This is a genomic window from Diaphorobacter sp. JS3050 (genome assembly GCF_013154915.1).
Classification (GTDB): Bacteria; Pseudomonadota; Gammaproteobacteria; order Burkholderiales; family Burkholderiaceae_C; genus Diaphorobacter; species Diaphorobacter nitroreducens.
Genome location: NZ_CP053553.1, coordinates 673,420 through 727,639, shown reverse-complemented (window position 1 = coordinate 727,639; position 54,220 = coordinate 673,420). Strand labels below are relative to the sequence as shown.

Here is a 54,220-nt window from a genome sequence, read left to right as displayed (position 1 = left end):
GGGCGAGCAACTCGGATCGAGGCCAGTGGGTGTAGAGGGCGAGCTCCACCACAAGGGCGGACAGCTCACCCGGATTCACTGCAAAAAACCGCCCAGCACCTTCTGCAGTTGGGCGTAGTCCTTCATATCGAGCTGGTAGATCGCAGCCGGTGGCAGTTCAGCCAGGTTGGCGATCAGCCGGATCTCGCGTTCAGCGTCGGTTCCCGCCGACTTCTGCGCGGCCAGGTGGTCGCCCACGGTGGGGCGGCGCAGGGCAATGTCGGCAATGGGGACGCCGTCGTGCTCGATGGGAAAGTTGAGTTTGATGCGTTCGGCAGTGCTCATTCGATGTTCTCCGTGTCGTTCATCACTGGGGTTCATCACAAGCCAATCGCGGCGCGAATGGCTTCCATCTGATCGGTACCGCCCACCTTGCGCACCAGGTTGATGGCGTCGATCTCGATCAGTTCTTCGTCATCGATGGTGAGCTTGTAATAGCTCGCCGCCACCGAGACCTTAAGGGTGCTTTTGTCACCGGGCTTCCAGGTGCCGGCATCGAGCTCCTTCCAGCCACCGCGCAGATTGACGATGACGGGTTTCGCCGCCACCCCCTGCGCCTGGATGGCGCCTCGGATGGTGATTTGCGTTGCGGCGTTGTCCAGCAACCCAAAGAGCTTGAAGACCTCTGGATCGTGGTCGGCAATCGTCAGCTCGGCTTCGAGCTTTTCCATGCCGAGGTCGATCTCCACCGGCAGATCCATGCCGCCGGCGCGGTGCTCCTCGGTTTTGAGGGTGAGTTTGGGCAGTTGAATCTCATCGATACGTCCGGCATAACCCCGGCCGTCAACGAAGAGGTTCATGTTTTTCAGAACACGCGGCAGTTCGATGGCCATTACAGAATCTCCTCGAGATAGTCATCGACCAGGTGCGAGCGGAAGATGATGTGCTCGGCCGGATACGGCGGGGTGAAGTCGAAGTTGAAATAGATCTTGCCGTCGGCAATCGACATCGGTGAATTCAGATCCGGATCGGCCCAGCACTTGCCGCCGAGGATGGCGCCTTGCGCCTTTAACAGGCCGTTGAAAAATCCCCCGCCGACGCCCGCGTTGGCCGCTACGATCTGAAGCCATCGGTGAACGACCCAGACGAGGACGATGAGAGGCAGTCAAGATTTCCAGGGGCGATGTTCAGCTACATCAGCCTTGAAGAGCGCGTGCCGCAGGCACACCCGCTGCGCAAGTTGCGCGCGGTGGTTGATGCGCTGCTGGCAACCATGAACCGCGAGTTCGAAGCGGTGTACGCCCGCCGTGGCCGCCCATCGGTGCCACCGGAGATGCTGCTCAAGGCCTTGCTGCTGCAGATCCTGTTCTCCATCCGCAGCGAGCGCCAGTTGGTCGAAGCGATCAACTACAACCTGCTGTACCGCTGGTTCGTGGGCCTGAACATCGAAGACAAGGTCTGGGACCACTCCACTTTCAGCGCCAACCGCGAACGTCTGTTCAACGAAGACCTCGCCCGCGCCTTCTTCGAGCGCGTCAAGCTCAGTGCCCAGTGGGGCAAGCTCGCCAGCGACGAGCACTTCAGCGTGGACGGCACGCTCATTGACGCCTGGGCCTCGCACAAGAGCTTCAAGCGCAAAGACGACGACAGCGGCACGCCGCCTGGGCGCAACCCCGAGGTGGACTTCAAGGGGCAGGAGCGCTGCAACGACACCCACGAGAGCACCACGGACGCCGATGCCCGGCTGTTCAAGAAGAGCCAGGGCGACAAATCCCGCCTGTGCCACATGGGGCACATCCTCATGGAGAACCGCAACGGGCTGATCGTGGATGTCGAGATCACCCACGCCAGCGGCACGGCCGAGCGCGAGGCGGCGCTGGCCATGTTGGAGCGTCGGGGCAACAGGAACAAACGGGCCACGGTCGGTGCCGACAAGGGCTACGACAGCAAGGCCTTCATCAAAGGCTGCAGAAAGCTCAAAGTCACGCCCCACGTGGCGGCCAAGGACAAACACTCGGCGGTGGATGCGCGAGTGACACGGCACGAGGGCTACAAGACCAGCCTGAAGGTGCGCAAGCGCATCGAAGAGGCCTTTGGCTGGATCAAGACCGTCGGTGGTCTGGCAAAGACCAAGCTGATCGGTCAGGCCAAGCTCACGGGCCAGGCGCTGCTGTGCTTTGCCACCTACAACCTTGTGCGAATGGGCAGCATCGGCGGCTGGTGGGACGCGCATCATGCGTGAGCCCAGGGATACGTGCGCCCGAAATGGGCGGGAGGGCCTGCAAACCGGCCAGATGGGCCGTTGCAATCGCTGCGCAGACGCGTCTGGGCCACTCGTTTCTTCGAAAACAGCGTCCCTGATGCGTTCGATGCCCACTTTTTCAACGGCCTGTTAACTGACGCAGGTAGGCGTTGACGCCCTCGGTGACTTCCTCGACATAGGTCTTGGTGATGTTGCGATCCACCGCCCAGAGGTGTGCTCTGAGCAGCGACTCGTTGACCATGTCGGCGGTGCGCCGCACACTCAGGAAGGCCCACTTGGGGTCGCTGGAACAGGTGCGGTTGCCCCACAGGCGGTAGCCATCCTCCTGAATGATTGTGGCCACCTCGTTCTCGTTGAGGAGATTCGCCCGGGCATTGGAGTCGCCGAGCGCAAAGTCCACCGGGCGGTGGCTGCCGACGATGCCGTTGATGACGTTGTTGGAGGGCGACCACCAGAAACCCCGGTCGTTGTCGATCTTGGCGATCAGGCCGGCGACACGGGCGGAGACCGGCTCGATTACCACGGCACCACTCTTTATCACCTTGACGTGCGGATCGACCACATAGATGCGTGGAGAACCCCAGTCTTCGCGGTAGTCGATGGCAGCGGCGTCCGTGGTGTTGGGGCCGTCGGCGATGATGACCGCACGCAGGCGCTCGGCAATACCGAGGAGTTCCGCCACGACCGGGTTCGCCAACTGGCGGGTGTCATCATCGGGATAGTCAGGGTCTTGGGGGCGCTGATGCGTAAAACCCGGGGCGATCAGGATGCGCGGTGTGACTTTGGCGACCGACTGGGCCGCCAAGAGTGCCTGCAGGCCGAGGTACTGGCCGTCCGCATCGACACCGCCGAGCACATTGGTCTGGGTCTCGGCTTCGGTCGTACCTTCGGCGACACGGATCACGACCACCAGCGCGCCGGCCTGATCGAAGATGCCATCGATGGCCATGGGCAAGGTGCCGGTGCTGCCCAGCTTGGCCGCTTCCAGGCGAGAGCCGGCAATCAGCACCGGGGTGTTCAACGGGAAGGATGTTTCATCGGCATCCGGTGCGGTGCCGACAAGGCCGATCACCGAAGATCGGACAGTACGAATGGGACGCGGGCCGTTGTCGATTTCAACGACCTCGACCCCGTGTAAAAAATGATCTGCCATGGGTGGGCTCCAGAAGTAAAAAATCCGCCAGCGGCGGATCGGGGAATACGGGGGTGACGGCTCGACAGAATCAGGCGATGGGTTTGCCCTCATCAGGCTCGATGGACTTCTCGCAGTGGTTCGGATCGAGTCGGTCGAGCAGTCGGCACAGCACACAGGCCCAGCGCTTGCCTTCGCGCGCGGCCTTGCCGGCACGGCTGGAGAGCGTCTCGTCCTCGTGACCGCCGAAGGCGGCGTTGGCCAACTGGTCGTGGGCGACCGCCAGGGTCCAGGCGCGGCGGGAACCGGCAAGTGCAGCGGTGAGCATCCAGACGGAAGCGATGAGGGCCGCGATCTGGCACAGCAGCCAAATCGCCAGCATCGACAGGCGGTGTTGGACAGCCGCCATCACTGCAAAATCTCCTGCACCCGTGTCTCGGTCAGCAGACCACTGGCAGCGAGTGCCTGCAGGCCACCGATGGTCTGGGTATCCGCCAGATTCACCTCTTCAGCGATCTTCAACTTGTCGAGAAACACCTCGACCAGGACCTCGGTCTTGGCGGCGGTGTAGATCGCGGCCAGCTCCTCCATCGTGAAGCGATTCATGAAGGCGAGCTTGGTGATGGTCTTTTCAGGAGCAGGGCCTTGCGAAGTCTGAGCAGCCTGCTCCGCTGCGATGAGGGCCAGCACTTCCTCGTCGGTTTTGCCGGGGAAGCGCTCAACCGCCTTGCCGTCCTGCAGGGTATAGCGCAGGGCCAGTGTCGAGGTGGCCTTGCTGGGCGCGGGCAAGTAGCCCTCCAGGGGTTCGGTGGCGATATCGCGCACCACCCCGTTGTCGTGAAATGCAATGTAGAGCCTGGGCATCGGTATCTCCTTTAGATCTTCCAGTTCTCGACCGGCATCAGGCAGGGGTAGTTGGTGCTGGTGTAGCCGGTATCGATCCAGTAGCGACTGGTCGACAAACTGACCGTACCCCCATTGGCCAGCACCCCCGTGGTCTGGAACCCCGCCCCCGCAAAATCCATCAGGCCGACATTCAAGCCCTGGCTGGAGTCGGCGTTGTTCTCGTGGAAGGAATAGGCAAAGGCGCTCGCCCGGATCGGGAGGATCGACACGCCACAACTAGAGCTGCTGTAGGACAGCCGGTAGTAGCGCGTGGGGTCATCGGTGTTGACCACGTGCCCCGAGAGGCCCGAGCCGTAGTAGTAATAGGGCGCAAAAGCCGCCACCCACTGGTTGTCCCAGGTGATCTGGTGGCGCATCCCGTAGTAACTGCCCTGCTCGATGCCGTAGGACGTGGTGCAAGACACCGTCGTGAAGTTGGTGTCCAGCGCGCCGGTGTTGCCAGCGCCTGGGGTGAGCACGGCCATGTGCGAGCAGTTGCTCGGCACAAAACGCACCAGGGCGATCTTGCCGCTCTTGGTCGGGATGACCCGCATCCGGTACTGGCTCTCGGTATAACTGGTCGAGCCGTTGGCATTCCAGCTGAAGTCGACGTACTGATAGCTGGCCCCGTTGGTACCGGCCTTGGCCTCCAGGATGAACTGGTTGAGTTCGCCGGGTTTGCCCGAGAGCTTGGCACTGGGGTGCTTCCAGATGTGGGCGCGGTAGTTGCAGCTCGCATCGCGCGCCTCGATCAGCACCAGGAGCCCGGCGGCCCAGTGGTAGCCCACGGCGCTGCGCATATTGGTGTTGGCCCCGGCCCAGGTGGCCGCCGAGGCCGTTGCCAGGCCGGTGGTCAGTTGATCGAGCTGGGCAAAGCCACCGCGTGTGTATTGGCGCAAGGTGGTACCGGAGAACCACAGCGACATCGGCTGGCGGTAGCCTTCGGGACCCACAACCACCCCAAAGTTGGCCATGAAGCTGCCCATCTGGTCGGGCTGGCGCATCGCCATGCCCCCGTTGGCCGACAGACGCAGCAATTGGTGACCGTCGACCGAGTAGCAGGGTGTGGCCTTGACCCAATAGGTACCTGCCGCGCTCGAGCTCACCTGGCCATTGGTGTAATTCCAGCCGGTGTAGTCTGACCAGATCTCGCCTGAGGTCGCCCAGGCGTTGCCGGCATTGGTCTGGTTGGCCCGGCTGACCAGATTGAAATCCGAGTCGTAGATGCTGCAGTCCGGGCTGTTGTTGTATGAGGAAAACACCCCCACCAGCGGCAGCGGCTGCTTCTCATAGGCCGGTGCGGCGTCCACCGGCAGCGTGCGCAAGAATCGTCCCATTACGCCACCTCCTCAATGCCCCAGGCGTTGAAGCTGACCGTGGCGGCGCTGGCCTGCACCACGATCTTCTGCCCCGCAGCCAAGGAGAGCGCAGTGCGTTCCAGCACCTCGGTCGCCGCCAGACTCACATCGAATTCAATGAACTCGCTCTCGGCCGGCGTGGCGGACGCGGTCAGCGCCACGCGCAGCTTGGAGGCTGCCGTGCCCTTGTTGCAGGCCGCGACATTGACCACGGCGCGGCGGCCGGTGGGCACTTCGTAGAGGGTCGCCAGCGTGTTGGCGGCTGGCAGCGCCGTTCCCAGAATGGACATCGAAAAGGCTCCTTAGAGTTGGGCAAGGAAGAAGGTCTTGCGCCCCAGCACCAGTTGCTGGGTGACGCTGTTGGCAGCGGCCTGAGCCGTGGCCACGGCCTGATCGGCTGCGCTACTGACGGCCGCAATCGCCTGATCGCGGGCACTGGCAGATTGCTGGATCGAACTCTGCGCGGCAGCATTGACGGTGGCCACTGTGCTGGTCTCGGTCTGTGCCATCACCGCTAAGGCAGCCTCCTTGGTCTGGGTGACCGCAGATTCCGCCGCCGTCTTGGTCGCCGTGATGGAACTCTCAGCGGCGATCTTGGTGGCCGTGACGTTGGCAATGGCCACATCGGCGGCTGTGGCAATGGTGTCCAGCGTCGCCGTCTCGACGGAGGTAGCATGCTCAGTAAGCTCCGCCATCTTGATGTCGCCCATCTCCTCGACTTCGAGGACGGTGGCGCGACCACCGATGCGGTCGATGGCGGTGCCGAGATAGGCCAGTTCTTCCGGGGTGGCGATCTCGGCGGCGGTTTCGATCTTGGCTTTGATCGCGCGCACCGCATCGCGCAGCAAGGGGTCTTTGGCCATGGGAGGTGCTCCTTAAAAGCCGAACTGGTGAAACACCCGCAATTGCTGGCGGTGTAGGCGTTCGGTGAGTTGGTCTTGGCCCTGCTCAGAGGACGTCTCCTGCGCAGCGACATCCGCATCGATGCGGGTGATGGCTTCGCGCAGGTTCAGGACGTCTTCAGAGAGCAGGTGCTCGGGATGCGGCAAGGGATAGCCGCGCGGTGTGCGCTCAGGGGTCATCGCTCACCCCCTTCAGGTAACGATCACGCGCAGATTGCGCACGAAGGGCCGGTGCTGAGGGTTGCCGGACAGGGCCAGCTTCACGCGCGTGGTGCGATCCGCCCCCACGCCCACCAGGCTCGTGGCCTTGTAGGTGCGCTCGACCCAGCCGTTGCCGACCTCCACCCCCGAGGACAAGGAGAGCGCCTGGAAACTGCCGGGCGTGCCGGACTCGGCCTGCACTGCCACGCTGGACGTGCCCGGCGTCAGTGCATCAAACGTCACCGACACATTGAAGGTAGCGGCAGCGGGAATCGCCCGCGACAGGTAGTCCCCGGCCGCTTCCAGCGTGCCGAACACCAACAGCGTGCCCGGATACAGGATCGGGCTTGCCGTCTCGGTACCCGTCAGCTTGGCCGATACGGCCAGATTGCCGGAGAGCTTCTCGTTCAAGGCCAGCCCCTGGTCTTCCGACAGGGTGTAGATCCGCCCCTGCGCATCGGTCGCCAGAAACTGCACATCGGTGCCAGCGGCCGGACGCTCGACGCCCGCGAGCGCCATCACATCCGACAGGTTGGTCACCGTGTACTGGCCCAGCGAAACGGTCTTACTGGTCTGCGTGAAGCGGCACCCCAAGAGCCGGAAGGTCAGGTCCTGCGTCTGGTGCGGTGTCCAGGTGATGCCATTGCTGGACGAGAGCAGCACGCCGATCTGGTAGGGCTGAGCGGTGACCCAACCGGTGCGCGGGTCGTACTTGCCGAGCTCGGCCACCGACACCGCGTGGTTCGCGTCGTCGGTGAGCACCACAATGGCGTACTCGCGGTTGGCTTCCAGAGCGACCGGGGCGAGCGTGATGCGCGTGGCATTGCCGTCGGTCTTGATGTCGGACGCCAGCAACCGGCCTTCGGTCAGCACGGTGGTGGTGGGCATACCGACTTGCGTCTCACGGATCTGCACGATCACTGGCGCCGATCCCCCTTTGGTGGTGAACCACAACTCCAGCCCGCCGATGGTGCGGCGCTCGGGCAGTGTGAAGGTCTGGGCCAGCGGGTCCCAGCGGCGCACCACCGTGGTCAGGATGCGGCGGCGGGTTTCGGTGACGATCTGGCCGCGCCCGACGTAGGTCGCTGAACCATAGCTGCCACCCGCCCCAAGAAACTCCACCAGCTTCGCCCCGGCCGGAATCGCCTGCGGGATCTGGAAGCTGCCGGTGAGCAGGCCCGACGCATTGGCAGCGATACCCGCCGGTTGCGAAATACCGATGCCATCGAAACGCAGTTGTGCCAAGGCTTCACTGGGGCCAAAGCCTTCCACCCGATACGCCACCTGCAACGCACGCAGAAACTGCGCCTCCTCGCTGGTGGACGCCAGCACCTGTTCCGAGCGCCGCGTTTCCACCACTTGTTCGAGCACACCACTGCCGGTGATCAGACGCTCGGTCACGTCCGAAGCCCAGGTGGTGTTAGTCACCGTGAACTGGTCGACAGCCGGGTTCAAGGTAACCCGGGCCGGCACCGGCTCGAAGGCCTGGTAGGGGTTGATCTTCATCGACCCAGTGCGCGCCAGTTGCTCGATCACCGGGATCAAGGTGTAGTCGAGCGTGATGAGGGCGTTGCCGTTGTCCTTGGCGTGCTGCGCACTGGCGGTGATCGGCAGGGTCAGCACCCCGGCCACAATCGCACCGGTTTGCGCCACGCCCTGATCGCGCAGGTCGTCATCCAGGAAGTTGTCGACGAAGAGGCCCTTCTTGGCAGCGGGCTCGCGGATGTTGGCATCGACCCGCAGGCGCTCCAAGGCCATCAGATCGTAGAGGTCGGCGATCTGGCGCTGCATCGCCGTGAGTTCCGAGACCTTGATGGTGCGAATCGCCACGTTGCGCACAGTGGGTTCCGAGCCCCTGCGCCAGTCGTAGGCAATCTCGGCCAGCGCCAGGCGCGAGGCCGGCACCGTGGGTGCGACCGGATTCCTGACCTGGGAGATCCCCTTGATGCGCTCGACCTGACCGTCAGCAGTGAGCGCCAGCACATCGACGCGCGGCAGCTTCCACTGGTAGTCGATGTACATCGTGGAACCCTGAACGACGCCTGTCACCTTGAAGCCGGTATCGGACAGATCCGTCGGGGTGATGCTGGCGATGTACTGGTAGGTGACCTGATAGCTTGATCCGGGTGCCGGCTCAGCGCCACCGGGTGACCAGTCGACCTCATCACCCACCACTTTGTAGTCGGTACCTTGGGTGTAGGTCGTGCCGCCTTGTTTGACCTCCAGCACCGCGACCACGGTCGGTTCAGTCAAGACATCGCGGCTGCCAGTGAAGGCGCCATGGACCACCGTCTCGGTCTTCTGCTGCGTGACCTTAATGTCGATCACCTGGGCGAGCGGCGGCCGGTTGATCGTGACGACCATGGAGCCGTCACCGCTATCGTTGAAGACCTGCGGTTCGCTGGAGACGCGCTGCAGATCGGGATCAATGGGCAGACGCAGCCGCTGCGATTGGCTGCGCTCGACCTTGAAGCCATCGATGTTGGCACGGCCTTCTGCCACGGAGAAGATGTGCTCTTGGGCATCGGCATCGGTGCTGAGGAATCGGACACCCAATCCTTCGGTGACGTAATGGCCATTGGCGTCATAGTCGTAGCGCGCCAGACTCGCAATCACGCCATCGAGCACGGGCGGCTGGCGGCGGTTCTCCAGCAGGCCATTGTCCAAGGCATAGACAGCGTGGAAGTCGCCGGGCTGACCGTCACTGGTTCCCGACCCTTCCCAACCCCAGGCCAGGGTCTCTTGCAAACGGCCGGCACCGGGTTCCTGGTAGTTGCGCACGCCCACTGCGGGCTCACGCAGATGGGGGTCTTCCAGTTCGGTGATGGTGCGGGTGGAGAACCGCACGCCAACCGCGACACGTCCCTCCGTGGGGACAGTGAAGGTCGCTGCCGGCACTTCGCGTACCGCGCCGCGCAGATAGACGCGACCTGCCTCCAGCGTGACCAAGCCGGTATCGGCGTCGATCTGCAGGTTGGCGCCGCTGACGATGTCGCCGTCCTTCAACAGCGCATCGGCCACGCCTTGCAGGCGGTGGATCAGGGTGGTCTGGATCTCGTTGAGTTCTCGGGACTGCAGGCCGTCGCCAGCACGGAACAGCAGCTGGGTGTAGTGCTTGGCCGGGTCAAACAGGTTGTAGTAACGCTCGATCATGGATGGCCTCGCGGATTAGAAAGTGACAACGAATTCGAAGGTCTCGCGCGTCGATGGCTGGCGCACGATGGGCACTGAGTTCTGCAGCACGAGAAGGATTCCGGCATCCGTGATCTGGGCCGGAATGAAAAATTTCTGCCCGAGGGCTAACTCGGGATCGGTCTGGGTGCCGACGAAGAGGCCTTGCTCGCGCACCACGCTGGTGGCGGCATCCTCGAAGTCGAAGCGCACCCGGATGAAGAGGTGGTTGGTGGGCTCGGCCACCAGGCGGTAGCGCCCGGTCGGCACCACGATCTCGCCCTCGGGGTCGGCGGCAACGAAATGCACCTCATCGACCACCCGGCGTCCGACCTCGCGCAGCAGCGCCGTCTGGCCAATCGGCTCGGGGGGATGCGCGACCTTGAAGTGGGCGGTGACATCGCCCTGTTCAGGGATGCTGCTATCGGGCAGACGTCGGATCACACCCTCGCGGGCATTGACGCTGTAGTCGACATCGAGCAGGTACTCGATCTGGTCATCGAGCGTGGTGACGCGGATGTCGGCCAGGTGCGTAAAGCCCAGCTCGATCACCCCCGCCTCATCAAAAGGTGTGCTGATCGCTTTGATGGTGTCCCACAAGGGATCGCCCTCGCCCAAGGCGAGGTAAAGGGTTTGTTCTTTGATCGCGGCGGCAAGCGCAGCGCGACCGCTGGCAGTCAGAATCGCCATGGGGTGCTCCAGAAATGAATAGAGAGAAATACAAAGCAGCAGCGCTCAGTGCGCCGCTGAATCAGTTCAGCGTCTGATGTGTCGCGCCGATCAACTCGCGGGTGTCGGTCCAGCTCGACGCCGGCCAGCGCACGCCGGTCCAGCTCTGGCCGCTCCAGGTGGCACGGCCACTGGCCAAGGCAACACGCGAGAGCGCAGCCTGCGTGTGGGTATTGCGCTCGGCACTTCGGGTCAGTAGCCGTTGCAGGCTGGCAGCAGAGCCGGCGAATTCGTATGGCACGATATCGGTGAAGCCTGAGACCGCCAGGCGCATCTCGGTCAGGGTGCGCCGTTCGACCTCGGCCAGATCACCCAAAGTGAAATCACCCAGGGTGGGCAGCGACCGGATACGAAGCAGCGCACGCCGGGGCGTGCGGGTATTGACCTCGCCCAGCACGACCTCCGAGAGCACCACCTGCGCCCGCTGGTAAAGCCGTGGCCGCCATCCCGCAGCATCGGGCAAGGCTGGATTGCCCCGGGTGTGATCACGCCGCACAAACCCCCGATCCAGGCTGGGCACCGATTCGCCCAAGGCCCACATCCCCAGCGCCTGATCGGCACGGGCCTGGACGCGATGGACAGCGAGATGGTCGCGATGGGCCTGAAGACTCAGGGTTGGCACAACCAAGTCAGCCGGGTGGTCACGAAGGCTTCGCTCCAGCACCTCGACGCGGATCAGCCGATGCGGTGTGGCAGAGAGCTGGTCACGGCCACCCAGGGTGATCGATTGCCCCTCTTCACGCCAGGCAAAGCGCGGCAGGTTGGCATTGATGTCGCCCAGGGGAGTGCTGTCGGAAAGCACCACCATCGCTCGTGCGAAGCGACGCTCGGGCAGTAATGACTGCGCATCCGGTAGTCCCAGCGCATTGGCAAGCGTGAAGAGGTGCGAATGCAGGATCTCCTCGTTGCGCGTATGCCCGGGATCGCCCAGAGCCGAGAAGTCGAGCAGATACCGGTCGATCAACCTCGCCACCGCAAATCGAGTTGCCTCGCGCGTGGGCGACAGCACGATGTCGGTAGGTGGCTTCACCCATTGGCGGACCCGGCCAAAAGACAGCTTGGTCTGCCCGTCACGCCAGAAAACGCCGCTGTGGTCTGAGAGCAGCGCCTCGCCCAGTCGACTCTCGTCAAGCACCACCCGGCGCAGGTCATGGCCGTGGTAGATCCGTGACAGACGAGAGCGCGCCGGTGCCGACAGTCGGGCAATAGCGATCAGGTTGGCAATTGCCGTGTCGCTGTCGAGCACCTGTCCCGGGTCAAGCTGGAACTCGGCGAAGTGAACACCCGGTGGTTCCTGTTCGACCGTGGCGCCCATCCCGATCCAGGACAAGGCGGTGGCCAGCGCAGCCGGTGTGCCGCGCAGCCGCTGCCACAGAATCCCTTCGGCTATCGCCTGTCTTGGCTCCGGCAAATACGGCAGCAACTCGCCCAGTCCGTACTCCCAGATCAGCCAGGGCAAGAGCGGATCAGTCGGATCGGTCTTGAACTGACGAATCGCGTCCGCCGGCAGGGCTAACCGAGACAGCGCATCGGTGGACAGGGAAAGTGCCTGCTCCAATGGCGTGGCATTGGCGGGCAGCAAATGGTCAGCAGTCATGTGCCCTCCAGCGCAGAACGGCGGGCGCTATCGATCCCGCCCCGCAAATTCCAGATTCAGATGCATCAGCCGCACCGCCTGGTTGGCGTTGGCACGGATATCGGTCGTGGGTGAATGCAGTTCGACCTTGTGCACGCCGGGGCGCTGCAACTCGCCAATCACCCAGGACGGGGTCAGATCCCAACCCAGGCCCGACTGAGTAACCGTCTTCGAAGTCAAGCGCAATGAAGCGACTTGTCCCAAGGTTTTCCAGTGCGCACCATGGCGTTGAGCGTGGTGAGCAACTTGCGCATGCAAGCGACCAGGGCGACCTTGGGCAACTTGCCAGCGGCCTTCAGACGCTCGTAGAAGGCCTTGATGGCCGGGTTGTAGCGGGTGGCCGTGAGCGTTGCCATGTACAGCACGCGGCGGATCTCGAAGCGCCCGCCTTGTACGCGCCGCCTGCCCTTGCTGCCGCCGGAGTCATTGGCCATGGGCGCCACGCCCACCAATGCAGCGATCTCGCGCCGGTTCAGCCGGCCCAGCTCTGGCAGCTCGGCAATCATCGTGGCACTGGCCACCGGGCCGACTCCCGCAGCCGACTGCAGCAGCGTGTCGAGCTCCCCAAAGTGCTCGCGCACATGCGTGACCATCTGCTCTTCGATCTCATCGAGCTGCGCCTTGATCGCCGCCTCGATGGCCTCGATGCTGGCGTGCAGCTTCTTGGGCGTGATCTGCAGCCGTTGGCGCTCCGAATGGAGCATGGTCAGCAACTGGCGCCTGCGCGTGACCAGGGCCGCGAGCCACTGCTGGCGCTCATCGGCCAGGGGGCGCAAGAAGCGCTGCAGATCGTCGCGGCGCAGCAGCACCGCTGCCAGCTCGGCCAGCGTGCGCGCATCCACCGCGTCGGTCTTGGCCAGGCGTCCCATGGATTTGGCGAAGTCGCGCGCCTGGCGCGGGTTGATGACCGCCACGGGCAGGCCTGTGGCCTGCAGGGCACACGCTAACGCGGCCTCGTAGCCGCCGGTGGCCTCCATCACCACCAGACCCACGTCCAGGGGCTGCAGGGCAGCCGCCAGCGCCGAGTGGCCTTCGGCATCGTTGTCAAACCGCTGGGCGCTGCTCTTGGCACCCAGCACACAGACATCCACGTGCGCCTTGGCCACGTCGATGCCCACCGTCACAGAGGTAACAGACATGATCTTCAGATCCCTTGCTTGTGCATGCGCGCTCAATCAAGGCGCGCGTAACCGTTCGGGCTTCACGAAGACCAGCGCGGCGGCCATGCGTTCTGTACTCAGTCACGGGCTCTATCACCCCAGCGCCTACCAAACTGCACGGGCCGGTCTGGCCGCCTCAACGGCGTTCAGACTCTACCGCGCTGGTCTGGTTTAAAGATACAAGCCGCCAGTGCGTCCTTGAAGCGTGGGGCGATGGCCTCAAAGGCGGCCAACGGTGTGTCGGGATAGAGCCAGATGCGCGCGGTGACAGTGACGGGAATCAGCTCTGCCGCCACCACCTCGACGGTGTCGGTGAGCACCCGGATGTCGTCGCGCAGCACCACGGCGCGGACGGCATCAAGCACCGAATCAGGGACGGTCTCTTCTCCACCCTTGACCAGCACGCTGATGCGCACCCGCCCAGGTTCCGGGCTGTCGACCTCGACATCAGCCACCTCAGGGGAACCCGAGAGCGCCCAGTAGCGGTAATGCGCCGCCCCACCGGCATTGGCAAATCCGATGATGCGTTGGCGGGTGCGCAGCCGCAGCGCCTCGTCGGCCTCTTCCATCAGGCGTGTCACCCCATAAAAGGCCGCCAGGTGATCGAGATCGCTGCCGGTGGCAAAGGCCAGAAGGGAGGCTTTGGCAGCCGCATTGATACGGTTTCTCAGCAGCACCTCGCGGTAGGCTGCCACCTCCAGCAACTTCACCGCCGGGTCCGAGGCCAGGAGTGCCGAATAGTCCGGGTAGCGGGATTGAAACTCGGTTTGCAGTTCCGAGAAGATCATCTCGAAGGACAAGGGCTCGATCACCGCCGGTGTGGGCAGGCTCGCCAGATCGCTCAGGGTCGTCATTTACACCTCCAGGCCGGTGAGCACGGCTGCTTTGCCATCGGGCAGGTAGATGCCTTCCAGATCAAGCACGACTTGCCCGACCGTGGCCGAAGCAATGCGCACCCGGGTGAGCTTGAAGCGTGGCTCCCAACGGGCCAGCGCCTCGGCGGTGGCTGAATACAGATCCATGGCAAGCCTCGGGGTCATGGGGTTGTCGACCAGGGCGGGCAGGCGCGATCCATAGTCACGGCGCATGACCCGAGTGCCGATGCGGGTGGTCAGGATGTCGCGGATGCTCTGGCGTAGGTGGTCGATGCCAGCCAGCGGCTGGCCGGTTTGGGCGTTGATTCCAAGCATCGTTGATTACCCTGCATAGACATTTGGTGACCCTTGGGCCACGCTCGATCCGCAGTCCACCGGATCACCGATCCGTCCGACCGCCTGTCCCTCGGCAAATACACTGAGACTGCCTTCCGCCAGCACGCTGGCGTGGCAGGCGGGACCACAGCAGTGGGTCGCCCAAGCATCCCCCACCCGGTGCACCGCGATGCCATTGATGAACACCGAGGCCGCCGCCGAGGTATTGGGGCGTGCCGGAAAGCAACCATGGCCGGTGCATTGGTCGCCCAAGCGCGTGATGGCTGGCATGGCAACCTCCTTCAGTTGAGATCAATCCGGGGAGCGGTCAGCCGCGCGCCCTGATCGCTGAGCTCCAGTTTGGTGGGACCAATCTCCAGCACGATCTTGCCGCCCACCGGTACCGCCAAGCGCCAGTGGTGCTGGGCGCGGTCGTACTCCATCACCGCACCATCCTTGAACAGGGTGCGCGAGACATCTTCTGAGTCGGCCGGAGCCGGATGGTCTGCCCGGTAGATCGAGCCCACCACCACGCCCTGGTTGAGATCGCCACCGGGGGCAACCAGCAGCACCTGCTCCCCCAGCTCGGGCGGATGCCAGGTTCGATCCGGTCCAGCGCGCAGCGTCGCAAAGGGCAGCCAGCCGGTGGTGATCGGGCCGGCCTGCACCCGCACGCGGGCACGCACCGTGTCGAGCGCTACCACCTGGCCCATCAGCGCCACATTGCTAATACGCCGCTCGGCCTCGGTCATGTCCTGGTGTAGGTTGCGCTCGCTCATGAACTTGGCTCCCGGTAGTGAGTACCAACCGGCTGATAGCTGTGCTCATGGCTGACGCCGATCTCCGGCACCCAACTCACCAACACCTGCAGGGGCAGCACCCCGTCATCGATCACGGGCTTGGTCCAGTAGCTGACTTCGAATGACAGACGGACCGCCAGCACCGGCGTGTCGCCCTCGCCACCCTGATCGACCTCGGTGCGGGTCAGGCGGGTGCCTTCGACCAGCAGCCCCAGGGTTTCGTCCGCATCCAGGATGGCCTCCACGGCCTGCGCAAGGACATCGGCCTCTTCGGCGGCGACGTCGCCACTGGCGATGATCTCGACCGACAGTTCCAGCTTCCGATAACGCAGACCCGGATCGGCGTTGGGCTGATCCTCGATGCGCTCATCGCGGGTGTAGATCAGAACGGCCGGCAGCTTGGCTTGAAACAGCGGTGTGCTGCGGTGGATGCTGATCCGGTTGGCGCTGATGCGCGGATCAATCGCCGGCAACTGCGCCACCAGTCGCTCCTTGACCGCGTCACGGATCAGGGTGCGTGGGTGTTTCATGGCCGCCCCCTCCCTGCGTACCCCTATGCAGCATCAGTTTCAGAAAGCCATGGCCATCGGGGCGCACCCCGACGATCAGGTAGAGCACACCTTGCACCGTGACGGCATCGCCCTCGGTCGGTGTTGCTGGAAGATCGGCCTGCCGCACCTCCAGCACCGGCTGCACCATGGACACCGGCACACCGGTGCTGGCATCGACCTCCTGGTGGGTGGCGGTGAAAACGCCCCGCCCCGGCAGCGCCTCGGCTTGCCCTTCAAGGTGAAACACCACCGGCTCCCCGAAAGTGGTGAGCACGATGGCGGACATGGCCCGGGTCAGGTCACCAAAAACCGTCATGGTCACCTCCCATCACGATCACCAGCCATTACTGGAGAAGAGACGCACGGTCAGCGCCGGGCGCTTCACGATGGGCAGCGGATTCGACTGGGTGTAGATGTCCACGCCGGTGCCGTTGGGGCGGGCCAGCTGGTGGGCGTAAAGCTCCTGGCCATAGGTGCCCACCGCTTCCATCAGGTTCGCCGGGGCGAAGTACGTCCGGAAGGTATCCAGCGTGCCCAGCGGGAAAGCCACCCCTTCGCGCGGCGGAATCAGGCGCACGGATGTACCGTTGGCCAGCGTCACCGTGCCGAAATACTCCTCGAACAGGATCGAGCCAAAGCGGAAACCACGGCGCACATCGTCGCGCAGCGGGTTGGTGCCAGCGGTGCCCTGGTAGAAGGTGTAGGCTTCCTTCACGGTCTTGTGCTTGACCAGGGCATCGAAGAACTCAGGGCTGACCAGGGCGTGAATGGTGGTCATCATCTCGCCCTTCAAGTTCTCCTCGATGTGGCGGGCGACCTGGGTGCAGTGGATGACCATGTCTTCGGTGCTGCCGAACACGAAATCCACCTCGGGCTTCTGGATGTCGAACTCGTCGTGCCAGTCGTACAGCGTGTTTCCAGCACCATCCTTGGTAATCCCCAGCAAGGCGTTCACACGCATGTACTCCAGCGTCTGCGCGTGCTTGGCGCGCATGCGGGCGAGCTTGCGGGTCATCACCGTGACCAGCGGGTCTTCACCAGCGGCCAGACCCAGACCCCGGATGCCCTGGATCTCTTCGGGCAGCACCACATCGTTGTGCGGGATGTGCGGCACGGCAAACGAGCGTACCGAACGCTTGTCGGTGGTGCCGACGGTCGCCGGGGCACCGGGGGCCACGGCCGGCAGCAGACGCAGTTCACCCTCAATGGACTCGATGGTGACGTTGCGCTGGGAAATCGGCTCGGGGGCAAACAGCCCCAGCTGACCGACTCGGCCATAGGGGTTGGGCAGCATTTGGATGGCAGCCGACATCTCGGCCAGCGTGAAGCCGCCGGCGTCGAACGGATTGACGATCACGGTCATATCAAGACTCCTGGGAAGTGAGATCAAGCGACCGGACGCACGACGATACCGTGGGCAGCCAGTTGCTGGTGTTTGAGGGATTGGGCTGCGGCATCCGTGACCGTGGCATCGAAGGCCAGCGCACGGTCTGCGACGATCACCTGGCCACGTGCGAGCACCACCGCCTGGGTGTCAGTTGCGCTGGCAGCCACCGGGTGCAACAGCACGGCGTTGGCAATCTCGGCCCCTCGGTGCCCGTGGTCGATGCCACTGGCGAGAAGGTGTATTTGCCATCCGCCGTGATGCGACCGAGCACCGCACCCAAGGGGTAGGCGGTGCCGGCCTTCAGGGTCACGGTCTCGCGGGTGTAGTCCGGGTCGGACTCGCGCTTGATGAGATCACCCAGCGTCGACGGGGAAATCAAAGGTGTGCTCATTTACGACCTCCATAGGCTTGAGCCGCTTTGACCAAGGGGCTGTCTGCGACGGATTGGGGTTTGGTGTGGGGTGGCTGCGGGGCCTCAGCGACGATGTCTTGCGCGACATCGCGTTCGGCGGCTTGCTTCAGTACCGACTGGCGCAGTGCATCCGGGCTGACACCACGGGCCAGGGCCTGCGCCGGATCGACCGTCACGCCGAGACGTTGGGCCTGGGCGGCGATCTCGGTCAGCTCGGCGAGTTGGCGGCGCAGACGTTGCTCGACTTGGGCGGTGATGGCCGCTTCATCGAGCGGCGGCGGGGTTTGCGGTGACTGCGCCGGGGTCGGTGTGCTGTTCTCTTCGGTGTCGTCCATCGGCGTGACAGGGTTGTGATCATTCATGGAGATCTCCTTCGGGAAGGGTTGGGATCGGGAACTGATGTGGGACGTGGGGCGGCAGGCCGACAGCGCAGTGGCCTTGTTGCGCAGGCTGCGGCCAGCACTCATGGCGAGCTGGCGTTGCAGGGCCGTGATCGCCTCGGCGCGGGTTCCGATCTGATCGGCCAGCCCCGCCTGGAGAGCGGCCTCGCCGCGATAGACACGGGCCTCGGTGGCGCGGATGACCTCTGAGGTCAGGCGGCGGAACCCAGCGACCAGCGCGATGAACTGCTCGTGCAGCTGATCGATGTCGGCCTGGATATCAGCAGCCACTGGCGCTGGCAGCGGCGCGTGCGGATGGCCATCGACCTTGTGGGCGCCGGCGTGCAGGAAGGTGTAGTTGAGCCCCGCTTTGGCATCGGCCACCGACTCGTCGACGTGCACTGCCACCACCCCGATGGAGCCCACCTCGGCGGTGCGGGTGAGCCAGAGGCGGTCAGCCGCACAGGCAATGGCGTAGGCGGCTGAGAGTGCGGCCTCATCGGCGATGGCCCACAGGGGTTTGCCGGAGGTCTGAGACAAACTTCTCAGGCGCTGCGCCAAATCGAACACCCCACCCGCCTCGCCACCACTGGAATCAATCTCCAGCAGCACAGCCTTCACCATCGGGTCGGAAAAAGCCTGGTCGGCCATGGCCTCGATGTCGTGGTAGCTGGTGAGGCCACTGGCGGCGCCGAGATAGGAAGAGCGACGCACCAGGGTGCCGAGGACCGGAATCACGGCGATGCTCTCCAGGTTCTGGAGGCCACCGGTCATACCAGTATCGACGTTGGCCGGCGGTGGCGTGGCCAGGGTGTCTCCCGCGAGCTTCCGGGCCACCACCCCGAGAATCACTTCGAGTTTGGGGCGCGCAATGAGGAGCGGCGTCCCGTACAGGCGGGACGCCAGGTAAGGCAAATCGGTCATGGGAATTCCTCAGTTCGAGGGGGCTGGCGGTGGTGCCTGCGCAGGGGCCGGCACCGACGCAGGCTCGCGCCCAAAACGCAGCCCCAGGCTGTCCTCGCGCCGGTGGTCACCGGCGATCTCGGTATCGACCAGCGCAGCATCAAAGCCACGCTCGGCAATGGCCTGAGTACGCGACTTGAGCCCGGCCTCGATGGCGTTGATCTCGGCGCGGATGTCTTTCAAGGGATCGACCCAGTCCCAACGGGGCGGCAGCCAGCTGCAGTCCAGGTAGTCGGCGCGGCGTTGCTCGTAGTCCGGCAGGTCCAGTCGCCCCGAGAGCACCGCCGTGTCCATCCAACGCCCCCAGACCGCCCGGCACAGCTGAAACACCAGCACCGAATGCTGGAAGGCTTCGATGCGGCGGCGAAACTCCAAGAGCGCAGCGCGCGTGTTCGAGTAGTTGGCCTTCAACATATCGGCCGACAGGTTCGCGTAGGGCAAGCCCAGGGCTGCTGCCACCTGCAGGAGCGTGCGGTACTGGAAGGACTCGTAGTTGCCACCGACATCGGCTGGCGTCGAGAAGGTGATGTCCTCGCCGTCGTCCAGGATCTGGAGTTGCCCGGGTTCGAGCGGCAGCAGCGGTTCGCCCCGGTCATCGGTTTCATTACCGTTGTCGAAGTCACGCTCGGGCCGGCGCACGAAGCCGACGAACATCGCCGCGACCTTCTTGCGGTCGAGTTCGGCGTCGTCGTACTGGTCGAGCAAGAACAGCTTCACCAGCGCCGGAGAGAACCGCGACACCCCTCGGAGTTGTCCGGCGTCCACCGGATCAACGATGTGCAGCACCGACTCAGCCGGCACCCGCACGGTCTCCCCGGCCAACCCGGGATCGGTGATGTCGCCCGGGTGGCGGCGCAGGAAGTGGTAGGCCACACGCCGACCGATGCGGTCGAACTCGATGCCCTGGCGGATGCGGTGACCGTTCTCCAGCAGCTGGTTGTGATTGAGCGGCAGCATCTCAGCCGGGAGCATCTGCAACTGCAGCGGCACGCTCAAACCATCCTCGGGCCGACGTGGCCGGATGCGAAAGAACACTTCCCCGGCGATGAACAGTTCCCGGGCGGCCCGGCGCTGCTGACCATAGAAATCCGTCAGCCCTTCAGCGTCCGACTCGTCGGTCCAGCGCAGCCACAGCCGCTGCACCCGGTCCTTGAGCACCGCATCGGCTATCCCCGACGAGGGTTTGATACCGGTGCCCACTGCATTGCCCGCCCAGGACTCGACCGCGTTGGCGGCGTAGCCATTGTTGCGAATCAGGTAGCGGGCACGCGCGGTCATATCGGCACCGGCGGCCTGGATCAGCGTGTTGACGTGGGCGCGGCTGGCTTGAAAAGTCTTGAGGCGGCGGGCGGACAGTCCGCCCTCGAAGCCGCCGATCATGGCGACGACCTTTCGGCCAAGTTTCTGGCGCAGGTTCTGGAATGCCTTCATCACAATCCCTTCCCGGCATAGGTGCGGATGCGACGGGCGCGCGGGCGACCTTCGGCTAAAGCGATCTCGCGATCCAGGTCATGCAGGGCAGACTGCAGTTCGGCATCGGACTTGTAAGTCACCCACTTGTCGCCAGCCTTCACGGTGAGCACCCCATTGAAGCGGGCGGCCTGCAGGGCTTCGCGCTGGGCCTTGAGTTGTTCGAGGGTCATGGACAGCACTCCCGGCCAGCGGGAGGCTGGCGGTGTCAGAGGTAGTTGGAAGAAATGGCCATGCGCCGACGGCGCGGGCTGGCGGTCATTGGCACAGTCACGGGTGTGGCGTTGCTGGCAGCCTTGCGCTGGGCGGGCACTGGCGGTAGCGCCTCGACCCGCTTGTTCAGGTTCAGCCCCATCGACAGCAGGCCGTGCAATGCCGCGTAGGCGTACACCCGGCAATCCAGTGCTTCGTTGCGCCGGCCATCCGGTTTCCACCAGAAGCGTTGCGGGAACCCCTTCACGTAGCGGGTGCGGATGCGCTCGGCAGTGAGTTGCTCGAAATACTGCGCATCCCGATCCAGCGGGAAATGCATCGTCCCGGCCCCGGCGTCAGACTTCTTGAGCCGGGCGTAGATCGCCTCCTTGGCGGCATCCACGCCCACCGTGAACAGATTGACCTTGCCCTTGTTGGCCTTGCTCGGTCGCTTGGGCCAGATCGGGCGTTTGCCGGCACCACCCTTGATCGCCCAGATGCGTTTCCTCTCGCGGCCCTTGCAGAAAGCGTAGGCCGCCAGCGTGTGGTGACCACCGGTGTCCAGACACGCCGCTTCGATGGTCAAGCCGTTGGCCAGGGTCTCGTGCTCGAAGCGGTTGCCGAGATAAGCATCGAGTTGTGCCCAGGTGTCCGGCGCGGACGGATCACCCCACAGCACTTTGTAGTCGATGGACCACGACTCCTCGTCCCGGCCCCAGCCGACCACTTCCAGTTCCAGCCGGTCGTCCTGCACGTCGATGCCACAGGTGAGCAGTGCGACCTCGGCAGGAATCGCCGGACCATAGGCTTCGCGGCGTTCCATCAGGCCTTCAGCGTCCAAAGTCTCGCCCTCCCGGTCTTCCCAGGTCTCGGCCAGCTTGGTGTTCACCCAGACCTTGAGCCGCACCGGATCGTCCTTGGCAGCGTGGTGCTCCTGCGCGATCTCGCCCCAAGTGAGCCACGGGCTGTAGAGGCTGGAGAGGTGGAAGCCCACTGTCTTGCCATCACCCTCAGCTCGTGACGTCCAGCGACCGCTGGCCAACAGCGCCGGCTTGCGGTACTCGGGGTGGATGCCATCGCACTGCGGGCAATGCCAGGCGGCCTCGCTCATCTTGCCGGCCGGCCACTTGATGTCACGCCAGAGGATCTGGCTATGCGCCCCGCAGTGATCGCAGGGCACCTCGAACACCCGCTGATCCGATTCCAGGTAGGCCGCCTCGATGCGCGAGAAGCCTTTGAGCGTCGGGGTTGAGCACAGATAGACCTTGCGATTGACGAAGGTGGCGGCGCGCTGGACGGCCAGTGCCACCGGATCGCCCTCGCCATCGGCGTCGCCCGGGTAGCCGTCGACCTCATCGAGAAACAGGTAACGCACCGGCATCGAGCGCAGGCCCACCGCCGAGTTTGCGCCGGTCATGATCAGCACGCCGCCGGGAAACTCCTTCATCAGCTGGGTGTTTCCGGAATCCCGGCTGCGCGGGTCTTTGACGCGGCTTGCCAGCTCAGGGCTGGCTTCGATCAGCGCATCGACGCGCTGCTTGGAAACGCGCTTGGCGCCTTCCACCGTCGGTTGCACCAGCAGCATCGGGCCCGGGGCGTGGTGAATCACGTAGCCCAGCCAGTTCAATCCGGCTTCTGTGCCCCCTAACTGAGCCCCTTTCATCAGCACCACCCGCTCGGCGCGGGAGGTCACCGACAGGGCCGCCATGATCTCCGCGAGGTAGGGGGTTCGGGTGGATGACCAGCGTCCCGGTTCGGCTGAGGCCACCGACGAGAGCATCCGGTGGCGGTTGGCCCAGTCATCGACGGTGAGGATGGGGTCGGGCGCGAGCCCTCGTTTCCAGGCGGACTGCACGACCCACGCCGCCGCCGATTCAGCAGTGTCGAACACAAGCCACTCCAATCCGAAATAGATAGGCCGAACGCTTGGCTTGTGTTGGGAACAGCGCGTTCATACAGACGCCATCAACGCCCCACGGAGAACGCCATGAACGCCAACCGCCACACCAACCGCCTGAGCTGGATCGAGCAGCTGCCCGAAGTGGGCACCCCCATCCTGCGCCAGCGCGACGAACTCCTCGCCTTGCTCGCGCAGATCGATGCCCTGCAGGAGATAGCCGAGCGTCGGCGCCAAGCCCTCGAGGAAGAAATCGCCACGCTGTGGTTGCCTGCCGAGATCGACCTGGCCAAGCGTCACATCGCCGCCTGAGCAAATCGGCCAACCAGGCGAAGAAAGATCGAACCGGCGCTTGGCTTCCTGCTTGAACAGCGCGTTCATACAGACACCGCAACAACACACGCCAAGGAGAACCACGATGTGCAAAACCGCCAACAAGACCGCCACCATGGCCGCGCAGCAACTCGACCAACTGCTCGCACGGATCGCCCTGGACCATCTCTTCATCGAGACCCTGGCCACACGCAACAGCGACAGCCTGGATTTCCACGACGTCAGCGTCTGGGCCGTCCAAAGCGCCCTGATGGCGGCCTACCAAGCAGGCCTGGCCGCAGGCCAAAACGCCACCAGCAAGGCCACTGATCAACCGACCCAGCAGCAAGCCGTCTGACCTTCATCACCCACAAGGAGCACGACCATGTCCGCACAAACCACCCCGATCACCGAACGCCAACTCGACCTCATCACCCGCGCGCATTGCGATGCGGGCGGCCTGATCGAACCGCTGCTCGAGCTCAAGGGCGGTGCCAAGCTGAAAATGATCGCCAGCCTCGCACAGCGTGGGCTGATCGAGCAGATGGATGGCCAGTGGCGCATCACGCGCGCCGCCATCGCGATCATCAAGGGCGAGGCCCAACCGGAGGATGTGCTGCCTGCGGTAAAGGGCGCCGCCACGTCACCCACACCGCCGCTGGCAGACGACCCGGAACTGGAAGCCGCCGTGGCTGCCGCCGAAGCCAGCTGGCAGCAGGTTCAACCCGCCAGCACCCTTGAGTCGCCCAAGCGCAGCCCGGGCAACAGCAAGCAGGCGCTGGTAATCGAGATGTTGAAACGCCCCGAGGGCGCCACCATCGCGCAGATCTGCGAAGCCACGGGCTGGCAGGCGCACACGGTGCGCGGCACCTTTGCCGGCGCACTCAAGAAGAAATTGGGCCTGAATATCGTCTCCGAGAAGATCGTGGGCCCCGCCGGCACGCCGGGCGCAGGACAGCGCCTCTACCGCATCGCCGAGGAAGCCACCGCGTGATCGCGCAGCCCGACGCCCCGATCCCGGCAAACCTGTTGCCAGCCTTGCTGGAGGCCTGCCGGGAGATCGCCCGGATGAAGCATCCGAGCATCGAGCACCTCCTTCGCCACCGGGGGTTTGGCTTCGAGGCCGACCGCATTGCCGATCTGGTGCTGGCGATTGAAGCCCTCGATGCACTCGATGCCCATCGCGATGCAGATTGAGCTTGGCTTCGGTGGGGACCAGCGCGTGAATGCTGTTGTCACCCACATCCACCGAAAGGACGCCACCATGACCACCGCCAACCACACACCGATCCGTGCCCGCTTTGCCCGCAAGCCCTGCGACCTGGACGAAGTGCTGCACAACACCGACCCCAGCGCACTCTTCGAGCCCATCGAAATCGCGTGGCGTAAGGCACTCACCGAGGCTGAATATGACGCCTTCGCCAACACACTGCTGGAGGACCGGGATTGGCTAGCCGGACTCGGCGGTCACGCGAATGGGCGCCGGCGCGTGGTGGCTGTCAGCGCACCGGGGACAACCGTGTTTGTCGATCCCTCGGGCAGCAGCTACGGGCGCTACGTTGGCATTGCCGAAACAACATCCACGCCTGCACCGGCCACTGATGACGACCAGGCTGGCGCGATTGGCTGGCTGATCGATAACCGTCGCCCGGAGGTGTCGCGCGATCAAGCCATCCGCACCCTGCGCCGTGCGTTGGCAGGCGATCCCGCAGCCTCGCGCATCCTCGACAGACTGGCCGAGCAGTGATCGAAAAATGATCGATGAATCGCTTGGCTTCAGTGGCGAGAAGCGCGTTCATACAGGTGTCGCAACGATCAACCGAAAGGAGAGCACACCATGAACACCCCCCGCGAATTTCAAGCTCACTACGCCGAAACCAGTGGCCGTGATGCGCTTACCAACGCCCGCGCCACGATGCAGCGCGCCCTGGTAGAACTCGACCGCTACATCGCCCGCTACGAAGAAGCAGAGTCGCTCAAAGACAAGGCCAATGTCCTCAACTGGACCCTGAGCCATCTGGCCACCTACGTGCCCAACAACGTGCGCCTGGACCTGATCGCCGGCGCCCAGGCGGAACTTGTGCGTGCCGACACGATGGAATAAGGAACCCGAGCCAAGCGCAAAAAGATCGAACAGGCGCTTGGCTTCCATCTCGAACAGCGCGTTACTACGGGTGTCGCAACGATCAACCACCAGGAGCCAGAGATGAACACCACCACCCAGATCCCCGCTACCCAGAACGAGTCGTGGGGCTTTTACGGCACGATGAACGAGCAGGCCGAAGCTGCCTGGCCACTGGCCATGACGGCCATCTCGGACGCCACCTGCCAGCCGCTCGAGTCAGTCCGCACCTTTCTCGACAGCCGCCACGGTCGCCACTTTGCCGACGACGTGCAAAACGGCCTCTACGCCGGCGCCACCCTGGCGGACGCCATCGCACAGGCCACACAGCGTTGGATGGGCTGGACCATTGGCCGCAGCACCAGCAAACAGTACGGCATCCCCAAGGGCCTGCCTTACCTGACGGGCTTCGTGATCCACTGCGAGATCGTCGAAGAGTCTCTGGCGGCGTGAGGAGTACAACGTGGCCGCGCTCTCCACCAACCCACAACTCGAAACCCACTACGACCAGTTCATCGCCGAACTGACGGCACTCACCCGCAAGTACGGCATTGCGATCCAGTCAGTCGGCGGTGTCATCCTGGCTGATGCACCCGGTGAATTCAGCCATGTCAGCTATGTTGCCGACATCAGCAGCGGTGATCTTTATCCTGAGTTCCCGGATAACTGACGCACGCGCAGCGCCTCAAAGACCCGGCGCAGCACGTAGCTCCTGACCAGCGACACGGCCGTGAAGATGAGGCCAATCAGCAAGTTCTCCTGCAGTGTGGCGTGCAGGCCAAAGAGCGGAAATACCACCCACTGGGTCGTCACCGCCACACCATAGCCGACCAGCACGTTGGTCACGGCTTCGACCAGCGACATCGTGCGCGACTGTTTCAAAGTGCCTCCTCGGTATCCAACTCATCGCTGGCATCGTCGGTCTCGGCCGAGCCGACCAGATCATCGAATCGCGCTCCATCGGCCTGCCGTGCCGCCTGCGCCCCGGCATATTCCTGCCATCTGCGAACTATTACGTCGCAATACTTCGGATCGAGTTCGATCAGTCGTGCCTGACGACCCGACTTCTCAGCGGCGATCAACGTGGTGCCGGAGCCCCCGAAGGGATCGAGCACGATGTCGCCCGGCCGGCTGGAGTTGCGGATCGCCCGCTCGACCAACTCCACCGGCTTCATCGTCGGATGCAGGTCATTTACGCGTGGCTTGTTGAAGTTCCAGACATCGCCCTGATCCCGGTCACCGCACCAGTGCCGGGTAGCGCCCTCGGGCCAACCGTAGAGGATCGGCTCGTACTGGCGCTGGTAGTCGGAGCGCCCCAGCGTGAAGGTGTTCTTGGCCCAGATGATGAAGGTCGACCATTTGCCGCCCGCAGCACGGAACGCCGCTTGCAGGGTGTCGAGCTCACTGGAGGACATGGCGATGTAGATGGCGCCCTGGCAGTGCGCGATCATCGGCGTCAGTGCTGCCTTTAGGAAGGGCTCGAAGTCCTCGCCCAGGTTGTCGTTCAAGATTGGGCGGTTCGTGCCACGGATCTTGTCCTTGGCGCTGTTGGCGTAATTGACGCCGTAAGGAGGGTCGGTGAACACCATCGTGGCCTTCTCGCCTGCCATCAGCAGGGCGAAGCTCGTGGGATTGGTGCTGTCACCACACAACAACCGGTGCTTGCCCATGATCCATACATCGCCCGGTTTCGATACCGGCGTGACCGGCACCTCGGGAGCAGCATCCTCGTCGGTGTGGCCCTCGGTAGTGGTTTCCTCGCCGGCCATGATCTCCAGCAGCTCGTCGGCATCGAAGCCGGTGAGTGCCAGGTCAAAGTCGGCCTCCTGCAACTCGGCCAGTTCCAGGCGCAACAGTTCCTCGTCCCATCCTGCGTTCTCGGCGATCTTGTTGTCGGCGATCACCAGAGCCCGACGCTGGGTTGGGGTGAGATGCTCAAGCACCACTACCGGCACGCTCGCCAACCCCAGCTTGCGCGCCGCCGCCAAACGCCCGTGACCGGCCACGATCACGCCATCCGACCCGGCCAGGATTGGCGCAGTGAAGCCGAACTCGGCGATGCTCGCCGCGATCTGCGCGATTTGGGCCTCGGAGTGGGTACGGGCATTTCGGATGTAGGGCAACAGGCGCCCGATGGGCCAGTGCTCCAGTTTGTCAGCGAGCCAGGCTTGCATCGTTGTTCTCCAGTCGTTCGTGTTCGACCTCGGCAAAGGTCTGCCCGGTGGCCATGAGCATCACCGGGATGTCGGGGTGGTTCTGTTGGAAGCGCTTGACCGCCACATCGGTGTAGGCCGGGGCGAGTTCGATGGCGCGGGCCTGGCGTCCCGTCTTCTGGGCGGCCAGGATCGTGGTGCCGGAGCCGCTAAAGGGCTCGAATACCAAATCACCAGGGTCCGAATACGCCAGCAAGATGTGCTCAGGCAGCGCCACCGGAAACACCGCCGGATGGTCGATGTCGCGGCCAATCTTGCCCTTGTGGCGCATGATGCGGATCACGCTGTCCGGGATGCGGTAGTCCTGGGTGGGCTGCCCAGCATGGGTCCAGCCCCCGACCTCGCCGTCCTTGCCGCGCATCGCCGTCGATGATCCGTCGGCGCGCAAATGCGAGTCCTGACCGGCGTGCTTGCAGGGCACGATCTTGTTGGGTTTGCGGCTCTGGCGGTTGAAGTGGAATACAAACTCGAAACTCGGCGACAAGCGTCCCGCCCAGTCACCCGGCATTCCCGGGCCCTGGTCCCATACGTACCAACCAAAACGCCGCCAGCCCATGGTGCGCATCCAGGCGAGCCAGCCATCCCAGTATGGGATCACTTCGTTATTGCGGTGGATGAGGCCGAGATTCACCAGCACCTGGCCCTCGTCGGCCATCGGCAGATTTGCGAAGACACCGCGCATCAGCGCATCCCAGTCGGCGATGCCCTTGGTATAGTCGCGCTGCTGGCCATACGGTGGGCTGGTGAAACACAGGCGAGCAGTGTCGCCGGCCATCAGGGCCGCGACCACGGCCGGGTCGGTCGAATCGCCGCAGATCAGACGATGCGATCCGAGTTGCCAGATGTCGCCCGGGCGTGACACCGGGATGACCGGAACATCGGGAATGTCCTCGTCGACGGGTTCGCCAATGGGCGAATCCTCATCGGCAAGCTCGGCCTCTTCGATATCGCCAAGCAGGTCGGCCAGCTCCTCATCGCTGAATCCGGTCAAAGCCAGATCGAAGCCTGCCGCCGACAAGTCGGCCAACTCAACAGCGAGCAGTTCCTGATCCCAGCCGGCTTGCAACGCCAGCTGGTTATCCGCCAGGATGTAGGCACGGCGCTGGGTCGGTGTCAGGTGGTCGAGCACCACCACGGGCACGGCGTCCAGATTGAGTTTCTTCGCGGCGGCGAGTCGACCATGCCCGGCGAGAATCCCGCCATCGTTGGATACCAGGAGTGGCGCGGTAAATCCGAACTCGACAATGCTGGCCGCAATTTGCGCCACCTGCGCCTCCGAGTGGGTGCGGGCATTCTTGGCGTAGGGCTTGAGCCGATCCAGTGGCCACATCTCGATGCGGCTGGCCATGGTGGGGGTGACGGTCATCGGGAGAGTTCCTCCAGGGCTTCGCGGATCGCATCCATGAGCAGGTCTTCCACCACGCGCTGGTCAGGCTGTGCGACCACGGCCGCCACAATCTGCGGGGCGAGCTTGCGAGGGATTTGCTGGATGCGGTCACGCAGCAGCCGAGCAAGGTTGAAGTGCTTGACCTTCACCTCGTCGGCGTTGAGCAGCTTGCCCGTGCGTTCTTCGAATTCGAGCTTGGCCAGGCGCGCGGCGTAGGCTTCACGGATGGCGCGGCTGGTCTGGTAGTCGGGGGCAGTCGCCCGGGTTTCCAGGGGCGCTTGCGCCTCACGACTGGAAACCAGAGTGGAAACAGTTGGGGTTGCCACCTTGGGCGCTGATTTGCTGGCGCCGGCGTTCAGGTTCTGCGACGGCAGGGTGTTGCGCGCCCACTGGGCGTCGGCCTTGACCGGGTCAATCTTGCCGTCGGCCTCGACCTGAATACGCCCGGCCTTGATGGCCTTGGCCACAGCGGTGTGGCTCACGCCACGGTGTTGGGCATAGGCCCGGATGGACAGTCCCATCGCATTCCTCCGGGCCGGGCGGGTCAATCAATCAGTCGTCAGCGGTGGATCACCTCGGCGTGGAAACGGGTGGCAACTGGCAACCTATTTTTGTCGCTGGCGCTAGGCAAGCCGGGCGGTTGGCGCGTCCCCCGCTTTTTAGATCGCCCGGGAGGACCCGTCAGATGTGTCAGATACGTCAGTCACCATCACGTGGCCTTCGTCAGTTCTTCCCTCAGCGCCCGTTCCATCTGCCGCTGGTACTCGCGCAGCGCCACGCTCCTGACGGTCTCAGCCATACCGAAGCGCGGCTGCACCTTGATCTGGGCCTTGGGCCGCAGCAGGTAGAGCGCGAGGATGCGTCGCTCGTCACGGCGCTCGAACAACATCCCCGCCCGGTAGAAGACGGTGGGCTTGTTCTTGACCTGATCGAGCCACTGGCTCTTGGGGATCACCCGACTCTGGGCCATCTCGCGCAACCGCCCGGCCGGAATGGGTCGCGCATCGGGATGGCTGCCGCCGCTCTCCTGTGCCGCCATGAACCGATCCCGCGACCAGACCTCGGCCATCAGTGTGCGGGGCTTGGCTGGCGTCACGCCGATACCCCGACTGATCCACGGTCGGCGCAGATTGAAGCGCTCGGGCAGACTATCGCGCACCGCATCACGGGCATCGAAGGCCGTTCGGGTCAGGGCTTTGGCGGCGGCGTTCGGAACGTGCCGCTGAGCCACGTCCGACAGGTACTCGGTGGCCTTGGCCACATCGGCGGTGACGTCAAGTTTCAGCATCGGCGGACTTCCGGCGGCGTGGGGTGACTGGGGTCTCGGGCTGGGTAGCCGGTTCAGCTGGGATGCCAGCCTGTTGCGCCAGGATCTGTTCAGCAGTGGCCGCATCGGCCTCAACCGTCAGGCCAGGGACGAGCGAGCGCACGCCGCCAGCGCCGGTGAGGACCACCGGGCGGGTGATAAGAAGTTTCATGGGGGGGTCTCCAAGGCTGGGCAGACAGGTGAGCGCCCAGCCCAGAAACGACAACGCCCACCAAGGTCTCCCCGGTGGGCGCAGTTATCAGCAGTACGTGAATACTCTACCTTGTGTGATCAAACATTCAAGTAGGTTTCTTCGCTGGCGGCTGAAAATTTTTCGGCGGCGTATATTTTTTCGGGCGCTCGATCACCGCAGGGTCAGCGAGCACTAATTTTTCCGGGAAAAGGTTACGGGCAAAATGAGCCTCGGTCACCCTGATCCTGCCATTGGCCGCATTTTCCAGTGCTTTGGATCGGTTGAGACGCCGCTCAGGGATCGCCACCCGGATTTCTTTTTTAGGGAACGCCTCCCTAACAACACGAATCGCCGGAGCCAAATCGGTATCTGCTGTGAAGATGATCGCCTTGTCGAAAGCATCCTCGAAAGCGAGCCTGACCAGATAAACAGCCAGATTGACGTCACTTTCTTTTTCTTCGTGACCATCCCACTCGTGTTTGCAGCTCGGGCACTTACGGGGCTTCTTCTTAAAGGTCCCCATCACATCCTTGATTCCGGACGCCTTCAGAGCAGCCACGTAGGCGCGATGGCGATCCTGCGCGTCTTGGTTAATCCAACCAGCATAGGCCGAGAAGTAATATCCGCCTACCAACACGTCGTTCTTTGGATGAATGAGCGCTTTGCTCAGAGACCAGATATCAAGCCACTTGAGATAATGCTTGGTGTTTGTGGGCCGCCTAGTTTTCGGGTCGCGATCCAAGTCGTCAATGGCATGGTAAAGATTGAAACCATCTACGAAAACTACGACACGATTCTGATCGTTTTTCTCCAAAGCAGACCCCCAAAATGAAACCGGCCGCGCAGGCGGCCGGGACCTCGGGGATACCCCTCGGGATGATAAGCCGGCACCGCAGGGTACCGGGTCCAACAGCAGCGCTGTTGGGATGAGTGACTCCGGTGCCGCAGGGCGCCGGGACCCTACGGCTTGCCGCAGGGGATGACTAAGCCTCAGATTATCAGCACTCGACCATCACCTGTCAATCTCTTGGTCCCGAGCAACACCATAGGGTTTGGCATTCTTGCTACACCGTTCATACCCGTAGTACCGCGCCAACACCCCCAGGCCAGCGATCAGGATGCCCTTGGCCTCGTGCAGGGAGATCGCCTTGCCGGCCCAGCCCTGGCGTAGCGCCCACTCGCGGACCGACTGGCCAAGCCCGGCCACGTACCAGAGCGCCGATCCGGCCGGACTGCCACTGCCGCCGACTGCCTCCAGTGCCTCCCGAACCGCACGGGCAGCGCCAGCGTTCTTCTCGACCATCATCTGCCCAGGTGCCGTGCCGCCCGGCAGACCATCGAGCTTGGGGCTGGCGACACCACTGCCAAACGCCCGGGCGAAGTCCTGCGAGAACTGCTGGCCGGCATCGTGCATAGCGCCGGTGATGCTACCGTTCCGGAGCATCAGCGCCAGCGTGTCAACGGTGCGGTAGTGGTCGACGGGCTTCTGATCATCGTCCTCCTCCCGGACATAGCGGATGACGCTGCCGTCAGGGCGGATCAGTTCATGGCCGATAGGTGGTTTGCGTTCGGCGCGTGCCTTGGCGCGTTGCGTCTTCTTGGTCATGGCCGTCCCTCCCCAAGTTGGGCCAAGGTCGCCAGAGCACCGTCACGGTTTCGCTGCACAGTGATCGACTTGGCCGTGGTCGCCACCACCGTCCAGGTCTCGCCATCACCCCGGTCAATCACCTCGCCTTCGGCCCAGGGTGTGCTCTTGCGGGATGCGGTGGTGCGCGCCCCGTAGAGCTTGGTGGCGATGCCGGTCAGGAACGCACGATCCCAATCGTCGTAGATGTCGTCGAGCGGCACCACGACGATGCCTTGCTTGTGCCAGGCCGCCGCACGCATCGCACGCAGTTCGTCGCTGCTCGCCGGTGACTGTGACGCCACCCTGCCTAGAGCGCAGGGGATGGAGGCGGTATGGGCTCTCATGCCACCCCTCCTTGGGCCATCGCCCAATCCAGCAGCGCCAGCGCATCGGCGTGGTTGTCGTCGACCGGGTCGAAGCCGCGCGCCTTGGCCGCTGCGATCATCTCGGCCTTGCCGGCATTGCCCTTGCCAGTCGCGTGCTTCTTGATAGTGCCCACCGGCACGCCTTGGTACGGGATCTGGTGGTGTTCGCACCAGGCGGTCAGGTGCGCCATGAAGCCGCCGTAGGCGTGGGCGGCATCGACGCCGGCGTGTTTACGTACTTCCTCAAACACCACCCAGTCGATGCCATCGGCACACTGCTTGATGTCGGTCAGCCAGCGCTTGAAGCGCAGGTAGCGCATTCCGCCACCTTCGAAGCGCTGCGGCTTGAAGGATTCGCTGCCGCCGCTGATGAGTCCGTCGTGGCCGGTCAGAGCCCAGCCTGTGGTGGTGCCCAAGTCGAGGGCCAGAATTGTTGTCGTCATCGTCAAATCTCCTTTTTGACCGAATCTGACCGGCTGCCGGATAACTCCCCATAGGCGTGTGCACGCACGCGTGTAGGGGTAAATCCATGGCTCGGACAGATTCGGTCAAATCTGTTCAAAATCAACAAGTTAAAAATCTCGGTTTTCAGTCGTCGCGGTACGGCAAACGCGTGCCGTAATCCTTGGGTTTGAGCGACAAACCCAAAATCGCCTTGGCACCGGATGAGGTGCGCCCCCGCTGGAATCCCCGGCGCAGCAGTTGCTGCACGAGCCAGCGGCTGGTGCCGATGTATTCGCTTCGCTTCTCAGCACGCTGACGCCAGCGTTCGAACACGTCCGCCACAGCCTCGCGGGCATGCGGGTGTTGCTGGCACTCCTCTTCGAGGAACTCACCGATGGTGTCCTCCTCGTCGAAGTACTCATCTGTGGCATCCGCCACGCACTTGGGCTGGCGCAGGCCATGGGCTTGCCAGGCCAGACAACCTTCCAGCGCCCAGGCCAAGATGCCGTCGCCCTCCTGGAGCAGCCGTGCAGGAAGAGTGCGGTCGCGCTTTTCTTCGGGGATGGTCAAAGTGAAGGGCACCAGATGCAGACGTCGCTTCATCGCCTCATCAATGTTGCGGATAGCCGGCTTGTGGTTGCCGGCGATCACCAACTTGAACTGCGGCACATAGGTGAAGAAATCCTGGCGCATGAAGCGCGCTGACACCCGGTCGCCGCCGGTGATCTCCTTGATCTTCGACTCGTTCCAGCGCCGGCCCTGTTCGGTCTCGGTGGCCCCCACAAAGCGGGCGCCACGCAGGCCAGCGAGATCGGTCGGATGCCGGTCACCCCGCGTTTCCATGAAGGTATCCATGGGCGCGTTGGCGGCGTAGTCACCCAGCAGCGTGAAGAGCGTGTTCACGAACACCGACTTGCCATTGGCGCCGGTGCCGTAGAGGAAGAACAAGGCGTGCTCTTGCGTGGAGCCGGTCAGGCAATAGCCTGCAAATCGCTGCAGGTACTCGGCATACTCCCGGTCCCCCTGGGTGATCTGGTCGATGAAATCGAGCCAAAGCGGACTGCTGCCTTTGGGTGTCGCAGCCGCGATCTTGGTCATCCGATCCATCCGGTCGTGGGGTCGCATCCGCCCGGTGCGCAGATCCACCACGCCGCCTGGCGTGTTGATCAGCCAGATGTCGGCATCCCACTCGTCGGTGGTCGCTGCGTGCCGGCGGTCCGAGCGTGCCAGACGCTCCACTCCGCCCACGGTGCTGCTGGCAGCCAGCTTGGCCGCGACCTTGCTGCTGTCTGCCCGGACTGCTGCGTGGCGACAGACGTGACGGATGAGATCCGTGGCCGCCAAGGTCTCCTCGGCCCGCCAGCGCTGACCATCCCACATCAGCCATTTGCCCCAGGCCGCGATGTAGCGCCAGTCGCGCTGGTAGCGGCGGGTGAAGCTCACCGCCAGCGCATCCTCGGTGCCCCACACCGTGGCATCGCTGTCGTGGTCGGCTTGCCCGTCATACTCCGGCAGATCGGGCTCATCACCCAAAGGCTGCACCGTGATGCGCGGCCCGGTGGCGATGAATCCCGCTACGTCGAAGCCCTCAGCCAAGGCGTCGGCAGCATCCCAGCCTTCCGGTTTGGCATCAGGGGGCAACAGGATGGCGCAGGAGGTGGCACCGGCCATCAGCACAGCCTGCGAAGCGGCCTCGGCATAGCCAAACCCCGGCTTATCCCGATCCGGCCAAATGAGCACAGCTTTGCCCGACAGCGGTGACCAGTCCGTCTTGTCGACCGGCGCATTGGCCCCGTGCATCGCGGTGGTCGCTGGGACGCCCACCTCAATCAAGGCCTGCGCGCATTTCTCACCCTCGACCAGAATCACCTGCTCCGCAGAGACAATCCCCGGCTGGTTGTAGAGCGGGCGCGGCTCGGGCGGTGCCATCTTGCGGCGCTTGGCATCCCAGGGCCTGAACTCCTTCCTGCCCGGTGCCGGGTCGTAGCGGTAGACGCAGGCAATGAGATTTCCGGCGGCATCCAGGTAGTCCCACTTGGCCGTGGCTGGACCCAGCTCGTCGACTGGGGCCTCCGGCTTCTTGCGTTTCGGAGGATGGCTGGTGGCCCGTCCGACCAGTTGCCTAGCGATCTCCAACACCCGGGCAAAGTCCGCCTGGGTGTCGAGCCCATGGTGGGCCGCGATCAGATCGAAGATGTCCCCGCCTTCACCTGTGGCGTGGTCGTGCCACAGGCCAGCCGTCTCGCCCTTGAGCGACACCTCCAGGCTATCGCCCGGACTGCCCAGTACATCGCCGACCAGATACTTCTGGCCACGCTTCTTGCCGGCCGGCAGCAGCGTCATCAACACCGACTCCAGCCGGGCCAGCAGATCTGCCCGGATGGCATCGCGCTGTTGGTTGAGATCACCGCCCGTGGCGTTGGCCACCGGCGGCACCGAATTGAAATCAAGCATGGATCAGTCCTCCTTGTGGCGGATGGGTGTGGGCTTGGCAGCTGATGGAATGCACCGGTGCGCTGCTGGCGCTGACCACTGGCTCTGCCGGTGCGGCTTGCACGGGCACCTTGATCGGCACCTTCTGCCAGTGCGCCTTCTCGTCGGCGAGATAGCCGGCCTTGCGTGCCACGAAGCGCACAAAGTCCGGATGCAAGCCAACCAGGTCACACCAGAGCGCAAGGTCGTCCCCGAGCAGAAAGCGCCTGGCCTCACGTCGCATCCGGCGGTTGCTCAAGCTCATGCTGTCGTGGATGGCCCGGGCGAGCACCGCCACCACCAGCCGGGACTCCGGCGTCACCAGGAAGGTGTGACGGTTGAGCACCTTCTCGATGGCCTGCAGCCCGACCAGGGGTTTGGGTGGTGTCCAGCGTTCGACCCACACCGTCTGGGTGGTCTTGGCCGGTTTGCGCTGCTTGAAAGCTGTGCTCATACCGCACCTCCCCAGCAGCGCTGCGCGTAGCTACAGAACTTGCACTCGAAGTGGCTGGCCTCGGCGAAGGCGCGTGGCAAGAGTTCGCCGGCCTCGGTCGCCTGGATCACCCGCACGGCACGGTCGGACATCTTCTGGGCAAGCGCCGCATCGAAGGGCACCAGCTCGGCATAGATCTCCATCGAGTCGGCATTCACCGCTGTGAAGATCGCCGGGTGCTCGTGCAGTCCAAGATAGGCCTGATAGGTCACCACCTGGGCGTGGTAGATCGGCTTGGAAACCGCCAACCCCTTCTTGACGAGGTCGTTCCAGGACTTGCTGCCCAGCGCCTTGCATTCCCAAAGTGCTGGATACGCAAAGCCCTCGGGTCCGCCGACGAATACGCCGTCGCAATGTCCTTGCAGCTTGCCATCCGCCACCGAGAAGCCGAACTGCTGACCGTCCTTGCCTTCGGTCTTGAGGATGAAGCCTGCCGCACGCAGCCAGCCGACCATGGCGTCCTCCATGCGGTGGCCGCGTTCGAAGATACGCAAGATGCGACCTGAGAAACCCTTGTCCGGATCGACCGGTGCCTGGGCGTACTCGAACTGCAGCTGGCGCTCACAGGCGACCCCGAGGCGCGAGGCCCCGAGGTACTGGCGGCGAGCCTGCTGTTGCTCACGTACCTGCAGCCCGGCATCGATCAAGGCCTCGAAGCGTTCAGGGAAGGTCGAGGTGGAATTGAAGTCCAGCATCACTTCGCCCTCCCACGCTGAGTGCCCTTGGCGGACACCGGCTCCCCGGTCTCCCAGGGCAGGTCGTCCTCCAGATCCGCGAAGGGATTGGCCGGATCGAATGCCTGTGCCGACGCCGATTCCAGCTTGGCCACCGGCTGCGGTGCCTGCGTCTCATAGGACTCAATACCCGGCACCGGCGGGTACTTCGCCTGCTGGTGATGGGTGGCCATCGCTTCCGTCCAGCCGGTGACGATGGCCTCGATCACCTGCAAGGCCTCGGCCTCGCTGTAGTGACCCAGCGGTTTGTCAAAGCCGATCTCGCCGGCGGCCTCGCCGAAGCACTTCAGGCAGGCGCGCATCGCCGCGCGCTCGAATTCGGTCGGGTCAACCATGAGCACGTCCTCCTGCCTGGGGTCGGTTCGAAGCCACTGGCCGTAGAGCGCGTGAAACGCGTCCTGGCATTTGCGGCTGCAGAAGACCCAATCCATCGGGTACCGGCGCGATTCGCCCACCCGGAATCGGTTGTCGCTGTGGCCGAGGCCACGGGCCTGTCGCTTGCAAGCCCAACATTGGCCGGCCATTCATTGCCCTCCCTCCAACGCACCGATAAAGAGGGTCATCTGCAGCGGCTGGCTGCCAAACGCCGTGGCGCAGCGGGTGTCGAAGTCCCGGTAAGTCATCGACGAGCGCGCGATCATGGTCACCGCGTGGATCTGCTTTTCCAGCAAAGCAAGACCGCCTTCGGAGAGCCACTGGTGCGCCTTGTCGGACAGGCGCTTGCGGTTCCTGATCTCCTCGATGATTTCGCGGGGCATGATCACGTCGTACACCCAGCGCAAGGTGATCTGGCCGATCACCGCCGGCGGGTTCTGCTGATGGCCCAGGTAGTGCCAGCCGAACAGGCGAAACAGCGCCCGGTAGTAGTCGGGGCTGAAGCGCCGCTCCCAGCTGGCCACCCGTTCGCGCAGCAAGCGCGAGATCAAGGCCTGCAGCGCATCGGGGGCACGGTGGTACTGGTAGCCGGTGGCCTCGTCGATCAGCGCGACCTCACCGGTCTTGGCCAGGGCCTTCAGGATGCGCTGGCAGTTGGGCACCAGGTGCTGGCGTTTGCGGTGCAGTCGACCTTCCAGGGCAGCGTCGATCACGCCCGAGGCGACCTCGCTGATGACCCCAGCCGGAAAGAACGCCGTGGTCTGCCCCGAGGGCAGGCGGATGCTGCAGGCGTTTTCCTGCAAGACCTCCGCTGCACCGGGGGCGACATCGGACAGCAGGGCTTTGAGTTGGCTGCCCCGGCGCGATTCGTGCAGGCCGATGGCGGTGGCCAGTTGCCGCTGCACATAGCCACGGGTGCCGTCTTCCAGCACCACGGCTTCCACCGCCAGGTCACCGAAACGCACCACGCCGTAGTGGCTGGTGGTCAGGATAGGTGTGCTCATCATCGTCACGCCCTCCCTCACTGCGCCCAGGCGGGCTTGCCGCTGGGGACGGTGGCTGGGGCTGGACGTGCGGCAGCTGCCGGTGGCGTATAGCTGGGTGCTGCGACAGCTGCCGGCGCACCGGAGTTGCCGCCCGCATTGCCAGCACCACCCTTGGGCATCACGCCCATGACCAGGGCGTAGTCCTTGTGATCCGGCTCGATGGCGGCCTTGATGGTGTTGCGGTCCTCGCCCCGGCCATCCTTCTCGATGTCGATGCGCGCGGCGAACTCCAGGCCATCCAGATCGGCAAAGCCGCTGATGCGACGGGCGGCCTGCGCCTGTGGGCTGTTGTCGGCAGGGTGAACATTGCGCGCGGAGTTGAGCGCCGCCCGGATGAAGGTGCGGCCCATGTTCCCCCAGGTCGGCCCCTTGGGCGAGTGCAGGCCCACGTTCCACCAGATCTTGCGTTTGGCAAACGGGCCTTCCATCACCACGCCCTCGCAGGCGAGGTAGACCGCGCCGGTCTCGAAGCTCTGGGTGGCCCAACCACCGGTCCAGCCCTGTGCCGGATCATCGAAACCACCCGGCTTGATGGTGAGGCGCAGCTTGGCCGCCGTGTTACGCGGGATGAGGTCGAAGGACTGCTGCTGTTCAGCGTCGTTGAAATCGTTCCAGTTGGACATGGCGGGTTACTCCTGGGATGCGTGGAAATCGGGGGATGGGGTGCTGGCGCTCGAGAAAGCGGGGGCAGGTGCAGCCGGGCGAGCGATGGCGTCGCGGCCGAGGCACTTGGCGATGAGCTTTCCGAGGTGGGGTTCTTCGAGGGGGTCGAGCCGGCCGCTGCGGTCCTTGCTCGGGAAGCCCCAGGCGTTGTCTGCACCGGTGACGAAGGCGCGGTAAGGCGTGCCGTCATCGGCCTTCAAGATGGCCAGCGTGATGACCTCATCGAGCACGCCCGGCAGCTCGGCCGAGGTCTTGGCGCCCTCGAGTTGCAGCTGGTAGATGCGGCGGTTGAAGTCGTCCAGCTTCTCCTCGAGGATGCAGACGTAGATGACGTGCTTGTCCCGGACGTGCTGCAGGTGCGTGAGCGCACCGATCATTTCGGTGCCAAGCAACCCGTAGGCACCCCTCGTGTCGGGCTTGCCGGTCTTCTCGGAGAAAGCGGCCGGCTGGGTCTTGCACCACGCCAGGCACATCCGCGAGAGCACGGTCAAGGAATCGACGAAGTAGGTGTCGTACTTGGCTAGCTGCGCCGGATCGCCGTACTTTTGGCAGACGTGGTCGAAATGCGCCTGCGAGAACGCCTGCTCGGGCGAGGCGCTCGGGCTTGGCCCGGCGAGGAACACCACCAGGTCCTTGAACTCCGGCCAGGTGCGCGGGCGAAGGGTGTCGCCCGCCCAGTCGAGGATCGACAGATCGCCGGCCTCGGTATCCACCAGCAAGGTGTGCTCGGCATCGAGCGTGCGGATCTGGGAGGTCTTGCCGGCGCCCGGCACGCCCACAAGGGCGACCTTGGCGCAGCGTTTTTCGGCAAGGCGCTGGTCAGCGCTGATGATCGGGAGTGCCATCACTTGCCCTCCCTGTTTGCGTCCATCCGGCGCAGCACGAACTTCGGCGCCTTGGGCGTGACGGTGCGCAGGGCTTCGAACGGCGCGCGCAGGGTCTGCGGCCAGGCCTTGAACTTGGCCTCACTGACGCTGTACTTGATCTCGACGTACTCGCGCGGATCACTGCCGGTGGCTTCGATCTTGGCGACGAGCTCGGTCAGGCCCTTGGCCTCCCACTTCACGTCCTTGCCGATCTCGACCGTGATGTCGAAGTCGCCGTCCTGGATGTGGGTGGTGCCGGTGTCCTGCCCCTTGGCGAGCAACTGCGCGCGGGCCTCATCGGCGTAGCGCATCTCCAGGCCGGTCTGCACCATGGCGGCCAGAGTGGAGAGTTCGGACTTGGCCTCGGCGATAAAGCGCTGCAGCGCGCTGACGTTCTCCAGCGGCAGGTCGCGGATGGCCAGGGCGGAGAGATCCAGGAAGGGGATGGGCAGGCGGATGCCTGCGGTCGCCATGGCCGCCGACAGGGGGGTGGGCAAAGGGGTGGGCAGATGCGTGCCCACCCCGGCATTCAGACGTTCGCTCATGCCACACCTCCTGCGCTGACGCGCTCGGACGTGCTCTTGTGCAGGTTCTGCGCCTCGAACGCCTCAACGTCCTCCAGGCGGTAGGCAATGCGGCCTTGCAGCTTCAGGAAAATCGGGCCGATGCCCTCGGTACGCCAGCGTTCCAGACTGGCTTCGCTCACGCCCCAGCGCTCGGCCAGCTGGCGTTGATTCAGGTGCTTGATGCTCACGTTTTGGCTCCTGTTGTCATGTGCAAAATTGCAGGGCCATGGTCCCAACCAGGGGGTGGGCAAACCGGTGGGCAAAGTGGACAGAAAGGGTGGGCAGATTTGGTAAATAGGGGGTTCGCCCACCGCCAGACGCAAAAAAGCCCGTCCGGCATGGCCGTAACGGGCAGATCAGCGAAAGCTCAGTGAGTGAAGGGGGTTAGCGGCGTGCTGGGCGGCGGAGAGTGATCACGCTTGATGCCTTAGGCATACCCCGAGGGGTGGGCAAAGGGGTGGGCAACCTGCCCGCCCCTGCCTCAGCCGCCCTCCAGCAGCAGATACTCTGGACGCAGCCAGAAGTGGCCCTTGGCATCCGATTGGACGAAGGTGTCGAACACCAGCTTGTGGCGTTTCTTGATGTCGGCGTAGCGGAAGGTCTCGGCGATGCCCAGCGCCTGGGCGATCTGGCGCTTGTGCACCTCATCGCCTTCGGCGTCTTCCAGCACCTTCAGGAAGTCATAGACCTGCGGGGAGAGCTTGTGCTCGACGCCGCCGATCAGCACGACGCGGTGGCGATGCAGCACACGCAGCGACGTTTCATCGCTGGTCACGGGCGGTGCCAGGCCATCGAAGTACCCATCGAGCGGCTCCAGCGTCAGATGCCCCTTGCGCAACTGCGCCACCGCCGGCAGCGCAATCAACCGGCAATCGGCCAGCGGCGTGGCCCTGAGCACAGCGGTCTCGGTGGTCGTGATCACCGCCTCGGCACCGGGCGCGGCCAGTTCGCCCAGCTTGGCACGCACCCGCACGGGATCACTGTCCAGCCGACAGCCGAAAAAGAAACTACGCCGGTGCCGGCGAATCTCCAGCTCCCCCAGGTGCCACAGCACACCCGGGATGAGTTCGGTGACCGTGTAGCGACCTCGCAGTCCGAGCGCCTGGTGCAACCAGTCTGCCACCTTGCCCGGCTGTGCCTGCCACAGCCGGACCTGCTCCTTGGGCAGTTCCACTTCACCGCACTCGAAGCACAGCGCCTGGTATCGGCCTCGCACATCCGCAAGGAGCTGAGGCCGAACCCGGTGTTCCCGGCAATCCGGGCACAGCACCTCGGGGGCGAGGTCGGGTGCCAGGCTCAGTGCTTCGCACTCCCGCAGACGCTGGTACAGCGGCGTGCGCCCGCCCACCTCCACCGCATCAGGCAACAGCTGCTGACCGGGCGTCTCCAGCAAGACGCACAGTTCGGCCAGCGCCGGCGCGTTGATCGGCCCCTCGCTCAAAGGGCCTCGCTGTCTGCGACCGCTTCATCGGCCGCCACCGGCGTAGGCGGGTCTTGCATCACGCCCAGGGCGCGCAGAAGGGCCTCGGCCAGATGGACGTCAGCCTCTTCCATCTCGCGCAGATTGGCAATTCCGGTCGGCTTGACGCGGATGTGCAGTACCCGGTGCTTCTTGGCATCGCCGACGGGTTCGAAGTACAGGCTGATCACCGCATCGAGGATGTCGAAGCCCTGGCTCATCAGCACATCGGTTTTCTTGGCGCGCACGCACTCCAGCGCATCGGGGCAGTCCTTGTCGCCCGGTGGTTTGATGATGAAGTCGCAAGCGGGTGGCTGGATCGCACTCACCCGGCATTCGGACAGCCGCGCCTTGACGACCCCGTAGTCGCGCAGGTCGAGGCCACTGTGCTCATCGGGCCACACGCCCTGGCGCAGGCGGTTGAGCAGGAGCATCGGTTGCGGCACGGCGATGGGCACGATGGGCTTGCGGAACACGTACTGGCCCAGCGGTGACAGCAGTTTCTTGCGCGCCGAATTGCCACCGGGCACCAGCAGATCAATGACACCGTTGGCCGGATAGAGAATCGCCGTCATCGACAGGGGTGGACGCACATCGCGCCAGATGGTGCAGTCATCCGGGCCGAACTCCAGGCTGCGCTGCAGGTTGTCCTCGATGCGGATGTCGAGTTGTACGCCGCCGTCCAGATGGCGCGTCAGCACATCGATCTCGCAGGCGCGCGGGCGGCCTTTCTTCGGCGTGAAGGCCTGAGCCAGTGCGCGGCGCAACCCCTCGATGTCCTCGGGCTGGCAATGCAGCACCTGCTCCGGGGGCAGATAGAGCCGGCGCCAGCTGCGCCCACCCACTTGTGCATTGGCGCGCAGGAAAGCCTCGGCCGTTTCGAAGCGCTTGGGCCAGTTGGCCAGCGCCCACAAGGCGCGCTCGGCGTCGCTGGCGTGGTGCTCAAAGTCGTCGAGCATTGCATCGCCCAGGGGCACGACATTACCCAGCGCCAGGATGCCGCTGCGGTTCGCCAGCGCCTTGACCCGACGCAGTTCGGCATAGATGGCGCTTTGCTGTGATTCAGCGAGCGCCTCCAGCGCGTGCAGAATCGGCTTGTGCAGGGATTCAGCCTCCTGCGTCCAGTCGGCGCCTTCGGGCAGTGTGATGCCACGAGCCTGGAAGTAGAACTGCCAGCTGCGTGCGGGCACCTGGCGGATGAGGTCACGGTAGTTAAATGCGGCCATGGTGTGTGCGGTCTCCTCCAAAAAATGGCCTTGCGTGTCCAACGACTCCCTGGCGCACTCTGGCCGTATCCCCTGGTCGGATGAGCCACCACACCCTGCCGACCTCATTCGTTCGATATACCGAACTTGATCGAGATTGTTGATGCCCTCTGATGGGTTTGTCAAGAAGGTGCGGATTCGTTCGGTGTAGTGGTATATTCTTGGGCTTTGTGCGAACCGACACGAGGAGACTGCGGTGCCTTCCCCCCTGGGTGACAAGCTGCGCGCGCTGCGCCAGCAAAAGAAACTGAGCCTTGAGCAACTGGCCGAGCTCACCGAATCGAGTAAGAGCTACATCTGGGAACTGGAGAACCGCGACGACCCCAACCCCTCGGCCGACAAGCTCAGCAAGATCGCGGCAGCGCTGGATGTGACCACCGAGTTCCTGCTCAGCCACACCGCCGCCACGCCGGATGCCGAGGTGGTCGATGAGGCGTTCTTCCGGAAATACAAGGCGATGCCGGAGAGCACCAAGAAGCAAATCCGCAAGATCCTGGACGCCTGGGACGACGACGAATGACCGATCCGAAGCGCCCCAAGGCCGAGGCTAACGACATCTCGAAACTGCTCAATCAGGTGCTCGGCCTGGATCGCTTCCCGGTGGCGGTCGAGGACATCGCGTTGGAGTACACCCAGCAAAAATTCCGCGACGCGCCGATTGCCAAGGTCCAGGGCGAGGATCTGGACGGTTTCGACGGGATGCTGGCTGCCAACAAGAAGCGCGACAAGTGGATGATCCTCTACAACAGCGCCGTAAGCTCCGAGGGCCGCAAGCGCTTCACGGTCGCCCACGAGTTCGGCCACTACCTGCTGCATCGGCAACAGCAGGAACAGTTTGCCTGCGGCGCGGGCGATATCGAGACCAGCGGCGAGGGCCAGGGCGGTCGGGACATCGAGAAGGAAGCCGATGAGTTTGCCACCACCCTGCTGATGCCGCTGGACGATTTCCGGCGGCAGGTCGATGGTGAGGACCTGGGCTTTGATCTGCTGGGCCACTGCGCCGACCGCTATGGCGTGTCGCTCACCGCTGCCGCCATCCGCTGGCTGGAGATTGCGCCGCAGCGCGCCGTGCTGGTGGCCAGCCGCGATGACCACATGCTGTGGGCCAAGTCCAACGAGGCGGCCTTCAAGTCCGGCGCCTTCTTTGCGACGCGCAAGAACGCGATTGAGCTACCGCAGGTGGCGCTGGCGCACAGTCGCAACTGCACGGGCAGAGCGCAGGCACACGACACCCGAGCGCAGGTCTGGTTTCCACGCGAGCCGGGCGAGATGCCGATCACCGAGATGACGAAGGTGGCTGGCAATTACGGCTACACGCTCACCCTGCTGGTGATGCCAGAGGCGGAGAAGCGCTGGCGGCAGCGTGATGAGGATGAGGAGCCAGTGGAGGATAGCTACGACCGGTTCGTGAAACTAGGAAACTGAGATGGACTTGAACGAACTTTTTCTCAGCTACCCAGAGTTTGTATGGCAAGGCGTTTTTAGCCTTGCCTCTACGCTGATTGCCGGCCTGATCATCGCCTTCGTCACCACTTTTTACCTCAAGAAAAAAGATGAGAGAACGCGCGTTGCGGGCGTTATTTTGGAAAAGCGGATAAATAGCGAACAAACGATTCTCGACTTTCTCGAAAACGCATCCTTCACTATCGAGATGCCGAAGAAAAATAGTCGCGAACTTTATGAATTAATGGCAGCCCATGATCTGGAGTTGCCTCACGGCCCAAACCTCCAATATGCGAAGGTTTTTTCAAGCAACAATGAATTTCAAGAGTTTTTCCGGGCATTCGAACAGCAGGTCAGCCGCAATAAGCTCTGGCTCAGCAAGGAGGTGCGGTTCCATTTGGGGTTGATGAATGCCTATTTATCATGGATAAATGCAAGCGCGCTTGTGATGCAGCGCATCCCGCTACCGGATGGGGTTCATTTAACCGACGACGAGACTGAAAATCTCTCTGACCAGATCATCCTGATACAAGGAATCAGTCTGGATAGCGAGTTCAAGGGGCTGATCGCACACCTCGAGGTGCTGATGGTGGACTCGATTTACCATCTCAAAATAGACAGGGTAAAAAGAAGCCTGATGCGCAATGGATTCATGAATCGAGACACCAAGAAACTCATCAAGGTGCTTGATGAAGAAACCCTTCTGGGTGCTCAACGGGAACAGTTAATCGCTTTGGTAGCCGCAGCCGTTTACAGCATCAAAGGACTTGACCCTGGCGAACTCGATGCTGACCTCTTAGCCGATCAGTTTGCCGAATAAGTCTGTGCACCGGTGCTCCTCCGAACCACCCGGCATCACCTTGCGTGAGATGAAGCACAGCTATCCGGGTGGCAATCGCGTGCTGTCGCTGCTGGTGTTGGAGTTGGCAGCACCGAGGGGCTTGGCTGGGAGCTGGTGGGAGGATGCAATGGACCACAATCAAGGCGGAAGATATGGGGATTAAGGTCAACGAGCCGTGGGCATCAGAAAACTCAAGTATTGCTTGCCTATTCAGCTTCCCGTTTCCTGTGTATGTCGACACGGAATCCAGGTTTTCGCTGTCTGAACAGAAGATCGAAGATGAAACCGTTCGCATTTATCCATTCTTCAGATCAGGACCAGCAAACTTCAAATCCTCTCCTCCAATCGATCTCTCGCAAGTACCACTGCCAGTCGGTAACGGACTCACAGATAACTCGGTCCCTCGTTACCTTCCATGGCTGACAACAATCCCTTCGTTATCGGGAGAGCCAACAGGCTCAGCCATACTGACGATGGCGCCAACCTGGGAAAAGAAGCCTCGCTTCTTCCCCATGGACTCCATTCGGATTGACATTCTCGGGTCGCACCCAAAGCCGCCTGGATTCGCTAACGATGTCGTAAACCGTTTGCTCAGAAACATCAGGGTGCGAACTCGACAATGGTGGATAGGAATTGAATATCCAACAGGCACTGAGTACTACTTGCGGCAAATTATCCCAATCAGCAGAAGCGGGGCTTTTAAAGGCACTCCCGAAGGGAACGGAGCGTTCACCACCCCGCGCGGAGATGAGATCCCACTTGATCAGACCATCTGGAATCAGGTCATAAACGATATCAAAAATGATTGGACGATCGCGGTCTACGAAGACCTGCTGCTTGATGCTCGATATCACGCAGCAAAAAATGAAATGCGAAGATCAATAATCGATCTTGCCGTGGCTTGCGAGCAAGCCTGCGAAGCCACTTTTACAAGAGTAATCGAGCACAGACAGATGGCCTCTTTTCGTCGAGGAAAATATTACTCAGGCAACGACCTCACCAAGCACTTGAACCAGGACCTGCAGAAGCTCATTGGACTTTCGCTCGATGCAGAAATGCCAGAAACCAGCCAGCACATCTCAGAACTGTGGAATCTCCGTGGCGACCTGGCTCACGGCAGGCATCAGAATTTGACGAGTGAAAAACTCTTGATCTTGAGCCAAGCAGCAGAGGATTGCGTTCGATGGCTGGAAGGCTTACCGGCCGAGAAGCGCTGGCGGCGGCGGGATGAGGACGAAGAGCCGGTGGAGGATAGTTACGACCGGTTCAGGGCTGGTGGGCGGGTGCGGTGATGCGCTTACCAGCAATAGGTAGGGTAGTCCGCATAGCGGTTTAACCGGGATGGCAGACGACCACTTCAAGACATTGCATCGAAAAAAAGACCTTTATCAACAGCCCTGCCGTTTTTACCAGCAAACTATCCATTTTTTGGAGGAACTCCCAGTGGAGAGAAAACTGACAGAGTGGGAAAAGAACATCAAAGTCTTATTTGAGCACGTTCCTCAGCTGGAGAGCCTCATCAAGAATCCGGTTTACTACTCGAATGCACCCTGGGCCGGAGAGGTAAACAACTACTTTCTGAAAATCACCGGAGGCTCAGCTAGAGAGGACTTCTACCGCGTCGTTTTTAAGCAAGGTTCTCCCAAGAGCCTGATGACGATTGGTTCTGGAGAGCTATCAGGCAAAAAAACAACCAGCGTGGTTGAGAAGGGGCGGATTACAGCAATTGCAGGACTTGAGCGCGTTGACGTTCCGGCAACATCTAATCTGCTTTCCATGCTGCTGACGATGGGCATGTTCGGCGCAATTCAGAATCACCTTAGCTATATCTCCAATGTCTGCACAGACATTAGGAATCGTCAGATCTTTGGCGATCACGCTAGGCTGGAGCGAATCTCCGAGGTCATCTTGGACTGCTTTGAAAGCATTCCTGAGATGGATCAAGAAATGATGCGTTTGAATCTGAGCCGCATGGTGAGCAACACTGATGAATGCCTTGAGCTTTTGATTGTCATGCGGGAGGAACTGGCTAGGGAGAGCCGAGCTAATCACGTGCCGCACAGAACCTTCGACTTGCAGCAAGTCGAAGTGAACGGTCCGGACCGGCAGAAATTCTACTATGACCCTGTTCAAGTTGTACGCCAGATGATGGGGCACAACGTCTTTGCCGCCTATGAGCGGTTTGTTGCCGGAAAAATTTGCCAGATTGTTCTGAGCGGAAATTACTCACCAAGCAATCTCGAACGCAACAAGCAATCCGTCATCAGAATGAAAGACTCTATCCGCAAAGTCTTTGAACGGAGAATCAAGGCACACAGGGAAGGGGCCAAGGAATACGAAAGGCTCATCCTCGACTGCAACAACGGGTACGACGTCGGCAACTGGACCCTTGAGGGTTTGGAGCAAGCGCGTTCTCGGCAGCTACAGACAATTGCCGACATCGAGAGGCAGCTCGATGGCCTGCTTGATGCCAAGTTGGAGAGCTTTGACTTTCTATCGCGGCTTGCCAACAGGGATGAGATCGACGTTTACCTCATCAATGGCGCAATCGTCATTGACGAAAAAGAAGCTCAGTCGATGGCGAACCAGCAGGATTTATTGGCAGCGGGATGACTACAAGTTGCGATAAAACACCCACCCTGAGTTCCGTCGTCACAAACGATCACTGCTCTTTGTGTTAACGCCTCCGGCACTCTCGGCAGCAGATCGAAAGCCCAACTATCACACCCCATTCTTCGCCGACTTGATGTCGAAAAGGCTGATCTGGTCGATTTTTTCCTTGTGAATGACGATAGTGAGCTTCGCTGGATACTTGAATCGCATTTCACTGATCCTAAATGTCCACAGCATAATCTTTAGCAGATCTTCATCGCTAATGGTTTTGTGCCCCTTGATACGCGTGATCCCTGATCCAAAGATTGTGGTGGTCACGCTTTTCTGGGCGTACACATTGTTTACCTTGTCCCAAAAGTTAATAAGGAATTCAAGGTACTCGGGCATCGTCAAGACCGCCCTGTTACTCTCGTCAAACTTCGCAAAGGCGGTCAGAAGATAGTCGTCGTAAACGAAAATCGTCCCCAGTCGATATTTTTGCTTTTTCCCCTGTGGTCGATGTTCGTTTCTTTCGAGCAGGTCGCCTTCCTCGAAAGGATGATCTTCAATGAGACTATCCAGTTCGGAAGCGGTGATTCCCAGGTGGTTGTTGACAAAAACCCCGTTCAGAGATCGGTCGCTGATAATCTTGTTATCTACCTGTGTGTCGAAATACTCATTGAACGCGATCACTTTGAGCCCAGGCTGCTGAAAAATGTCGCCGACCTTGACTGTGACGTCACTACCTTCGATGTTGATGTCAATGTGGTTCAGCGTGTTCGACCATACCCAGACCAATAAATAAGCCAGGGCAAGCACGGCCACGAAGATCCCGAGTCCGCACAACTTCCACTCGGCTGGAATCTCGACAAACAACAAGACCACCGACAGCGTTCCGCTGAGGATGGAGGTAATCTCAAGGAATTTCTTGAAGACGCGTTTGTCGAGAAAACTGACTTTTGACATAAACCGGACTGCTTATTTGCTTTCGTTGTGGTTACTGGTTGTACCGATAAATGCCAGGCTCTTTTTTGCTCCCCACCATGAAACCATCATTCTGCAGCGCAGATTTAATCAACTCCTTTTTCATCGGTACATGAAGCGTGGGCACCGCTTCCATTGAGTCCCGAAAAATGGGCAGCTTGTCCCAGAGGTTTTTCACCGACTGCTTCAAGGCCCCGTTCGTAAGGAGGCTTTCCTTTGAATCGTATTCGGGGTAGATGACAATAACCGGGAGCCCCTGATCATTGATGCCGTAATCGATCTCTTCTCGGAGTGCCCGAGAATTCGCAGTGATGGAGCTCAGGAAAAGCACGATATTCTTCGAGTTTCGAAGACGTTCCCGCAGTCTGGGCTTCAAGGTCGATTCCCAGTCACTACCATCGCGAACGTTGTATGTCTTGTCATGGGAGTCATTAAATGGAAATGACGAATCAGCCCCCTTCCATGCCCGCAGCAGGTTGTAATATTGAAAATCCTTTGTCGCATTCGCCCCTAGCGCGCTGGGGTCGAACGGCTCAGCCACATAGAAGGCTGCGTAGTTTCCGTTTCGATATGCCATCAGTCATTCCTCCCGAATTTCTGGCTTAACCTATTTGATGACATTTTCAAGGTTACACCCTGATCCGTCAAAAGTTCTTGACTCTCACCTCCGCCGAAACCGATCCGCCACCCAAGCCACCACCCCGCGCTTGGCCGGTTGTGTTGCCTGCGCCTCCTCCCGCTCGATCAGGGCCAGCGCTTCCTTGACGCCCATGGGCACGATGCCGTCAGCGGTGACCAGTCCTCGGCGCTGCAATTCTTGGTGCCGGTACGGATCTCTGCGATTGGGAATCAAGGCGTACTGCGCTTTGAGCAGTTGAGATTGAGCTTCGACCGACAGGTTGCCATCAGCCTCGTACCGCCGCTTGAAGGCTTCGCGGTGCTTGGGCAGTGCGCTCCCGAAGTTATCCAGGCAGTCGGTGACGCCGGGGATGAAGTGCTTGACCAGTGCCCAGTGGCCCATGCGGTAGATGCCGGCCTGGAAGACCACCTCGTCGTGGAGCTTCTCCTGGTCGGGTGACTGCTGCCGGTAGGCGGCGATGAACACCTCCAGCGCGTCGGCGAGCTTCGGTGCGCCGTCGTCAAAGGCCAGCAGCGAACGCCAGTTGGCGGCCAGTTGGACCAGGCGCTGATGCTCTTTGTCGGAGAACGGCGCGTGCAGCACCCTCTCCAGCGTCTTGACCTGGCTCGACAGGCGGCTGTGCTCGCGGTTGATGAGCACGGCGATCAGGGCTGGATCTGGCTTGGCGATGGCGAAAACTCCTTCTCGTCTCTTCCGTAAAGACCCTGCATGTCCGCAAGGCCCTTATGGAAAAAACCCTGCCCCTCGCAAGAAGGACAGGGTTTCAATCACCTCAAGCAACCACCCGAGGGTGGATGCTTGTCTCCCGGGAGATTAGGCCAGGGTGATGGTATCAGCAGCCGTGTCGAGCACAGCTGCAGACAAGTCCACCAGACCAGTCAGCTTGATAACGACGTTATCAGCCGTACCTGCCGCAGCACCGCTGTTTGCAACATAGGTGTCGCCACCATATTGGAACCAGCTCACCGTATTAGCAGCAAAGGTACCCTCTGCAGCCAGCACAGCCTGGTCAAACGTAGCAGCAGCACCGATGTTGGCTTTAGCACCGAAAGCACCGCTTGCATTTGCAAACGTCAGCGTTGCAAAGGAAATCACATCCTTCGAGGCTGCATCAGCAAACAGCACATAATTGCCGTCCGTCGCCGACGAAGTAGCGGTTGCCACAGCTTGGTAAGTCAGGTTGGACTCCAGCGTGTCAACGCCAGCACCACCGGTCACGCTGGTCACGTTGCCCTTGGTTGCAGCCAGATCGTTAACCGTGATCTTGTCGTTGCCAGCACCAGCGTCAACCACACCGTTCTTAGCACCAATGGTGATGGTGTCAGCAGCGGAACCGCCCTTGATGGTCAGGCCGGTGTAGGTGGTGTTGAAGCCAGTCACACCGATTGCATCAGGCGCACCTGCAGTAATGGTGAGCTTGCCGGTTGCAGCGGAACCGTCGATCAGGGTCAGGCTCGATGCAACGTCTGCCGTAGCAGCCGTAGCAGCCGTGTTGGTGCTCACGTCATCTACGCGGAATGCCTTGTCGCCGGTAATGACAACCGTCTTCAGCTGGTTCAGGGTGTCGCTCAGAGCAATGATGGCATTGCCGTCAACCTTGGCAGAGCCGGTCGAAGCGATATTCACGGTTTCAGTGCCCGACACGTTCAGCTGGTTCACAGTGCTGAAGTTACCGCCATTAGCTTGGTCAGCCGTGGCGTTGGCATTGAAGGTAACCGTCAACGCGTCGGCCGTGCCAGTAGCAGCGTCCTTTTGCTTCAGGTTCACGATGCCCAGGGTTGCCGTGTTGTAGGCAGCCTGGTCAGCGAAGCCAGTGACATCCAGAGCCGTCGTGCTGGGCAGGTTGATCAGGGTTGCGCCGGTAACGCCGGTAGCGCCCGTCAGTGCTGCCTTGGTGATCGTGCTGGCGGTCAGCAGCGCAGCATCCAAGGAGCTGTTGTAACCAGCCAGATCCAGAACTTCAAAGTTCTTGACGTTGGTCGCAGAAGCCACGTTGATCAGGGTCGCAGCAATCGTGTCGATGCCGTCGCCGCCATCAGCCACTTGGTTGCCCAGCGTTGTGCCAGCAGAAGCGAGCAGCTTGTCGTCGCCAGCGCCCAGGGTAATGGAAGCCTTGGTGGACAATGCTGCGCCTGCCGTCAGCGTAATCGTGTCCTTGCCGGCACCACCCTTGACGACCAGGTCAGCATTGGCGGACGTAGCGGTCAGACCACCAGCCGTCAAACCAGACGCATCCAGGGTGCCAACGGTTGCATCCACCAGGCCGATGTTCACGGCAGTAGCCGCGCCCTTGACCGTGATGCTGTTGTTGGTCACGCCGTTCTTGAAGCCGGTGATTTCAGCGGTAGCAGCAGCACCGTCGGTCACGGTCAGATCAGCGTCGGCATTGATCGTCAGAGCCGTCACGGTCGTGCCACTGGACAGGTTGATACCACCTGTGGTGTTCTTTGCACCGGTGGAGTTGATGGTCGCGGTGGTGGCGGTACCTGCAGTCGTCGTGATTTGGTTAACAGCAGCAGCTTGCTTCACGCCGCCAGCCAAGTTCAGCGTCACAGCGCTGGTAGGCAGCTTGTAGTCATAGGTCAGCACGCCTTCGGTGGTCGTGCCGTTACCGATGATGCCAGCAGCAGCGCCAGCGGCCAGGTTGGTGACGGTCAGGTTACCGACAGAGGTGGACAGGTTGACGTTGGTCAGACCTGCGACATTGTCAGCATTCAACGTGGCAGTACCGGCAACTTGACGAACATTCAGAACTTCAACGTTCTTGATGATGGCGCCATTGGTCACGTCAGCAGCAGTGGCAGTGAACGTCAGGTTCAGGGTATCAACACCTGCACCACCGTCGATGGTGTCAGCAGCGCCGAGGGTCTTCGCAGCGACCAGGGTACCGCCCACGATTTCGCTGTCACCCATGCCGTTGATGGTGTCATTGCCAGAAGTACCAACGATGGCGTCCGTACCAGTAGTGAGCGTGAAGGTCTGGCCGTTAGAAACCGACGTGCCCGGAGCCGTGCGGCCTTCTGCAGCGCCGAACTTGACGTAGTGAGCCAAGGCACCATTGGTGACGCTACCGCCAAACTGTGCCAGGTTGGCATTCACGTACGCTGCAACGTCGGGGTTGGCAGCCAGGTAAGCCGTGCCATTGAACGTAGCCAGTTCAGCGTTGGGGGTGCGACCTTCGTCCAGGCCGTACTTCAGGAAGTGGTACAGCAGGTCGGCCGCGTTGAGGTTCGTGTTCTTCAGGTCGGCAAACGCGTTCTTGTAGTAGGTGGGGTCGAACGTGGCGTTGGGTTTGTAGCCGCGGGCTGCACCGATCTGCACGAAGTGCTCGATGGGCGACAGGGTGCCCTGGTAGTCAGCCATGTATTGCTGACCGTAGAAGAAGGAGTCGAACGCGACAAAGTTGCCCGTCTTGGTGTTGGGCAGTGCGTTCAGGGCTGCTTGCAGCTGAGCGCCGGTGGTGAAGTACGTCATAGGAAAAGCCTCTTTCAAACGTTGAAAAAATCGACCGAAGAGGGGGGCTTCCCCGCCCGTCGACCCGTATGATTCTATCGGTAGTATTTGGCAACACCTGCGCCCCGGAAGGCTTAGCTCCACGACTACACCCCCGGGTTCCGGCCGCCCTTTTTCAGCCGGATTTTTTCCTTGCGAATCAACAACTTAGGAGCATCATCTCCTATATGAAATCGAGTGTACTAAGCCCAAAGGATTAGTCCGATTGTGTTGCATATTGACAACGCACTGCGCTGCCTGCAGGACCTCAGCTCAGGTAGCCGCCGCGCAGCGCCAGGAAGGGGCGCTCGATAAGGTGGTAGGTGATGGCCGACAGGGCCAGCACGGCCGGCAGCAGCAGGGCGCCGGTGGCCAGGGCGTCCGCCACGGGGCCGGCGCCGGTGGCCAGCGGTGGCAGATGGGCTTTGTAGGCTGCAATGACCAGGTTGTGCAGCACATAGGTGGAAAAGCTCACGGCCCCCAGGGCCGCGAGCGCGCGGTCGATGCGCTGGCGCAGCGCCTGCGGGCCCGGCCAGCGCGTGCACAGGTAGACCCCGACGAAGACGGCCCACAGGGCGGCCTCCAGCCCCGGCCAGATGATCCACACGGGGCTGGCCAGTTCGGAAAACCCCACCTTGCGGCTGAAGGCATGCAGCCCCAGCAGCAGCGCCAGGCCCGCCAGCGCCAGCCACAGCGGCGACAGGTGGGGCGCCACCGCCCCGCCCGCCCGGGCGGCGCGCGCCTGCAGCGCCTGCCGCACCTGCCAAAAGCGCGCGAGCAGCATGCCGATGATGAACTGGTCGAGCCGGCCGAAGAGGGTTTCGTAGGCGATGAAGCGCACGCTGCCGCTGGCCGCGTACACCAGGGCGCGCACCAGCACCAGCAGGCCCAGCCAAGCCCAGAGGTAGCGGCTGCCGTGGCGCCGGCTGAAGGCCAGCAGGAAGGGAAAGATCAGGTAGAACTGGAACTCGACCCAGATGGTCCACAGTTGCACGAAGTACGGCGACAGGGGCACGGTTTCCGACCGGAAGGGCATGAGCCAGCCCAGCAACTGTAAAAACCCGTAATTGCGCTGGTCGTTGTAGGTGCTGATGAACAGCTGCAGGAAAACGGCAAACACGAACAGCGGGTAGATGCGCAGCACGCGGTTCTTGATGAAGCCGCCGTAGTGGATGTGCCGTTCGCCGGCGATCACGGTGAAGATGAACCCGCTGATCACCATGAACAGGGCGATGCCGGTGTGGCCCTCGTCCACCAGCGAGACCAACGGGTTGCCCGAACGCAGGTCGCCCACCTGGGTATGGAAGTAGTGGAACAGCACCACCAGCGCCGCGGCGAAGAAGCGCAGGTGGTCGAGGCGGCTGAGGTAGGCGTGCTGGGTGGTTTGCATCTGGTCGTGGGGGGCGGTCAGCCGCCGATGCGGTGGGGGTTGGCGGCGGCGGTGGCGGCGATGTAGCGCCGCCAGGCGGTGGGGTCGCCGCCGGCCGGCGGCGCGGCGGCGGGGCCGGGCGCATCGAGCAGGCCGCCCGCGGGCAAGGCATCGAACCAGGCCTGCAGCGCAAAGCGCTGGTGAAACGGCGTGCCCAGGGCCAGGGCGTGGCAGGCCAGCTGCTCGACCAGGCTGGCGCCCTGGCCGGCGCCCTGGCCGGCGAACTCGGGGAA

The 54,220-nt window shown here is 62.6% G+C and carries 67 protein-coding genes and 1 pseudogene (1 of these 68 cut by a window edge); 14 read left to right on the top strand and 54 right to left on the bottom strand.

Annotation, left to right across the window (positions count from 1 at the left end; genetic code table 11):
- Positions 1-75: 75 nt before the first annotated feature.
- Together HND92_RS03550 and HND92_RS03545 are read right to left on the bottom strand one after the other, a co-directional pair.
- On the bottom strand, positions 76-324 hold the full coding sequence (locus HND92_RS03550) for a phage tail assembly protein (protein ID WP_172205905.1): 249 nt from the start codon (positions 322-324) through the stop codon (positions 76-78).
- Positions 325-359: 35 nt separating this feature from the next.
- Entirely contained in the window at positions 360-872 is a 513-nt protein-coding gene (locus HND92_RS03545) for a phage major tail tube protein (protein WP_172205903.1), read from the bottom strand.
- Between the two features lie 261 nt (positions 873-1,133).
- Here HND92_RS03545 and HND92_RS03535 point away from each other — a divergent pair.
- Positions 1,134-2,221, top strand: a pseudogene (locus tag HND92_RS03535) (IS5-like element ISDisp1 family transposase).
- 139 nt (positions 2,222-2,360) lie between these two features.
- On the opposite strand, the gene HND92_RS03530 reads toward HND92_RS03535, so the two are convergent.
- The 25 genes from HND92_RS03530 to HND92_RS03415 all read right to left on the bottom strand — a co-directional run bounded on the left by HND92_RS03530 (position 2,361) and on the right by HND92_RS03415 (position 22,652).
- Positions 2,361-3,395 carry a phage tail sheath subtilisin-like domain-containing protein gene (locus HND92_RS03530; RefSeq protein WP_172205898.1) on the bottom strand — a complete coding sequence of 345 codons (1,035 nt, stop codon included), beginning with the start codon at positions 3,393-3,395 and terminating at the stop codon, positions 2,361-2,363.
- 70 nt (positions 3,396-3,465) lie between these two features.
- Positions 3,466-3,783, bottom strand: coding sequence for a hypothetical protein (locus HND92_RS03525; RefSeq protein ID WP_253940099.1), 318 nt, complete (start codon positions 3,781-3,783; stop codon positions 3,466-3,468).
- Positions 3,783-4,238, bottom strand: coding sequence for a hypothetical protein (locus HND92_RS03520; RefSeq protein WP_172205896.1), 456 nt, complete (start codon positions 4,236-4,238; stop codon positions 3,783-3,785). The genes HND92_RS03525 and HND92_RS03520 overlap by 1 nt, the downstream gene beginning before the upstream one ends.
- Positions 4,239-4,249: 11 nt before the next feature.
- On the bottom strand, positions 4,250-5,596 hold the full coding sequence (locus tag HND92_RS03515; RefSeq protein ID WP_172205894.1) for a hypothetical protein: 1,347 nt from the start codon (positions 5,594-5,596) through the stop codon (positions 4,250-4,252).
- On the bottom strand, positions 5,596-5,907 hold the full coding sequence (locus HND92_RS03510; protein WP_172205892.1) for a hypothetical protein: 312 nt from the start codon (positions 5,905-5,907) through the stop codon (positions 5,596-5,598). The genes HND92_RS03515 and HND92_RS03510 overlap by 1 nt, the downstream gene beginning before the upstream one ends.
- 12 nt (positions 5,908-5,919) lie before the next feature.
- The gene (locus tag HND92_RS03505) at positions 5,920-6,480 is read right to left on the bottom strand and encodes a hypothetical protein (protein ID WP_172205891.1); all 561 of its coding nucleotides are present in this window, start codon (positions 6,478-6,480) and stop codon (positions 5,920-5,922) included.
- A gap of 12 nt (positions 6,481-6,492) precedes the next feature.
- Positions 6,493-6,699 (bottom strand): hypothetical protein, encoded by a 207-nt coding sequence (locus HND92_RS03500; protein ID WP_172205890.1) that lies wholly within the window; start codon positions 6,697-6,699, stop codon positions 6,493-6,495.
- A 12-nt stretch (positions 6,700-6,711) separates the two neighbouring features.
- Positions 6,712-9,873, bottom strand: a complete 3,162-nt coding sequence (locus HND92_RS03495) for a DUF4815 domain-containing protein (RefSeq protein WP_172205889.1) — start codon at positions 9,871-9,873, stop codon at positions 6,712-6,714.
- 15 nt (positions 9,874-9,888) lie between these two features.
- Positions 9,889-10,581, bottom strand: a complete 693-nt coding sequence (locus HND92_RS03490) for a hypothetical protein (protein WP_172205888.1) — start codon at positions 10,579-10,581, stop codon at positions 9,889-9,891.
- Between the two features lie 61 nt (positions 10,582-10,642).
- Positions 10,643-12,217 (bottom strand): phage tail protein, encoded by a 1,575-nt coding sequence (locus tag HND92_RS03485; protein ID WP_172205887.1) that lies wholly within the window; start codon positions 12,215-12,217, stop codon positions 10,643-10,645.
- A gap of 27 nt (positions 12,218-12,244) precedes the next feature.
- The gene (locus HND92_RS03480; RefSeq protein ID WP_172205886.1) at positions 12,245-12,436 is read right to left on the bottom strand and encodes a hypothetical protein; all 192 of its coding nucleotides are present in this window, start codon (positions 12,434-12,436) and stop codon (positions 12,245-12,247) included.
- Positions 12,433-13,395 carry an IS110 family transposase gene (locus HND92_RS03475; protein WP_011804582.1) on the bottom strand — a complete coding sequence of 321 codons (963 nt, stop codon included), beginning with the start codon at positions 13,393-13,395 and terminating at the stop codon, positions 12,433-12,435. Before HND92_RS03475 ends, HND92_RS03480 begins: the two co-directional genes overlap by 4 nt.
- Positions 13,396-13,562: 167 nt before the next feature.
- Complete coding sequence (locus HND92_RS03470; protein WP_172205885.1) at positions 13,563-14,270, bottom strand: baseplate J/gp47 family protein; 708 nt, start codon at positions 14,268-14,270, stop codon at positions 13,563-13,565.
- The gene (locus HND92_RS03465; RefSeq protein WP_172205884.1) at positions 14,271-14,606 is read right to left on the bottom strand and encodes a GPW/gp25 family protein; all 336 of its coding nucleotides are present in this window, start codon (positions 14,604-14,606) and stop codon (positions 14,271-14,273) included.
- Positions 14,607-14,612: 6 nt separating this feature from the next.
- A complete protein-coding gene (locus tag HND92_RS03460; protein WP_172205883.1) occupies positions 14,613-14,897 on the bottom strand; it encodes a PAAR domain-containing protein in 285 nt (94 codons plus the stop codon).
- An 11-nt stretch (positions 14,898-14,908) separates the two neighbouring features.
- Positions 14,909-15,385, bottom strand: a complete 477-nt coding sequence (locus HND92_RS03455) for a phage baseplate assembly protein V (RefSeq protein WP_172205882.1) — start codon at positions 15,383-15,385, stop codon at positions 14,909-14,911.
- Positions 15,382-15,936, bottom strand: coding sequence for a hypothetical protein (locus HND92_RS03450; RefSeq protein WP_172205881.1), 555 nt, complete (start codon positions 15,934-15,936; stop codon positions 15,382-15,384). Before HND92_RS03450 ends, HND92_RS03455 begins: the two co-directional genes overlap by 4 nt.
- Positions 15,908-16,273: a hypothetical protein gene (locus tag HND92_RS03445; RefSeq protein ID WP_172205880.1), complete on the bottom strand. Its 366-nt coding sequence runs from the start codon at positions 16,271-16,273 to the stop codon at positions 15,908-15,910. The genes HND92_RS03450 and HND92_RS03445 overlap by 29 nt, the downstream gene beginning before the upstream one ends.
- An 18-nt stretch (positions 16,274-16,291) precedes the next feature.
- The gene (locus HND92_RS03440; RefSeq protein WP_172205879.1) at positions 16,292-17,320 is read right to left on the bottom strand and encodes a major capsid protein; all 1,029 of its coding nucleotides are present in this window, start codon (positions 17,318-17,320) and stop codon (positions 16,292-16,294) included.
- Positions 17,321-17,343: 23 nt separating this feature from the next.
- Positions 17,344-17,511 carry a hypothetical protein gene (locus tag HND92_RS19540; RefSeq protein ID WP_371814846.1) on the bottom strand — a complete coding sequence of 56 codons (168 nt, stop codon included), beginning with the start codon at positions 17,509-17,511 and terminating at the stop codon, positions 17,344-17,346.
- Positions 17,457-17,735: a head decoration protein gene (locus HND92_RS19535; protein ID WP_216662907.1), complete on the bottom strand. Its 279-nt coding sequence runs from the start codon at positions 17,733-17,735 to the stop codon at positions 17,457-17,459. Before HND92_RS19535 ends, HND92_RS19540 begins: the two co-directional genes overlap by 55 nt.
- Positions 17,732-19,060, bottom strand: a complete 1,329-nt coding sequence (locus HND92_RS03430; protein WP_172205878.1) for a S49 family peptidase — start codon at positions 19,058-19,060, stop codon at positions 17,732-17,734. Before HND92_RS03430 ends, HND92_RS19535 begins: the two co-directional genes overlap by 4 nt.
- A gap of 9 nt (positions 19,061-19,069) precedes the next feature.
- On the bottom strand, positions 19,070-20,530 hold the full coding sequence (locus HND92_RS03425; protein WP_216662906.1) for a phage portal protein: 1,461 nt from the start codon (positions 20,528-20,530) through the stop codon (positions 19,070-19,072).
- The gene (locus HND92_RS03420; protein ID WP_172205877.1) at positions 20,530-20,742 is read right to left on the bottom strand and encodes a phage head-tail joining protein; all 213 of its coding nucleotides are present in this window, start codon (positions 20,740-20,742) and stop codon (positions 20,530-20,532) included. Before HND92_RS03420 ends, HND92_RS03425 begins: the two co-directional genes overlap by 1 nt.
- Positions 20,743-20,777: 35 nt before the next feature.
- Positions 20,778-22,652, bottom strand: coding sequence for a phage terminase large subunit family protein (locus HND92_RS03415; protein ID WP_216662905.1), 1,875 nt, complete (start codon positions 22,650-22,652; stop codon positions 20,778-20,780).
- A gap of 96 nt (positions 22,653-22,748) precedes the next feature.
- Between HND92_RS03415 and kleA the strand changes: the two genes are divergently transcribed.
- From kleA to HND92_RS03375, 8 genes are all read left to right on the top strand, one after another.
- Positions 22,749-22,970 carry a stable inheritance protein KleA gene (gene kleA, locus HND92_RS03410; protein WP_172205876.1) on the top strand — a complete coding sequence of 74 codons (222 nt, stop codon included), beginning with the start codon at positions 22,749-22,751 and terminating at the stop codon, positions 22,968-22,970.
- Positions 22,971-23,076: 106 nt separating this feature from the next.
- Positions 23,077-23,328, top strand: coding sequence for a hypothetical protein (locus tag HND92_RS03405; RefSeq protein WP_172205875.1), 252 nt, complete (start codon positions 23,077-23,079; stop codon positions 23,326-23,328).
- 27 nt (positions 23,329-23,355) lie between these two features.
- A complete protein-coding gene (locus HND92_RS03400; RefSeq protein WP_172205874.1) occupies positions 23,356-23,964 on the top strand; it encodes a DUF3489 domain-containing protein in 609 nt (202 codons plus the stop codon).
- Positions 23,961-24,167 carry a hypothetical protein gene (locus tag HND92_RS03395; protein WP_172205873.1) on the top strand — a complete coding sequence of 69 codons (207 nt, stop codon included), beginning with the start codon at positions 23,961-23,963 and terminating at the stop codon, positions 24,165-24,167. The genes HND92_RS03400 and HND92_RS03395 overlap by 4 nt, the downstream gene beginning before the upstream one ends.
- A 67-nt stretch (positions 24,168-24,234) precedes the next feature.
- A complete protein-coding gene (locus tag HND92_RS03390) occupies positions 24,235-24,717 on the top strand; it encodes a hypothetical protein (RefSeq protein WP_172205872.1) in 483 nt (160 codons plus the stop codon).
- Positions 24,718-24,807: 90 nt separating this feature from the next.
- A complete protein-coding gene (locus tag HND92_RS03385) occupies positions 24,808-25,074 on the top strand; it encodes a hypothetical protein (RefSeq protein WP_172205871.1) in 267 nt (88 codons plus the stop codon).
- Positions 25,075-25,176: 102 nt separating this feature from the next.
- Positions 25,177-25,545 (top strand): hypothetical protein, encoded by a 369-nt coding sequence (locus HND92_RS03380; protein WP_172205870.1) that lies wholly within the window; start codon positions 25,177-25,179, stop codon positions 25,543-25,545.
- Between the two features lie 10 nt (positions 25,546-25,555).
- Positions 25,556-25,762, top strand: coding sequence for a hypothetical protein (locus HND92_RS03375; protein ID WP_172205868.1), 207 nt, complete (start codon positions 25,556-25,558; stop codon positions 25,760-25,762).
- Here HND92_RS03375 and HND92_RS03370 read toward each other — a convergent pair.
- From HND92_RS03370 to HND92_RS03270, 21 genes are all read right to left on the bottom strand, one after another.
- Positions 25,738-25,956, bottom strand: a complete 219-nt coding sequence (locus tag HND92_RS03370) for a hypothetical protein (protein ID WP_216662904.1) — start codon at positions 25,954-25,956, stop codon at positions 25,738-25,740. The two genes, HND92_RS03375 and HND92_RS03370, sit on opposite strands and share 25 nt — an antisense overlap.
- 14 nt (positions 25,957-25,970) lie before the next feature.
- Entirely contained in the window at positions 25,971-27,266 is a 1,296-nt protein-coding gene (locus HND92_RS03365; RefSeq protein WP_172205864.1) for a site-specific DNA-methyltransferase, read from the bottom strand.
- Positions 27,247-28,671, bottom strand: coding sequence for a site-specific DNA-methyltransferase (locus HND92_RS03360; RefSeq protein ID WP_172205862.1), 1,425 nt, complete (start codon positions 28,669-28,671; stop codon positions 27,247-27,249). The genes HND92_RS03365 and HND92_RS03360 overlap by 20 nt, the downstream gene beginning before the upstream one ends.
- A complete protein-coding gene (locus HND92_RS19285) occupies positions 28,668-29,213 on the bottom strand; it encodes a hypothetical protein (protein ID WP_172205860.1) in 546 nt (181 codons plus the stop codon). The genes HND92_RS03360 and HND92_RS19285 overlap by 4 nt, the downstream gene beginning before the upstream one ends.
- Positions 29,214-29,401: 188 nt before the next feature.
- Positions 29,402-29,980: a hypothetical protein gene (locus tag HND92_RS03350; protein WP_172205858.1), complete on the bottom strand. Its 579-nt coding sequence runs from the start codon at positions 29,978-29,980 to the stop codon at positions 29,402-29,404.
- Positions 29,967-30,170, bottom strand: a complete 204-nt coding sequence (locus HND92_RS03345) for a hypothetical protein (RefSeq protein ID WP_172205856.1) — start codon at positions 30,168-30,170, stop codon at positions 29,967-29,969. Before HND92_RS03345 ends, HND92_RS03350 begins: the two co-directional genes overlap by 14 nt.
- A gap of 127 nt (positions 30,171-30,297) precedes the next feature.
- Complete coding sequence (locus HND92_RS03340; RefSeq protein WP_020685836.1) at positions 30,298-31,005, bottom strand: NYN domain-containing protein; 708 nt, start codon at positions 31,003-31,005, stop codon at positions 30,298-30,300.
- 198 nt (positions 31,006-31,203) lie between these two features.
- A complete protein-coding gene (locus tag HND92_RS03335) occupies positions 31,204-31,797 on the bottom strand; it encodes a hypothetical protein (RefSeq protein ID WP_172205854.1) in 594 nt (197 codons plus the stop codon).
- Complete coding sequence (locus tag HND92_RS03330) at positions 31,794-32,162, bottom strand: hypothetical protein (RefSeq protein ID WP_172205852.1); 369 nt, start codon at positions 32,160-32,162, stop codon at positions 31,794-31,796. The genes HND92_RS03335 and HND92_RS03330 overlap by 4 nt, the downstream gene beginning before the upstream one ends.
- Positions 32,159-32,626, bottom strand: a complete 468-nt coding sequence (locus tag HND92_RS03325) for a crossover junction endodeoxyribonuclease RuvC (RefSeq protein ID WP_172205850.1) — start codon at positions 32,624-32,626, stop codon at positions 32,159-32,161. The genes HND92_RS03330 and HND92_RS03325 overlap by 4 nt, the downstream gene beginning before the upstream one ends.
- Before the next feature lie 145 nt (positions 32,627-32,771).
- A complete protein-coding gene (locus HND92_RS03320) occupies positions 32,772-35,081 on the bottom strand; it encodes a phage/plasmid primase, P4 family (protein WP_172205847.1) in 2,310 nt (769 codons plus the stop codon).
- Positions 35,074-35,553, bottom strand: a complete 480-nt coding sequence (locus tag HND92_RS03315; RefSeq protein ID WP_172205845.1) for a hypothetical protein — start codon at positions 35,551-35,553, stop codon at positions 35,074-35,076. The genes HND92_RS03320 and HND92_RS03315 overlap by 8 nt, the downstream gene beginning before the upstream one ends.
- Complete coding sequence (locus tag HND92_RS03310) at positions 35,550-36,287, bottom strand: hypothetical protein (RefSeq protein WP_172205843.1); 738 nt, start codon at positions 36,285-36,287, stop codon at positions 35,550-35,552. The genes HND92_RS03315 and HND92_RS03310 overlap by 4 nt, the downstream gene beginning before the upstream one ends.
- Positions 36,287-36,850 (bottom strand): DUF6511 domain-containing protein, encoded by a 564-nt coding sequence (locus HND92_RS03305; RefSeq protein WP_172205841.1) that lies wholly within the window; start codon positions 36,848-36,850, stop codon positions 36,287-36,289. The genes HND92_RS03310 and HND92_RS03305 overlap by 1 nt, the downstream gene beginning before the upstream one ends.
- Positions 36,851-37,708 (bottom strand): P63C domain-containing protein, encoded by an 858-nt coding sequence (locus HND92_RS03300; RefSeq protein ID WP_371814845.1) that lies wholly within the window; start codon positions 37,706-37,708, stop codon positions 36,851-36,853.
- A 14-nt stretch (positions 37,709-37,722) separates the two neighbouring features.
- Positions 37,723-38,370: a hypothetical protein gene (locus HND92_RS03295; RefSeq protein WP_172205839.1), complete on the bottom strand. Its 648-nt coding sequence runs from the start codon at positions 38,368-38,370 to the stop codon at positions 37,723-37,725.
- Positions 38,371-38,376: 6 nt separating this feature from the next.
- Positions 38,377-39,255: an ATP-binding protein gene (locus HND92_RS03290; RefSeq protein WP_172205837.1), complete on the bottom strand. Its 879-nt coding sequence runs from the start codon at positions 39,253-39,255 to the stop codon at positions 38,377-38,379.
- Positions 39,255-39,821 carry a hypothetical protein gene (locus HND92_RS03285; RefSeq protein WP_172205835.1) on the bottom strand — a complete coding sequence of 189 codons (567 nt, stop codon included), beginning with the start codon at positions 39,819-39,821 and terminating at the stop codon, positions 39,255-39,257. Before HND92_RS03285 ends, HND92_RS03290 begins: the two co-directional genes overlap by 1 nt.
- Positions 39,818-40,030 carry an AlpA family transcriptional regulator gene (locus tag HND92_RS03280; RefSeq protein ID WP_172205833.1) on the bottom strand — a complete coding sequence of 71 codons (213 nt, stop codon included), beginning with the start codon at positions 40,028-40,030 and terminating at the stop codon, positions 39,818-39,820. The genes HND92_RS03285 and HND92_RS03280 overlap by 4 nt, the downstream gene beginning before the upstream one ends.
- A gap of 293 nt (positions 40,031-40,323) precedes the next feature.
- Positions 40,324-41,283 (bottom strand): hypothetical protein, encoded by a 960-nt coding sequence (locus HND92_RS03275; protein ID WP_172205831.1) that lies wholly within the window; start codon positions 41,281-41,283, stop codon positions 40,324-40,326.
- Positions 41,280-42,527 carry a hypothetical protein gene (locus tag HND92_RS03270; protein ID WP_172205829.1) on the bottom strand — a complete coding sequence of 416 codons (1,248 nt, stop codon included), beginning with the start codon at positions 42,525-42,527 and terminating at the stop codon, positions 41,280-41,282. Before HND92_RS03270 ends, HND92_RS03275 begins: the two co-directional genes overlap by 4 nt.
- 235 nt (positions 42,528-42,762) lie before the next feature.
- Here HND92_RS03270 and HND92_RS03265 point away from each other — a divergent pair, with 235 nt between their 5' ends.
- The 5 genes from HND92_RS03265 to HND92_RS03245 all read left to right on the top strand — a co-directional run bounded on the left by HND92_RS03265 (position 42,763) and on the right by HND92_RS03245 (position 47,463).
- Positions 42,763-43,086 (top strand): helix-turn-helix domain-containing protein, encoded by a 324-nt coding sequence (locus HND92_RS03265; RefSeq protein ID WP_172205827.1) that lies wholly within the window; start codon positions 42,763-42,765, stop codon positions 43,084-43,086.
- Positions 43,083-43,991, top strand: a complete 909-nt coding sequence (locus HND92_RS03260; RefSeq protein WP_172205825.1) for an ImmA/IrrE family metallo-endopeptidase — start codon at positions 43,083-43,085, stop codon at positions 43,989-43,991. Before HND92_RS03265 ends, HND92_RS03260 begins: the two co-directional genes overlap by 4 nt.
- Position 43,992: 1 nt before the next feature.
- The gene (locus tag HND92_RS03255; RefSeq protein WP_172205814.1) at positions 43,993-44,829 is read left to right on the top strand and encodes a hypothetical protein; all 837 of its coding nucleotides are present in this window, start codon (positions 43,993-43,995) and stop codon (positions 44,827-44,829) included.
- A gap of 143 nt (positions 44,830-44,972) precedes the next feature.
- Positions 44,973-46,142 (top strand): hypothetical protein, encoded by a 1,170-nt coding sequence (locus HND92_RS03250; protein WP_172205812.1) that lies wholly within the window; start codon positions 44,973-44,975, stop codon positions 46,140-46,142.
- A 49-nt stretch (positions 46,143-46,191) separates the two neighbouring features.
- Positions 46,192-47,463: a hypothetical protein gene (locus HND92_RS03245; protein WP_172205810.1), complete on the top strand. Its 1,272-nt coding sequence runs from the start codon at positions 46,192-46,194 to the stop codon at positions 47,461-47,463.
- Positions 47,464-47,571: 108 nt separating this feature from the next.
- Here the strand turns inward: HND92_RS03245 and HND92_RS03240 are convergent, their stop codons facing one another.
- The 6 genes from HND92_RS03240 to HND92_RS03215 all read right to left on the bottom strand — a co-directional run.
- On the bottom strand, positions 47,572-48,408 hold the full coding sequence (locus HND92_RS03240; protein WP_172205808.1) for a macro domain-containing protein: 837 nt from the start codon (positions 48,406-48,408) through the stop codon (positions 47,572-47,574).
- A 31-nt stretch (positions 48,409-48,439) separates the two neighbouring features.
- Positions 48,440-49,003 (bottom strand): TIR domain-containing protein, encoded by a 564-nt coding sequence (locus HND92_RS03235; RefSeq protein WP_172205806.1) that lies wholly within the window; start codon positions 49,001-49,003, stop codon positions 48,440-48,442.
- A gap of 84 nt (positions 49,004-49,087) precedes the next feature.
- The gene (locus tag HND92_RS03230) at positions 49,088-49,705 is read right to left on the bottom strand and encodes a hypothetical protein (protein ID WP_172205804.1); all 618 of its coding nucleotides are present in this window, start codon (positions 49,703-49,705) and stop codon (positions 49,088-49,090) included.
- Positions 49,706-49,879: 174 nt separating this feature from the next.
- Entirely contained in the window at positions 49,880-52,540 is a 2,661-nt protein-coding gene (locus tag HND92_RS03225) for a hypothetical protein (RefSeq protein ID WP_172204904.1), read from the bottom strand.
- 286 nt (positions 52,541-52,826) lie between these two features.
- Positions 52,827-53,948, bottom strand: a complete 1,122-nt coding sequence (locus HND92_RS03220; protein ID WP_172205802.1) for an acyltransferase — start codon at positions 53,946-53,948, stop codon at positions 52,827-52,829.
- 17 nt (positions 53,949-53,965) lie between these two features.
- A protein-coding gene (locus tag HND92_RS03215) for a glycosyltransferase (protein WP_011804014.1) crosses the window boundary here: on the bottom strand, positions 53,966-54,220 show its final stretch. 795 nt of this gene lie beyond the right edge of the window; only the last 255 of its 1,050 coding nucleotides appear in the window; the start codon falls outside the window, past its right edge; its stop codon occupies positions 53,966-53,968.

Excerpts from the sequence above, each read along its gene's own strand:
- HND92_RS03320 (WP_172205847.1), bottom strand. The coding sequence starts at position 35,081 with ATGCTTGATTTCAATTCGGTGCCGCCGGTGGCCAACGCCACGGGCGGT.
- HND92_RS03510 (WP_172205892.1), bottom strand. The coding sequence starts at position 5,907 with ATGTCCATTCTGGGAACGGCGCTGCCAGCCGCCAACACGCTGGCGACC.
- HND92_RS03445 (WP_172205880.1), bottom strand. The coding sequence starts at position 16,273 with ATGACGGTTTTTGGTGACCTGACCCGGGCCATGTCCGCCATCGTGCTC.
- HND92_RS03220 (WP_172205802.1), bottom strand. The coding sequence starts at position 53,948 with ATGCAAACCACCCAGCACGCCTACCTCAGCCGCCTCGACCACCTGCGC.
- HND92_RS03505 (WP_172205891.1), bottom strand. The coding sequence starts at position 6,480 with ATGGCCAAAGACCCCTTGCTGCGCGATGCGGTGCGCGCGATCAAAGCC.
- HND92_RS03330 (WP_172205852.1), bottom strand. The coding sequence starts at position 32,162 with ATGAGAGCCCATACCGCCTCCATCCCCTGCGCTCTAGGCAGGGTGGCG.
- HND92_RS03325 (WP_172205850.1), bottom strand. The coding sequence starts at position 32,626 with ATGACGACAACAATTCTGGCCCTCGACTTGGGCACCACCACAGGCTGG.
- HND92_RS03270 (WP_172205829.1), bottom strand. The coding sequence starts at position 42,527 with ATGGCCGCATTTAACTACCGTGACCTCATCCGCCAGGTGCCCGCACGC.
- HND92_RS03525 (WP_253940099.1), bottom strand. The coding sequence starts at position 3,783 with ATGGCGGCTGTCCAACACCGCCTGTCGATGCTGGCGATTTGGCTGCTG.
- HND92_RS03470 (WP_172205885.1), bottom strand. The coding sequence starts at position 14,270 with ATGACGACCCTGAGCGATCTGGCGAGCCTGCCCACACCGGCGGTGATC.
- HND92_RS03495 (WP_172205889.1), bottom strand. The coding sequence starts at position 9,873 with ATGATCGAGCGTTACTACAACCTGTTTGACCCGGCCAAGCACTACACC.
- HND92_RS03335 (WP_172205854.1), bottom strand. The coding sequence starts at position 31,797 with ATGACCAAGAAGACGCAACGCGCCAAGGCACGCGCCGAACGCAAACCA.
- HND92_RS03315 (WP_172205845.1), bottom strand. The coding sequence starts at position 35,553 with ATGAGCACAGCTTTCAAGCAGCGCAAACCGGCCAAGACCACCCAGACG.
- HND92_RS03245 (WP_172205810.1), top strand. The coding sequence starts at position 46,192 with ATGGCAGACGACCACTTCAAGACATTGCATCGAAAAAAAGACCTTTAT.
- HND92_RS03405 (WP_172205875.1), top strand. The coding sequence starts at position 23,077 with ATGTGCAAAACCGCCAACAAGACCGCCACCATGGCCGCGCAGCAACTC.
- HND92_RS03485 (WP_172205887.1), bottom strand. The coding sequence starts at position 12,217 with ATGACTGCTGACCATTTGCTGCCCGCCAATGCCACGCCATTGGAGCAG.
- HND92_RS03440 (WP_172205879.1), bottom strand. The coding sequence starts at position 17,320 with ATGACCGTGATCGTCAATCCGTTCGACGCCGGCGGCTTCACGCTGGCC.
- HND92_RS03345 (WP_172205856.1), bottom strand. The coding sequence starts at position 30,170 with ATGAAACTTCTTATCACCCGCCCGGTGGTCCTCACCGGCGCTGGCGGC.
- HND92_RS03260 (WP_172205825.1), top strand. The coding sequence starts at position 43,083 with ATGACCGATCCGAAGCGCCCCAAGGCCGAGGCTAACGACATCTCGAAA.
- HND92_RS03295 (WP_172205839.1), bottom strand. The coding sequence starts at position 38,370 with ATGTCCAACTGGAACGATTTCAACGACGCTGAACAGCAGCAGTCCTTC.
- HND92_RS03430 (WP_172205878.1), bottom strand. The coding sequence starts at position 19,060 with ATGACCGATTTGCCTTACCTGGCGTCCCGCCTGTACGGGACGCCGCTC.
- HND92_RS03500 (WP_172205890.1), bottom strand. The coding sequence starts at position 6,699 with ATGACCCCTGAGCGCACACCGCGCGGCTATCCCTTGCCGCATCCCGAG.
- HND92_RS03530 (WP_172205898.1), bottom strand. The coding sequence starts at position 3,395 with ATGGCAGATCATTTTTTACACGGGGTCGAGGTCGTTGAAATCGACAAC.
- kleA (WP_172205876.1), top strand. The coding sequence starts at position 22,749 with ATGAACGCCAACCGCCACACCAACCGCCTGAGCTGGATCGAGCAGCTG.
- HND92_RS03450 (WP_172205881.1), bottom strand. The coding sequence starts at position 15,936 with ATGAAACACCCACGCACCCTGATCCGTGACGCGGTCAAGGAGCGACTG.
- HND92_RS03235 (WP_172205806.1), bottom strand. The coding sequence starts at position 49,003 with ATGGCATATCGAAACGGAAACTACGCAGCCTTCTATGTGGCTGAGCCG.
- HND92_RS03550 (WP_172205905.1), bottom strand. The coding sequence starts at position 324 with ATGAGCACTGCCGAACGCATCAAACTCAACTTTCCCATCGAGCACGAC.
- HND92_RS19535 (WP_216662907.1), bottom strand. The coding sequence starts at position 17,735 with ATGAGCACACCTTTGATTTCCCCGTCGACGCTGGGTGATCTCATCAAG.
- HND92_RS19285 (WP_172205860.1), bottom strand. The coding sequence starts at position 29,213 with ATGGGACTGTCCATCCGGGCCTATGCCCAACACCGTGGCGTGAGCCAC.
- HND92_RS03490 (WP_172205888.1), bottom strand. The coding sequence starts at position 10,581 with ATGGCGATTCTGACTGCCAGCGGTCGCGCTGCGCTTGCCGCCGCGATC.
- HND92_RS03520 (WP_172205896.1), bottom strand. The coding sequence starts at position 4,238 with ATGCCCAGGCTCTACATTGCATTTCACGACAACGGGGTGGTGCGCGAT.
- HND92_RS03455 (WP_172205882.1), bottom strand. The coding sequence starts at position 15,385 with ATGAGCGAGCGCAACCTACACCAGGACATGACCGAGGCCGAGCGGCGT.
- HND92_RS03465 (WP_172205884.1), bottom strand. The coding sequence starts at position 14,606 with ATGCTTGGAATCAACGCCCAAACCGGCCAGCCGCTGGCTGGCATCGAC.
- HND92_RS03255 (WP_172205814.1), top strand. The coding sequence starts at position 43,993 with ATGGACTTGAACGAACTTTTTCTCAGCTACCCAGAGTTTGTATGGCAA.
- HND92_RS03460 (WP_172205883.1), bottom strand. The coding sequence starts at position 14,897 with ATGCCAGCCATCACGCGCTTGGGCGACCAATGCACCGGCCATGGTTGC.
- HND92_RS03300 (WP_371814845.1), bottom strand. The coding sequence starts at position 37,708 with ATGATGAGCACACCTATCCTGACCACCAGCCACTACGGCGTGGTGCGT.
- HND92_RS03400 (WP_172205874.1), top strand. The coding sequence starts at position 23,356 with ATGTCCGCACAAACCACCCCGATCACCGAACGCCAACTCGACCTCATC.
- HND92_RS03225 (WP_172204904.1), bottom strand. The coding sequence starts at position 52,540 with ATGACGTACTTCACCACCGGCGCTCAGCTGCAAGCAGCCCTGAACGCA.
- HND92_RS03420 (WP_172205877.1), bottom strand. The coding sequence starts at position 20,742 with ATGACCCTCGAACAACTCAAGGCCCAGCGCGAAGCCCTGCAGGCCGCC.
- HND92_RS03305 (WP_172205841.1), bottom strand. The coding sequence starts at position 36,850 with ATGGCCGGCCAATGTTGGGCTTGCAAGCGACAGGCCCGTGGCCTCGGC.
- HND92_RS03285 (WP_172205835.1), bottom strand. The coding sequence starts at position 39,821 with ATGAGCGAACGTCTGAATGCCGGGGTGGGCACGCATCTGCCCACCCCT.
- HND92_RS03365 (WP_172205864.1), bottom strand. The coding sequence starts at position 27,266 with ATGCAAGCCTGGCTCGCTGACAAACTGGAGCACTGGCCCATCGGGCGC.
- HND92_RS03545 (WP_172205903.1), bottom strand. The coding sequence starts at position 872 with ATGGCCATCGAACTGCCGCGTGTTCTGAAAAACATGAACCTCTTCGTT.
- HND92_RS03370 (WP_216662904.1), bottom strand. The coding sequence starts at position 25,956 with ATGTCGCTGGTCGAAGCCGTGACCAACGTGCTGGTCGGCTATGGTGTG.
- HND92_RS03380 (WP_172205870.1), top strand. The coding sequence starts at position 25,177 with ATGAACACCACCACCCAGATCCCCGCTACCCAGAACGAGTCGTGGGGC.
- HND92_RS03350 (WP_172205858.1), bottom strand. The coding sequence starts at position 29,980 with ATGCTGAAACTTGACGTCACCGCCGATGTGGCCAAGGCCACCGAGTAC.
- HND92_RS03515 (WP_172205894.1), bottom strand. The coding sequence starts at position 5,596 with ATGGGACGATTCTTGCGCACGCTGCCGGTGGACGCCGCACCGGCCTAT.
- HND92_RS03240 (WP_172205808.1), bottom strand. The coding sequence starts at position 48,408 with ATGTCAAAAGTCAGTTTTCTCGACAAACGCGTCTTCAAGAAATTCCTT.
- HND92_RS03290 (WP_172205837.1), bottom strand. The coding sequence starts at position 39,255 with ATGGCACTCCCGATCATCAGCGCTGACCAGCGCCTTGCCGAAAAACGC.
- HND92_RS03310 (WP_172205843.1), bottom strand. The coding sequence starts at position 36,287 with ATGCTGGACTTCAATTCCACCTCGACCTTCCCTGAACGCTTCGAGGCC.
- HND92_RS03385 (WP_172205871.1), top strand. The coding sequence starts at position 24,808 with ATGAACACCCCCCGCGAATTTCAAGCTCACTACGCCGAAACCAGTGGC.
- HND92_RS03250 (WP_172205812.1), top strand. The coding sequence starts at position 44,973 with ATGCAATGGACCACAATCAAGGCGGAAGATATGGGGATTAAGGTCAAC.
- HND92_RS03390 (WP_172205872.1), top strand. The coding sequence starts at position 24,235 with ATGACCACCGCCAACCACACACCGATCCGTGCCCGCTTTGCCCGCAAG.
- HND92_RS03425 (WP_216662906.1), bottom strand. The coding sequence starts at position 20,530 with ATGAAGGCATTCCAGAACCTGCGCCAGAAACTTGGCCGAAAGGTCGTC.
- HND92_RS03360 (WP_172205862.1), bottom strand. The coding sequence starts at position 28,671 with ATGACCGTCACCCCCACCATGGCCAGCCGCATCGAGATGTGGCCACTG.
- HND92_RS03475 (WP_011804582.1), bottom strand. The coding sequence starts at position 13,395 with ATGTCTGTTACCTCTGTGACGGTGGGCATCGACGTGGCCAAGGCGCAC.